Origin of the sequence: Oryzibacillus soli (assembly GCF_051594765.1) — a bacterium.
Lineage (GTDB): Bacteria > Bacillota > Bacilli > Paenibacillales > NBRC-103111 > Paenibacillus_AR.
The window spans coordinates 228,796-286,466 of record NZ_JBPPGJ010000004.1 but is presented as its reverse complement, the minus strand read 5'-3'; the positions used below and the strand labels follow the sequence as shown (position 1 = coordinate 286,466).

Annotated in this window: 40 protein-coding genes (2 of these 40 only partly in view); 31 read left to right on the top strand and 9 right to left on the bottom strand. The window is 59.6% G+C overall.

Going from position 1 to position 57,671, the window contains the following annotated elements; all coding sequences use genetic code 11:
• The 5 genes from ACSEXW_RS07255 to ACSEXW_RS07235 form a co-directional block, all read left to right on the top strand.
• Positions 1–49, top strand: the 3' portion of a protein-coding gene (locus ACSEXW_RS07255; protein WP_438445441.1) for an aminoglycoside phosphotransferase family protein. Its footprint begins 1,739 nt before the window's first position; 49 of the gene's 1,788 nt are visible here — the last part of the coding sequence; its start codon lies off the left edge, out of view; the stop codon is at positions 47–49.
• A gap of 31 nt (positions 50–80) precedes the next feature.
• A complete protein-coding gene (locus tag ACSEXW_RS07250) occupies positions 81–1,373 on the top strand; it encodes a radical SAM protein (protein WP_438445440.1) in 1,293 nt (430 codons plus the stop codon).
• Entirely contained in the window at positions 1,354–1,815 is a 462-nt protein-coding gene (locus ACSEXW_RS07245; RefSeq protein ID WP_438445439.1) for a pyridoxamine 5'-phosphate oxidase family protein, read from the top strand. The genes ACSEXW_RS07250 and ACSEXW_RS07245 overlap by 20 nt, the downstream gene beginning before the upstream one ends.
• Before the next feature lie 212 nt (positions 1,816–2,027).
• The gene (locus ACSEXW_RS07240; protein WP_438445438.1) at positions 2,028–2,978 is read left to right on the top strand and encodes a glycoside hydrolase family 43 protein; all 951 of its coding nucleotides are present in this window, start codon (positions 2,028–2,030) and stop codon (positions 2,976–2,978) included.
• A gap of 39 nt (positions 2,979–3,017) precedes the next feature.
• Positions 3,018–3,599, top strand: a complete 582-nt coding sequence (locus ACSEXW_RS07235; RefSeq protein WP_438445437.1) for a GNAT family N-acetyltransferase — start codon at positions 3,018–3,020, stop codon at positions 3,597–3,599.
• Between the two features lie 36 nt (positions 3,600–3,635).
• Here the strand turns inward: ACSEXW_RS07235 and ACSEXW_RS07230 are convergent, their stop codons facing one another.
• Positions 3,636–5,975: a helix-turn-helix domain-containing protein gene (locus tag ACSEXW_RS07230; RefSeq protein ID WP_438445436.1), complete on the bottom strand. Its 2,340-nt coding sequence runs from the start codon at positions 5,973–5,975 to the stop codon at positions 3,636–3,638.
• A gap of 306 nt (positions 5,976–6,281) precedes the next feature.
• Here ACSEXW_RS07230 and ACSEXW_RS07225 point away from each other — a divergent pair, with 306 nt between their 5' ends.
• From ACSEXW_RS07225 to ACSEXW_RS07210, 4 genes are all read left to right on the top strand, one after another.
• Entirely contained in the window at positions 6,282–7,850 is a 1,569-nt protein-coding gene (locus tag ACSEXW_RS07225; RefSeq protein ID WP_438445435.1) for an extracellular solute-binding protein, read from the top strand.
• 86 nt (positions 7,851–7,936) lie between these two features.
• Positions 7,937–8,836, top strand: coding sequence for an ABC transporter permease (locus ACSEXW_RS07220; RefSeq protein ID WP_438445434.1), 900 nt, complete (start codon positions 7,937–7,939; stop codon positions 8,834–8,836).
• A gap of 19 nt (positions 8,837–8,855) precedes the next feature.
• Positions 8,856–9,725, top strand: a complete 870-nt coding sequence (locus tag ACSEXW_RS07215; protein ID WP_438445433.1) for a carbohydrate ABC transporter permease — start codon at positions 8,856–8,858, stop codon at positions 9,723–9,725.
• A gap of 57 nt (positions 9,726–9,782) precedes the next feature.
• Positions 9,783–14,300, top strand: coding sequence for an Ig-like domain-containing protein (locus ACSEXW_RS07210; protein WP_438445432.1), 4,518 nt, complete (start codon positions 9,783–9,785; stop codon positions 14,298–14,300).
• A gap of 96 nt (positions 14,301–14,396) precedes the next feature.
• Here the strand turns inward: ACSEXW_RS07210 and helD are convergent, their stop codons facing one another.
• A complete protein-coding gene (gene helD / locus ACSEXW_RS07205; RefSeq protein WP_438445431.1) occupies positions 14,397–16,841 on the bottom strand; it encodes an RNA polymerase recycling motor HelD in 2,445 nt (814 codons plus the stop codon).
• A 252-nt stretch (positions 16,842–17,093) separates the two neighbouring features.
• Between helD and ACSEXW_RS07200 the strand changes: the two genes are divergently transcribed.
• Positions 17,094–17,327, top strand: a complete 234-nt coding sequence (locus ACSEXW_RS07200; protein ID WP_438445430.1) for a hypothetical protein — start codon at positions 17,094–17,096, stop codon at positions 17,325–17,327.
• 53 nt (positions 17,328–17,380) lie between these two features.
• Here ACSEXW_RS07200 and ACSEXW_RS07195 read toward each other — a convergent pair whose 3' ends face one another.
• Positions 17,381–17,692 carry a transposase gene (locus ACSEXW_RS07195; protein WP_438445429.1) on the bottom strand — a complete coding sequence of 104 codons (312 nt, stop codon included), beginning with the start codon at positions 17,690–17,692 and terminating at the stop codon, positions 17,381–17,383.
• A 188-nt stretch (positions 17,693–17,880) separates the two neighbouring features.
• On the opposite strand from ACSEXW_RS07195, the gene ACSEXW_RS07190 reads away from it, so the two are divergent.
• From ACSEXW_RS07190 to ACSEXW_RS07170, 5 genes are all read left to right on the top strand, one after another.
• A complete protein-coding gene (locus tag ACSEXW_RS07190; protein WP_438445428.1) occupies positions 17,881–19,146 on the top strand; it encodes a hypothetical protein in 1,266 nt (421 codons plus the stop codon).
• An 80-nt stretch (positions 19,147–19,226) separates the two neighbouring features.
• A complete protein-coding gene (locus tag ACSEXW_RS07185; protein WP_438445427.1) occupies positions 19,227–19,949 on the top strand; it encodes an ABC transporter ATP-binding protein in 723 nt (240 codons plus the stop codon).
• A complete protein-coding gene (locus ACSEXW_RS07180) occupies positions 19,936–20,688 on the top strand; it encodes an ABC transporter permease (RefSeq protein ID WP_438445426.1) in 753 nt (250 codons plus the stop codon). The genes ACSEXW_RS07185 and ACSEXW_RS07180 overlap by 14 nt, the downstream gene beginning before the upstream one ends.
• Before the next feature lie 13 nt (positions 20,689–20,701).
• Positions 20,702–22,135: a sensor histidine kinase gene (locus ACSEXW_RS07175; protein WP_438445425.1), complete on the top strand. Its 1,434-nt coding sequence runs from the start codon at positions 20,702–20,704 to the stop codon at positions 22,133–22,135.
• A gap of 20 nt (positions 22,136–22,155) precedes the next feature.
• Positions 22,156–22,857 (top strand): response regulator transcription factor, encoded by a 702-nt coding sequence (locus ACSEXW_RS07170; RefSeq protein ID WP_438445424.1) that lies wholly within the window; start codon positions 22,156–22,158, stop codon positions 22,855–22,857.
• Positions 22,858–22,891: 34 nt separating this feature from the next.
• Here the strand turns inward: ACSEXW_RS07170 and ACSEXW_RS07165 are convergent, their stop codons facing one another.
• The 3 genes from ACSEXW_RS07165 to ACSEXW_RS07155 all read right to left on the bottom strand — a co-directional run bounded on the left by ACSEXW_RS07165 (position 22,892) and on the right by ACSEXW_RS07155 (position 26,359).
• The gene (locus ACSEXW_RS07165; RefSeq protein WP_438445423.1) at positions 22,892–23,764 is read right to left on the bottom strand and encodes a carbohydrate ABC transporter permease; all 873 of its coding nucleotides are present in this window, start codon (positions 23,762–23,764) and stop codon (positions 22,892–22,894) included.
• A 25-nt stretch (positions 23,765–23,789) separates the two neighbouring features.
• Positions 23,790–24,743 (bottom strand): ABC transporter permease, encoded by a 954-nt coding sequence (locus ACSEXW_RS07160; protein ID WP_438445422.1) that lies wholly within the window; start codon positions 24,741–24,743, stop codon positions 23,790–23,792.
• A 68-nt stretch (positions 24,744–24,811) separates the two neighbouring features.
• Complete coding sequence (locus ACSEXW_RS07155; RefSeq protein WP_438445421.1) at positions 24,812–26,359, bottom strand: extracellular solute-binding protein; 1,548 nt, start codon at positions 26,357–26,359, stop codon at positions 24,812–24,814.
• A 359-nt stretch (positions 26,360–26,718) separates the two neighbouring features.
• On the opposite strand from ACSEXW_RS07155, the gene ACSEXW_RS07150 reads away from it, so the two are divergent.
• From ACSEXW_RS07150 to ACSEXW_RS07085, 14 genes are all read left to right on the top strand, one after another.
• The gene (locus tag ACSEXW_RS07150) at positions 26,719–29,028 is read left to right on the top strand and encodes a helix-turn-helix domain-containing protein (protein WP_438445420.1); all 2,310 of its coding nucleotides are present in this window, start codon (positions 26,719–26,721) and stop codon (positions 29,026–29,028) included.
• Positions 29,025–30,533 (top strand): extracellular solute-binding protein, encoded by a 1,509-nt coding sequence (locus ACSEXW_RS07145; RefSeq protein ID WP_438445419.1) that lies wholly within the window; start codon positions 29,025–29,027, stop codon positions 30,531–30,533. The genes ACSEXW_RS07150 and ACSEXW_RS07145 overlap by 4 nt, the downstream gene beginning before the upstream one ends.
• A gap of 848 nt (positions 30,534–31,381) precedes the next feature.
• Positions 31,382–33,040 carry an AraC family transcriptional regulator gene (locus ACSEXW_RS07140; RefSeq protein ID WP_438445418.1) on the top strand — a complete coding sequence of 553 codons (1,659 nt, stop codon included), beginning with the start codon at positions 31,382–31,384 and terminating at the stop codon, positions 33,038–33,040.
• 90 nt (positions 33,041–33,130) lie between these two features.
• Entirely contained in the window at positions 33,131–34,174 is a 1,044-nt protein-coding gene (locus ACSEXW_RS07135; protein WP_438445417.1) for an iron-hydroxamate ABC transporter substrate-binding protein, read from the top strand.
• 3 nt (positions 34,175–34,177) lie between these two features.
• Positions 34,178–35,206: a FecCD family ABC transporter permease gene (locus tag ACSEXW_RS07130; RefSeq protein WP_438445416.1), complete on the top strand. Its 1,029-nt coding sequence runs from the start codon at positions 34,178–34,180 to the stop codon at positions 35,204–35,206.
• A gap of 22 nt (positions 35,207–35,228) precedes the next feature.
• Complete coding sequence (locus ACSEXW_RS07125; protein WP_438445516.1) at positions 35,229–36,221, top strand: FecCD family ABC transporter permease; 993 nt, start codon at positions 35,229–35,231, stop codon at positions 36,219–36,221.
• A gap of 46 nt (positions 36,222–36,267) precedes the next feature.
• Positions 36,268–37,077 carry an alpha/beta hydrolase gene (locus ACSEXW_RS07120; protein ID WP_438445415.1) on the top strand — a complete coding sequence of 270 codons (810 nt, stop codon included), beginning with the start codon at positions 36,268–36,270 and terminating at the stop codon, positions 37,075–37,077.
• Between the two features lie 11 nt (positions 37,078–37,088).
• Positions 37,089–37,883, top strand: a complete 795-nt coding sequence (locus tag ACSEXW_RS07115) for a 2,3-dihydro-2,3-dihydroxybenzoate dehydrogenase (RefSeq protein ID WP_438445414.1) — start codon at positions 37,089–37,091, stop codon at positions 37,881–37,883.
• Positions 37,884–37,926: 43 nt separating this feature from the next.
• Positions 37,927–39,144 carry an isochorismate synthase DhbC gene (gene dhbC, locus ACSEXW_RS07110; RefSeq protein ID WP_438445413.1) on the top strand — a complete coding sequence of 406 codons (1,218 nt, stop codon included), beginning with the start codon at positions 37,927–37,929 and terminating at the stop codon, positions 39,142–39,144.
• Complete coding sequence (locus ACSEXW_RS07105; RefSeq protein WP_438445515.1) at positions 39,144–40,784, top strand: (2,3-dihydroxybenzoyl)adenylate synthase; 1,641 nt, start codon at positions 39,144–39,146, stop codon at positions 40,782–40,784. The genes dhbC and ACSEXW_RS07105 overlap by 1 nt, the downstream gene beginning before the upstream one ends.
• A gap of 1 nt (position 40,785) precedes the next feature.
• The gene (locus tag ACSEXW_RS07100) at positions 40,786–41,691 is read left to right on the top strand and encodes an isochorismatase family protein (protein ID WP_438445412.1); all 906 of its coding nucleotides are present in this window, start codon (positions 40,786–40,788) and stop codon (positions 41,689–41,691) included.
• Between the two features lie 15 nt (positions 41,692–41,706).
• Positions 41,707–48,894 (top strand): non-ribosomal peptide synthetase, encoded by a 7,188-nt coding sequence (locus ACSEXW_RS07095; RefSeq protein ID WP_438445411.1) that lies wholly within the window; start codon positions 41,707–41,709, stop codon positions 48,892–48,894.
• Positions 48,878–49,090: an MbtH family protein gene (locus tag ACSEXW_RS07090; RefSeq protein WP_438445410.1), complete on the top strand. Its 213-nt coding sequence runs from the start codon at positions 48,878–48,880 to the stop codon at positions 49,088–49,090. Before ACSEXW_RS07095 ends, ACSEXW_RS07090 begins: the two co-directional genes overlap by 17 nt.
• Positions 49,090–49,836, top strand: coding sequence for a 4'-phosphopantetheinyl transferase family protein (locus ACSEXW_RS07085; protein ID WP_438445409.1), 747 nt, complete (start codon positions 49,090–49,092; stop codon positions 49,834–49,836). The genes ACSEXW_RS07090 and ACSEXW_RS07085 overlap by 1 nt, the downstream gene beginning before the upstream one ends.
• Positions 49,837–50,527: 691 nt before the next feature.
• Here ACSEXW_RS07085 and ACSEXW_RS07080 read toward each other — a convergent pair.
• Positions 50,528–51,385, bottom strand: coding sequence for an AraC family transcriptional regulator (locus tag ACSEXW_RS07080; RefSeq protein WP_438445408.1), 858 nt, complete (start codon positions 51,383–51,385; stop codon positions 50,528–50,530).
• 124 nt (positions 51,386–51,509) lie between these two features.
• On the opposite strand from ACSEXW_RS07080, the gene ACSEXW_RS07075 reads away from it, so the two are divergent.
• The gene (locus ACSEXW_RS07075; protein ID WP_438445407.1) at positions 51,510–53,579 is read left to right on the top strand and encodes a beta-galactosidase; all 2,070 of its coding nucleotides are present in this window, start codon (positions 51,510–51,512) and stop codon (positions 53,577–53,579) included.
• A 120-nt stretch (positions 53,580–53,699) separates the two neighbouring features.
• Here the strand turns inward: ACSEXW_RS07075 and ACSEXW_RS07070 are convergent, their stop codons facing one another.
• Positions 53,700–55,112, bottom strand: coding sequence for an alpha/beta fold hydrolase (locus ACSEXW_RS07070; RefSeq protein ID WP_438445406.1), 1,413 nt, complete (start codon positions 55,110–55,112; stop codon positions 53,700–53,702).
• A gap of 268 nt (positions 55,113–55,380) precedes the next feature.
• On the opposite strand from ACSEXW_RS07070, the gene ACSEXW_RS07065 reads away from it, so the two are divergent.
• Positions 55,381–56,736 carry a dicarboxylate/amino acid:cation symporter gene (locus ACSEXW_RS07065; protein ID WP_438445405.1) on the top strand — a complete coding sequence of 452 codons (1,356 nt, stop codon included), beginning with the start codon at positions 55,381–55,383 and terminating at the stop codon, positions 56,734–56,736.
• Positions 56,737–56,784: 48 nt separating this feature from the next.
• On the opposite strand, the gene ACSEXW_RS07060 is transcribed toward ACSEXW_RS07065, so the two are convergent.
• A protein-coding gene (locus ACSEXW_RS07060; protein ID WP_438445404.1) for an AraC family transcriptional regulator crosses the window boundary here: on the bottom strand, positions 56,785–57,671 show its end. Its footprint extends 1,372 nt past the window's final position; only the last 887 of its 2,259 coding nucleotides appear in the window; its start codon lies beyond the right edge, outside the window; the stop codon is at positions 56,785–56,787.

Genomic DNA, 57,671 nt, shown 5'->3' with positions numbered 1-57,671 from the left:
GGAGGAGTTGCGTGCCGCCCATCTGTTAGCCGAAGAATGGAAACCTTGAAATGAAACTGAATGAAAGGGGCCCTCCTGATATGGGCATATCCTTCAGAACCACAGGAGCGGGACGCGCAGAGACCGTTCGGGAAGCCATCGAAGCCTATCCCGACGTATCGCCGTTCGTTATCCTGAAGACCGATGTGATGCGCAGATCACTGCGATACACCGAACGGGCGTTGAGCAAGCTGGACAAAAGTATCCATCAATACCAACAGCGGGTGCTGATTGGCTCGAACGGGGCAGAGGGGGCCGACGTTCCGGTCTCCTTGCAGCTGAGAGACGGAACCTCCATCATCATCATGCCGAATCTACATGCGGCGAATCCCTATACGGTGGACGAGATCGACGGGAAGCTGTTTCTGACCGATCAAGGCCGGATCGTCGAGGAAGTGGAGTATTGGTACAAGCCGGATTACTACGACAAATTCACAAGCTCAGGCACCCCCATGTGGCAGGTGGCCTCCGCCCGGCCCCAGCGGATCGATATCGACCCGAACAGCCATTGCTACTTCTGGGACGGAGGCGGCGGCTGTAAGTTCTGCAACATCAACGCCAACTCCACGAGGAGCCGGAAGGAACGCAACATGGCTGTCCGGCTGAAGGCCCAGGATGTCTATGAGACCGTCCGTGAAGCGCTGAAGCAGCCGGGGCTTCTGACGAACATCAAGATGAGCTCCGGCTCCATCCTGAGCGGGCAGGAAATCCTGGACGATGAGGTGGAGCTGTATATCGAGATGCTGCAGGCAGCCGGTGCCAACTTCAAGCATAAGAAATTTCCCAGCACCATCGTGGCCTCCGCCTTCAGCGAGAAACAGCTGGCCCGGCTCTATGATGAGACGGGGCTGATGACCTACACCTCCGACATCGAGGTGCTGAACGAGCGTCTCTTCTCCTGGATCTGCCCGGGCAAACACAGATTGATCGGCTATCCGGAATGGAAGCGCCGGATTGTGCAGGCGGTGGACATTTTCGGCAGAGGGAATGTCAGCAGCGGGATTGTGGGAGGCGTGGAGCTGGCTAAGCCCCACGGCTTCCAGTCCGAGGAGGAGGCCTTGGCCGTCGTGCTGGAGGAGGCGGAAGACCTGGCAAGCCGGGGGGTCAGCGTGGTGCATACCGTCTTCGTGCCCATGCCGGGGTCTGCGTTCCATAACCAGACCGCTCCGTCCCTTGATTATTACGTGAAGCTGTCCACTGGACTGAGCACCCTCCGCAAGAAGTACCAGTTGAACATCGACATGGACAATTACCGCAAATGCGGGAACCACCCCGATACCGACCTCGATCGGATCGACGAAGGGAGCTACCGACATGTCCTATCCGCTGGATGAAGCTGTGCAGGATCTTCTGAACGATGATCAGGCTGTGAAGGCGCTGGCCACCACCGACCGGTCCGGCCAGCTCTATGTAACGGTCGATGCCTCGATCCACCTGGACGGGAAAGGCCGGATTCTCTATCTGGAGCGGTTCGAATCCTCGAAGACCCACACTTGTCTAGTCAGCAGCCTATGGTTCAACCGCTTGGCGGCGTTGTGCATAAGCCGTGGTGACCTCCGTTATCATCTGCAGGTCCGGCCTGTTCAATCGGTGATCTGCGGTCCCTTGTTCGAATCCTATTACAGACGCGCCCTAGCCGAACGGCCCGGCTCCGATCTCTCTACGGTCTGGATCCTGGAGCCGGTCTCGGTGGAGGATCACTCCTATGCCAGGCTGAAGGAGGAGGAGGCGCTCCGTCATCCTCTCTTCGGCCATCTGGATGTATGGGCAACATAACGGCCTTTCCCTTCATAAGCAATTTCGTTCCCCTGACTGCTTGCGGTCAGGGTTTCCTGCGTTTCATGGATAAGATGCGGGCAGCGCAATGTTTTTTCATTTTTCCTCTGTTATGGTTATGGGACATGCCGTAAAATAATGGTACTGCAATCATGCGATACATTTACATGCGGGGTACCCTCACTGGCCCCCCCAATAAGGAGATGGAACAAATGGAATCCAGCAAGCTGACGAAAGCAGGGAATAAGATCGATCCTTGGATCCTGAACCGGGCAGACCCCTATGTATGGAAGCACCATGACGGAACGTACTATTTCACAGCCTCCGTACCGGAATATGACCGGATCGTATTGCGGAAGGCAACAACGTTGGAAGGCCTCGCTGGCGCCGAGGAATCGGTCATATGGCGGAAGCACGAGCAAGGAGAGATGGGGGAGCACATCTGGGCGCCGGAGCTGCATTACATGGAGGGCAAATGGTACATGTACTTCGCCGCAGGAGAGGCCGAGAATAAATGGGCGATCCGTCCCTATGTACTGGAGTGCGGCGATGAGGATCCGATCGAGGGGACCTGGGTGGAAAAAGGGAAGATTGAATTGGACTTCGAGAGCTTTTCCCTGGACGCCACGACCTTCGAGCATCAGGGGCATAGATATCTCATCTGGGCTCAATACAAGGGAGAGGACAGCAACCTGTATATCGCCAAGCTGACGAATCCATGGACGATCTCCGGCCCCCAAGTCCTGCTGTCAACCCCGGAGTACGATTGGGAAATCCAAGGACATCGGGTTAATGAGGGGCCTGCGGTGCTGATCCGCAACGGCCGGATCTTCGTCACGTATTCGGCCAGTGCAACCGACCACCGATATTGTATGGGGCTGCTGGAAGCCTCACTGGCTGACGATCTGTTACATCCCCATTCCTGGAAAAAACATCCCCGTCCCATCTGGGAGACGAATGAAGAAACCGAAATTTACGGCCCCGGTCACAACTCCTTTACCGTAAGCGAGGACGGCCAGACCGATCTTATCGTGTTCCATGCCCGCCCGTATCGCGAGCTTGTCGGAGGTGCCTTGACGGATCCGAATCGGCACGCCCGTGTGCAAGCCTTCACGTGGAACGAAGACGGTACCCCCAACTTGGGCACGCCGGGGATTCGGTAAAGATGTAATAATATGATTTCGAAAAAAAGGAGACTAACCATGAACTTCAATTCGCCTGTCATGCTGGATTTTGAGGAGCAATTTGAAACGAACCGGTTAGTCTTGCGTTTACCCCTGGCGGGAGACGGGAAAGAAGTGAATCAGGCGATGATGGAAAGCCTGAATGAACTTAAGCCGTGGTTGATATGGGCGAATAGGGAGCAATCTCCGGAAGATACGGAGGCCATTATTCGCCAGAGCCATATCCGCTTCAAAGAAAGATCGGACTTGCGTTTTCACGGCTACATGAAGGATACGGGGGAGCTTGCATTTTGCGGGGGGCTTCATCGAATAGATTGGAATGTACGTAAATTCGAAATCGGATATTGGTTAAGAAGCAAATATGCCGGGATGGGACTTGCAACCGAAGCCGCTGCCGGCTTGGAACAATGGGCCATTCAGACATTACATGCCAACCGCATTGAAATTCATGTCGATCCCCATAATGATAAGAGTATAAAGGTTGCGCAGAAGCTTGGTTATCAGCACGAAGGAACACTCCGGTTCAATCAATGGAATTCCACGATGACACAATTGACGGATACCATGATATTTGCCAAGGTTCGTGGGTTGGATTATTAATGAACAGGCTGCCGCGGATCATCGCGGCAGCCTATTCTATTCCGACCGGTCCTTGCCTTGAGCCAGAAGCTGCTCCGCCGCGTGCTGCTGGCGGTATTGTCCGGGTGTCAGCCCGGTGCGGGATTTGAAGATCTTGTTGAAGTAGCTGACGTTGGCATAACCGATGTCCCTGCAGATCTCCTCCATCGTGAAGTGGGGCTGCTTCAGGAGCTCCATCGCCCGCTTGATGCGGAGCTGGATCAGATAGTCGTTGATGGTCATTCCCGTAGAATCCTTGAAGATGCGGCTCAAATAGGAGGTGCTGCGCTGGACGTATTCGGCCACCGTATCCACCGAGATGTTGTTGTTGAAGTTCGCATCCATATACTCGACAGCCAGCTGCAGAGTCACGTCCGTCATCTTGGAGCGCTTCTCCCGGTGGTAGGCGATGATTCTGCTGCTCATATCGAGCAGACAGGTCTCCATGTCCTGGAGGGTCTCCGCCTGGGCCAGCGCGTCCGCATAGGTTGGACGGTCGCCGAAGACGGCGGACATGTCCCCGCCGGTCTGCACCAGTGTCTTCACGATTTCCCCGCTCAGTTGAAAATACAGCTGCTGGATATTCGCCTTGCCCAGCTTCTTGTCGATGACGGTCCGTGTCACCTGCCGGATGACGGCGGCACACTCCTCCGGATCTGTCTGCAGAAGGGCCTGCAGCAGCTTCGTTTCGAGGGCATACGGGTAATAATAGGCTTCTTCCTCGGTCCTCCAGGAGCTTAAGATGGAGTAGGGCAGGATCTCGCCCTTGCCGATGTAGATCTTCAGATTCAAGGCTTCCAGCGTATCCTCATAGGCGGAGCGGACCGAGGCCTCGCCCGAATAGATCCGGCTGACCGCGATGGTCACGGACATGCCGTACCGGCTCAGGACGCGCTCCTTCAGCTGCTTGGCCTGCTCCTGTGGGAAGGCTTCGTCCGCTTCAGGCGGAACGGACAGGAGGATAACCGTCCGCTTGTCATCCTTGGCGAAGATCTCGCCGTCGAGTCCGGCCCCGAGCTCTTCCATCAGCCCGTAATGGAACAGATGGAAATGGAAGGTCCCGTCCGGTCTGTTCACCGGATAAGGCTCCTCCAGCTCCAGCGTCAACACGGCATATCGGGACAGATCCAGACGGAGGCCCAGGAGCTCCGCCGCGTGGTCGTTGCCGCCGGACGAGCCGTTGGGTCCGCCCTGAAGGAGATCGTTCAGATACTTCTCCTTGATGGCGGTTCGGTTATCGGTCAAGAGCTCCTCCACCTGCCGCTTCTCCTTCAAGAGTGTCTCACGGTTATGAGCCAGCTGCTCGAAGGATTGCCGGATGAATCCGGCTTCATCGCTTCTACGGGTTCCGTCCGAATCGCCGCTGCGCTGCCCCTCCTCCGATCCCCCGATGAAGGCGATGACGCTGGCAAGCGGCCGGTACAGCCGGCGGGACAGGTAGAAGGAAATGGCGAATGCGGCGGTGATATAGGTCACCGCAACGGCCAGCACGATGATCTTGATCCGGTCCATACCGTGGAGGAGGACGGAGCGTTCGGTAATGTCCACGTACTTCCATCCGGTCAGCTCCGAGGTCGTATAGGTAATAATGCGGTCGTCATCAATGTAGGAGCCGCTTCCGGCGGACAGCCGGTTCATGTCCAGCTGCTCCATCAGGGATTCGCCTGCGGCCGCCTCCGTGTACAGCAGCTCCCGGTTCGGCCCCAGGACCAGGGTGACGCCTTTTTTGTTATGATAATGGCTCAGATAGTCGGAGAACAGCAGATCCAGCTTCAGGTTGATGACGATGGCGCCCTCCACCTGCCCGATCAGCGGCATCTTCTGGAGCAGTCCCGTTGCGGGATGATCCGGTGCGAAGCCGTTGGGCCGTCCGGTAACCCATATTGTGCGGGAGGCCGTCTCCTGCTTCCAGATGTCCAGCCAGGACGGGTCGGCAAATGTGGACACCGGAGAGGTCTTCACCTCGGGTCTCGACGTTAGGATCAGCTCCAGCGGAGCATAATACATATAGATGGAATCAATATAGGGACTGATCTTCTTCTGTTCCTCGACGAAGCTGGTCAGATCGATGAGAGAGCTGACGGACAGCTTGCCCCCGATCGTGTGGTACAGATAGGATTGGGTGCCCATCATGCCGTTGGCCGCATTCTTAATGGAAGCCAGCTCCTTGTGGATCAGCTCCTGCTGCTGGGTCAGGATGGATTCATTGTAGCTGATGGCATTCCGGACACTATTGTCCGCCGAGATGGTGTACGTGACCGTGGCGATGAGGACGACGGTGATTACGGCGATGGCGGTCATGGACAGGAGCAGCTTGACGAACATGGAGCGGTTCTTGATCGTCCCGGTTCCCAGCACGGTAATCCCCCCTCTTCTTACTATATGGCAGCGTTTACATATCCGCCTTCATCAGGACTCGCTGACACGGTGATTATACCACAGAAGCGTTCACCGAACAGTCGGCAGCCCGAAAAACATAGGAAAAACGGAATAACATAAAGCGTTTCCAAGGGGCTCCGTGGCCAAAAACATAATCCGAAATCGAAAGAAAGGATTGTATCCAAGACCGGAGGGGTCTATCGTTAAGGATGTAACCGCTGCCACCACCCGGCCGGGAGATACCAGGAGGCGGACCATCAAATCGAATAGCAGGGGGAGATTCTTTTGCAGAAAAGAATCAAGACAATAAGCAGTGCCGTCCTGACGGCAAGCGTAGCGGCCAGCCTGTTGGCCGGCTGCGGCTCCGACGGGAAAGACTCGGGAGCAAGTGCAAGCCCTAACGGAAGCGCTGCACCGACCGCCAATGCCAAACCGATTGAAATCTCCTGGGGGGTTCACTTCCAAGCCACGGGCGTCGTAGCCGACACCGAAGTTCAGAAGTGGCTGGAGAAGAAATTTAACGTCAAGATCAAGCCGGTCAAGGTATCCGATGCCAGCATTGCCTCCGGCGAGATTCCGGATATCTTCATGCTGGGGGATCCCTCCAACGTATCGGCCTATCAGAACCAAGGCGTGCTCATGAGCCTCGATCCCAATATGCTGAAGGAAAAATTGCCGGAGTATTCCAAGGATATGGAGAAGAACGCCGCTCTGTTCCAGACGGTCACCTTCGATAGTAAGCTGTGGGCCATCCCCATGTTCATCGACCTGAAGCCTTACGATCTGGCGATGCTCTGGCGCAAGGATTGGCTGGATAAGGTCGGCATCACCAAGGTTCCGGAGACGCTGGAGGAATTCGAGAAGGCGGTCTATGCCTTCGCTCAGAAGGACCCGGACGGGAACGGCAAGAAGGATTCGTACGGCTTGACCGGCACCGCCACCTCCACCTGGTCCTCGGGCTTCTATTCGATCTTTGGCGCCTTCGGCGTGGAGCCCACCATGTGGCATGAGAAGAACGGGCAGATCGTCAACGGCTCCATCATGCCGGAGACCAAGGAAGCCGTGGCCAAGCTTCGTCAATGGTACGCCGACGGGGTCGTGGATCCGGAGTTCATCACCGATACGCAGGATTCGTACCGGAAGAAGTTCTACAACAACCGGGTCGGCGTCATCGAGGAGCAGATCGGCCGAGCCGCGGTAGAGGAAGGGGCCACCATCAAGGAGGTCAAGTCTCTGAACCCGAACGCCCAGGTTGCCCTGGCCAAAAATCCGAAGGGACCCGGCGGCGACGGCTCCTGGGACTGGGGCGTCAAGAGCAACTACATCGTGTTCGGCAGCAAGGTGAAGGATCAGCCGCAGAAGCTGGCGAAGCTGCTGGAGATCGTCCGTGCCGAGAGCTCGGATGAAGAAACCATCAATATGACCAGCCTCGGTGTGAAGGGAACCCATTGGGACTTCACCCAAAGCGGAGCCACCTCCGGTGCGACCAAGTTTCTGACCGGCTTCGAGAAGGTGGAGCAGCGCGATCAAGTCGGCGTCCGTCTCTTCAACCTGGGCAACATCACGACCCGCGCTTACCGCGAGAAGTATTCCAATCCGAAGCTGAACGACGCGATCAAGGCGCTGAGCTCCTCTCCCCGCCAGACCGACGCACTCTTGTTCGCGGCTCTTCCGTCCGACGGCAAGTACAAGAAGGACCTGACCTCGCTTATGCAAAAGTACTTCGCCCAGATGATCAGCGGGGAGATTCCGCTCACCGATTGGGATAAATACGTATCGGAATGGAAGGCCAAGGGCGGCGACCAGCTGACCAAGGAAGCCAATGACATGTATCAGAAGCAGTTCAAGAAGTAAAGGCAGGCCCATAAATCAGACGGTCTATAGGTAACCGGGGCCCTCGCGCCCCGGAGCCGGACCGAATCTCGGTAGGGAAGTGCGACATGAAAACCATACGAAAACACGGCGAACTGTTGGCGCTGTTTCTCTTTTCGTTTGCGTTCTTCTTCGTGTTCAAATACGGCCCTCTATACGGCGTCATCATCGCCTTCAAAGAGTTCCGGGTTGTGGACGGAATATGGGGAAGTCCGTGGGTGGGATTCCAACATTTTCAAGAATTGTTCTCAAATTCCGATTTTTATCGTCTTCTAAAGAATACTCTGCTCTTAAATCTGTACCTGCTGCTCTGCGCCTTTCCGGCACCGATCATCCTGGCGCTTCTCCTGAACGAGGTGAAGTCCAAGGGGTTCCAGAGGTTCATCCAGACTACCATGTACCTGCCCCACTTCGTATCCTGGGTCATCATGTCCGGTCTGGTCATCTACTTCCTGTCTCCAACCTCAGGCTTCGTGGCTGACATCATGAAGTGGTTCGGAATGGAGCCCATCTTCTTCATGGGCAAGAAGGAGTATTTCCGGCCTATCGTGGTGGGGTCCGCCATCCTGAAGGACTTGGGTTGGAGCTCCATCATCTACTTCGCAGCTTTGGCGGGGATCAACCCGGAGATGCACGAATCGGCCATCATCGACGGTGCCAACCGTTGGCAGCGGATCATCAACATCAATATCCCCTCGATCCTGCCGACGGTATCGATTATGTTCATCCTGACGCTGGGCGGCTTCCTTAGCGCCAACTTCGAGCAGATCATCAACCTGCTTAATCCGGTCACCTACGACACCGGCGATGTGATCGACACCTACGTCTACCGGGTCGGCCTGCAGCAGTTCCAGTACAGCTATACGGCAGCCATCGGATTGTTCAAATCACTGGTGGGGCTCCTGCTCATTCTTGGCGCCAATCTGACCGTCAGGAAGCTGAGCCGGGGGGAGAACGGATTATGGTAAAGGCAGGAGGAATCGACGCATGAAGTCCAAAAGATGGCAGGACAATATCGCTCCCGGCATCATCTATCTGGTGTTGACCGCACTTGCGCTGGTCGTGGTGTATCCGTTCATCCATGTGGTGTCCGTCTCCTTCAGCGGACGCGGCGAAGCTCTGCGAAGCGGCTTCCACTTCATCCCGAGGGACGTGCAGTGGAGCGCATATCGGGAGCTGCTGGATTACCCCACCATATGGACGGGGTATGCGAACACGCTGTTCCGGATGGCGGTCGGCACGAGTCTGACGCTGCTTGTCACCGTCTGTGCCGCATATCCGCTGTCGCGCAATGATTTTCCCATGAAGCGCGTGCTGGTGCTGCTGCTGCTGTTCACCATGATCTTCGACGGCGGAATCGTTCCGAACTATCTCCTGATGAAGGAGCTGCATCTCCTGAATTCCCGTTGGGTGTATGTTCTTCCGACGGCGGCCAATGCCTTCCAGGTGCTGGTCATGATCTCCTTCTTCCGGTCCATTCCGGATGCGCTGGTGGAGGCGGCTAAGATCGACGGAGCCCGGGATCTGCGGATTCTGTTCCGCATCATCCTGCCGTTGTCCATTCCGTCGCTGGTCACCATCGGGCTCTGGTCTCTCGTCCATCACATCAACGCGTTCATGGACAATCTGCTGTACGTCACCGACCAGACCAAGTTCGTCCTTCAGCAGGTGGTGCGGCAGATTCTGATCGAGAACAAGCTGGATCCGTTCACAACGGCAACGGAGACGGCCCCGCCCGCACCGGAGAGCCTGAAGATGGCGGCCGTAATCGTATGCTCGTTCCCGGTGCTCGTGATGTACCCCTTCTTGCTGAAATACTTCGAGAAAGGAACGATGATCGGATCTGTAAAAGGATGAGTCCGGGGGACCGTACGGTCCCTTTCGGATATACATTATAAATGGAGGGATAGTTATATGTGGAAAAGAAGGATCGCGGTCTTATGGGTCATCGTCCTGCTGTTAGGCGTGATGCCGATTCAGGGCGCCTTTGCGGCGGAAGCGGCGGATCCGGGCGCGGTTTTTGTGGTATCGAATAATGGAAGCGATTCCAATCCGGGAACCGTCGAGGCTCCCTTCCAGACGCTGGAGAAGGCCAGGGATGCGATCCGCCAGCTGAAGCAGGGGGCCGGTCTGCCGCAAGGCGGGGTTACCGTCTATCTGCGGGGCGGCACCTACAACCGGTCGGCCAGCTTCCTGCTGGAGGAGCAGGATTCGGGCACGGCGGATAAGCCGATTCACTACCGGGCGTTTCCCGGCGAGAGCGTCAGGCTGGACGGCGGCCTGGAGCTGGCCAAGAACTGGTTCACTCCGGTAGCGGACCCGTCGGTTCTGAACCGGATCATCAGCACCGAGGCGCGGACCAAGGTGCTGCAGGCGGACCTGAAGTCGCACGGCATCACCGACTACGGCGTGCTGAGCCGCCACGGCTATTACAAGGCCAATGACGTGAGCCAGGTTCCGCCGATGGAGCTGTACATAGAGGGCCAAGGCATGACGCTGGCCCGCTGGCCCAACAACGGCACGGTCCAGATGGGAACCATCCTGGATAAGGGGCCGGACCGCAAGTCCCCGGATCTGCAGACCCGGGGCGGCACCTTCACCTACACCTACGAGCGGCCGGATCTGTGGACCCAGGCGGAAGACATCTGGCTGGACGGTATTTTCGGCTATAGCTGGGAATGGTCGTACAACAAGATCGCCGCCATCGATACGATCAACAAGTCCATCACTCTGGCATACGGGGAAATGAGCGGCCTCTTCAAGAACTGGTACCCCGACTTCCACTTTGCCCAGAACCTGTTGGAAGAGCTCGACATGCCCGGAGAGTATTACATCGACCGGACGAAGGGCGTGCTCTATTTCATGCCGACGGCGGCCTTTGCAGCAGCCGAGAACCCTGAGATCACCGTCACCATGCTGAAGACGCCGATGATCAATGCGGTCAATGCTTCGTTCATCACCTTCGAGGACCTGATCCTGGAGAACGGCCGTGATTCGGCGGTGGTCATCATGGGCGGCGACAGCGTGCGCCTGGTGAACTGCGAGATCCGCAACTTCTCCAACGGCGGGGTGCAGATCAATACCCCAAGCCGGTGGCTGTACAATGACTTCGCCAAGGCGACGGGCGTGAACCACGCGGTCATCAGCTCCCACATCCACCATATCGGAGGCACGGGGGTCATCCTGAACGGCGGAGACAGGCTGACGCTTTCGCCGGGCAACAATGCGGTGGAGAACAGCCACATTCATGATTTTGCCTACTACCACAAGGCTTACAACCCCAGTGTCATCCTGACCGGAGCCGGCAACCGGGTCACCCATAGCGAGATCCATGACGCTCCCCACCCGGGTATTCTGATCTTCGGCAACGACCACCTGGTGGAATACAACAACATCTATGACGTCTGCAAAACCTTCTCGGATCTGGGAGCCATCTATATGAACCTGGGGGCTGCGCCGCAGGAGAGAGGCTCGGTGATCCGGCGGAACTACTTCCACAACATCGGTGAGGGCAAGGCCGGCGTGCAGGGTGTCTACCCCGACAACTTCACCATGGGTCTCACGATTGAAGAGAATATTTTCTACCGGATGGGCAATTCGGCCATTCTGAACAACGGCGGTGCCCACATCCGCACCAAGAACAACCTGTTCATCGATGCCAAGGTGCCGTACGAATTCGCGGATTTGTACCTCGGTGACGGTCCGGATCAGCAGATCAACAAGAATTACATGGGCCCCTGGCACGACCTGTTCCAGAAGTACAACAATTTCGAAGGGATGCCGCATTTGGTGAAATATCCGGAGCTGGCTCACTTCTTCGAGGAAAACCGCTATTATCCGGATACCAACACCCTTCAGGGCAACGTGGTGTATAATCCGACCAAGTCCCGGAGCGGCACGAACGCCAACGGAGCCGTGGATAAGCTCAACTTGGTCCAATATTCGGGCAACTGGGTCACCGACCGGGACCCGGGCTTCGTGAACCTGGCCGGCGGCGATCTGAACCTGAAGGCCGACGCAGAGGTATTCCAGAAGATCCCGGGATTCCCGGCCATCCTGTTCAGCGAGATGGGCACGCAGGGCAAGGTCGGCCCCTATCTGACTCCGGATGTCATTCCGGTCCAAAGCGTGAAGCTGTATGACCACCAGATCACCATGGGTGTCGGCAAGACGGTCCCCCTGTACAAGGCCGTGCTGCCGTGGAATGCCACGAATCCGAAGCTGGTGTTCACCTCCAGCGACCCCAACGTCGTAAGAGTGGATGCAGACGGCAAGCTGAAGGCAATCAATATGGGCCATGCGATCGTCACGATGGCATCCGCCGAGAACCCACAGCTAAAGGATGAGGTTCAGGTGACGGTGGAGGTAGGCGACGGAATCATCGATTATACCACCTTCGAGAACGGCCGCAACAGCTGGCCGAGCGATGCGAACCGCAGCATCATCCAGATGGATGACGGCAGCAATATGTATAAGCTGCTGAAGGGTGCCACGGCCCTGAATGAGAACGACTTCTACAATTATGAGCTCAACTTCAAGCTGAAGACGCCGCCGGTGATTGCGGATGCGGCTACCTTCTACGTCTTCGACCGGCTGAATCCAAGCGGTAACGGGGGCCGGATCGGTTACCGGAAATACGCGGACGGCACCTCCGAGTGGATTCTGTACAATGCGGCGTGGGGGACGGTAAAGCAGAACAAGCTGGTGGCGCCGGATCTTCTCCCGGACACGACGTACAAGATGAAGATCATCGTCAAGGGCCCCGAGATCAGCGTCTATGCCGACGGCAAGCTGAAGCTGAAGGCCACCGACCCCACGTTCAACGCCTCGGGCAAGGTCGGCTTCTACGCAGGCGGCTTCAGCTACCTGCTGTTCGACGATGTCAAGTTCACGGTGCCAACCACGGATGTGGCCGGTCTCCTGTTGGAAGAGACCAGCGCCAATATGGTGATCGGGGAGCAGCTGCCGCTTCACGTCAGCTTCGATCCGTCCGACGCGGCCAACCGTACGGTCACCTGGCAGTCCTCCCGTCCGGAGATTGCGTCCGTGGATGCGAACGGCGTGGTTACCGCCTTGGCCCAAGGGGTGGCGGACATCACCGTGACGTCCGCAGCCAATCCTTCGGCTACCGCCTCTGCCCGAATCGATGTGTCGGATGTCATGCACTTCACCAACTTCGATTCGGGGGCCAACGGGTGGCCGGTGGACCCGAACCGCAGCATCGTGACGGTCAACGGCAACAAGATGTACCGGATTGTGAAGGGGGCATCTTCGCTCCATCCGAAGCTGTTCACGGATTACGATCTGAGCTTCAAGCTGAAGACGCCGGCAGCGTCGCCGGATTTGGGAACGTTCTACATCTATGACCGCCAGGTATCTGGCGTGTCGGGCAAGATCGGCTATAAGAAGCTTGCCGACGGTACCTCCCAATGGCTCTTGTATAACGGAACGTGGGGGGTCTTGAAGACTGTGAATCTGCCGTACGAGGACCTGCTGCCCAATACCGAGTACCAGATCCGGGTGATGGTCGACGGCGCCAACATTCGCGTGTTCGTCAACGGCCAGCTCCGGCTGGAAGGCTCCGATCCCAAGCATAATCTATCCGGTACCGTGGGCTTCTACGTGGGAGGCTTCAGCGAGTTCTGGTTCGATGACGTGAAGTTTGCGCTCCTTGACCGGACCGCTCCCGTAACGGCTGCCGCCGTCAGCCCGGAGCAGCCGGACGGCACCGGCGGCTGGTACGTTCACCCCGTAACGGTTGCGCTGACTCCCCAAGACGGCGGCACGGGTGTGACGGAGAGCGTGTACAGCCTGGATGGAGGCACAAGCTGGCTGCCTTACAGCGGTCCCGTGACCTTCGGCCAAGACGGTTCCCACTCGATGCTGTACCGCTCCATAGACCTGGCAGGCAACCGTGAAGCACCGAAGACCATGAGCCTGAAGCTGGATCGCTCGGCTCCGAATCTGTCCGTATCGGAGTCCGTCTATGGGGCCCATGCGAATACGGAGACCTTGACCTTCTCCTGGACAGCAACCGACGAGGGCTCCGGGTTAGATCCGGCTCGAACCATCGCCATGCTGGACGGCCGGACGGTACAGCAGGAAGAGGCGGTTGCGCTGTACACGCTTCCGCTGGGCTCCCATACCTTCACCGTCACCGTCGCGGACCAAGCGGGGAACAGCAAGAGCTCTGCAGTCACCTTCTCGACGAGTGCAGATCTGAACTCACTGAAAGCACTGATCCCGATCTTCCGGGGGCTGTCCTGGATTGACAATCATGGAATGGCCAACAGTCTCTTGAAGAAGCTGGAGCACGGTCAGACGGCGGCCTTCATCCATGAAGTCGAAGCCCAGAGCGGCAAGCACATCCGTGCGGAAGCCGCCGGTTACCTGCTCAGGGATGCCCGTGCTATCTTAGCGCAGGGATCATAAGGAAGAGTCCGCATAGAAAGGGGTGGATCCAAGGCTGCCATAACCCGGCAGAGCTCTTGGACCCACCCCTTTTTCGACGGCTGGAACGCCCGTATATTATTCCGCCGGAGGCTCATCCATACCGCATGGAGTCATCCGCTCGAACAAGTCCGCGCTTACGGCTTGAATGAACGGACTCCACGCTCCGGTGGAATAGAGGAAGAGCCGGTGCATGGCCCGGGTACAGGCTGTGTACAGAAGCTTGCGTTCGTAGTCCCGCCCATATGCCTCCCGCGATGCTTCATAGAGGAGCACCGCGTCGAATTCCACTCCCTTGGCGAGATAGACGGGAATGACGAATGTCCCTTTGCCGAAGGCAATCGATTCCTTCGTCAGGAGCTGCAGCTCTTCGCACCCGTGTCCTTGCAAGGCGGCATAGGCCTCGCGGCTCTCGGCCGCGGTCTTCGTGATGACCGCGATCGTCCCGAAGCCTTCGGCCCGAAGCGCCGCAAGGTCTTGTGCCACGCGGGCGTCACGCTGGGCTCCGCAGCCGAATCCGGCCAGCCGGGGCTTGGGGCCTCTCCTGTCGAAGGGAAGGATCTCCGGCCCGCCCGGAAGGAGCGCCTTCGTAAACCCCACGATCTCCCGGGTAGAACGATAGCTGCGCGACAGGCGGATCATCCGGGTTGCCTCCGGTCCGTACAGCTGTGCAAGCGGGGAATCGGGCTCGTCAAGCGGGGTGGACTGGACGTAGATCGCCTGCCCGAAGTCTCCCAGCACCGTCATGCGGGCGCGGGGAAACAGGTTCTTGAGATACTTATATTGAAAGGCGGAGTAATCCTGCCCTTCATCGACGAAGACATGCCGGATCTCGGGATTCGTCCGGCGTCCTTCGATCAGCTCCTTCAGATACAGATAGGGCGTCGCATCCTCATAATAGCATTCTCCCCGCGCGAGCTTCTCCCTGGTCTGCTTGCAGATGTCGGTCCATAAGGAGGGAAGCCGGGTTTCGTTCGTCATCTCCCGGTAGAGGGCTTCATCGTCGAACAAGCGGGCGTACAGACCGGCGGTGTCGATGAAGGCCATCCTTCTGACACTCCGCCGGATCGGCTTGAAATGCTTCTTCACGATGGATTGGCCCAAGAGTTCCTCTTCCCGGATGGCAAAATCGAAGTCGCCTTCATCTCCGCGGCGCTTGTTGCTGATCTTCTCGTATACGGCGGCGTAATGCTCGGCAAGGTCCATAACTTCCCGGTCCTTGTGCAGCTTGCCGAATACCTCGGCGTAATCCTCCGAGTCCAGAACCTGCATTTCCTCCTGGACCCAGGACGCCTTGCGCTCCTCGCGTTCCAGCGCAGACAGCTCCTTCAACAGCCACTTCTGCAGGAGTTCGACCCGGTTGGCCAGACGCAGGGAGGAGTCGGTGCTGTAGAATTGCGCGGCAATCTGCTCGGCTGTGATCAGCTCGCGGCCGTGCAGACGAATGGGAAGGAACCGCATGCCTTCCCGTCCCAGCCATTGGGCATAATTCTGCAGCGCGAGCAAGAAAGCGGCGGAAGCCTTGTAGGGAATGCCCTGCAGCCGGGCCTCATACCCGGGGGTGGAAGAGGAGCACAGCACATATTCGATCTGGTCGAAGGGATCCTCGGGTTGGAAGGCCGGACGGATCCAATATTCGAGATACTCCTGCAGGGTCGTCTGCTGCATATTCTCCTCGCCAAGCTCAGGCAGAACGGTGGAGACATAGCTGTTGAAGATCGGATTGGGGGAGAACAGTATAATTTGATCCGCCTTCAGGGTGTCGCGGTGTTTGTACAGCAGGTAGGCCACCCGCTGCAGGGCGGCGGAGGTTTTGCCGCTGCCGGCGGCTCCTTGCACGACCAGCATGGAGCTACGGTCCTCGCGGATGATGGCGTTTTGCTCCTTCTGTATGGTAGCCACGATGCTTCTCATCTGGGAATCCGCACCCTTGCCCAGCACTTGCCGGAGCAGCTCGTCGCCGATCGTGACGCTTGCGTCGAACATATGGCGGAGCTGTCCGTCCTGAATCTGATATTGGCGCTTCAGCTCCATCTTCCCCGTAATCGTCCCGGCAGGAGTGATATAAGAGGCGGGACCGGGCGAGCAGTCATAGTAGAGACCTGCAATAGGAGTGCGCCAATCATACACCAGGAATTGAAGGCCGTCTGCGTCCATGAAGGAAGACACCCCGATATAGACCTGCTCGCCCTGCTTCAAGCCATCCTCCAGAAAGTCGATCCGTCCGAAGTATGGGGAGGGGAGGAGACGGTTCAAGCTCTTCCACTGCTGGGCCAGAAGCCGGTGGCTTCGCTCCCGTTCGGACAGGACGGCGGCCTGCTGTCTGATCGTATAGAAGGTTTCTTCGAACTCTTCGTCGGTGCTCGTATTCACGGTTACCTCATCCCAGAATCGCTTGCGGATCTCCGAGGCTTGATCATACAGCCCGGCCACCACCGGCTCCAGCTCGCTGATCCGGCCGGCCAGCTTCTCCCTGACCTGCTGCAGCCGTTCTCGTTCTTCCTGCCATTCCTTCTCGTCCATCGTTCTTGAACACACTCCTTCTGTCTTCAGACTGGATCCAAAAGAGGGCCTTGACATAGAGGGGGTCATTACGGTACAATGAAATTAGAATAGGAAATCTGTGTTTACATACAACCCTAATTTCAGTTGTGCTTTTCATTTTAGCACAATGCATCTTTGTGTTCAACGCATATTTATCAGGCTAAGCTTGGCTCTCGGGCCAGGCTTTTTTTATGCAGGTAGTCAGGTCATATCGGTTATGAGGGGACAAGGATGAAGAAGAAGATAGGGGTTTCCATCGCCGTGATTTGTATGTTGGCCTCGCCTTATTTCATAAGTCGGCAGACGGCCATTTCTAAAGTAAAAAGGACGAATGTGAACTGTGCGATTGAAGAAACGACGTTATATTGGTTCCGGCTTGCCCCTTATTGGAAGATTACGTATAAACAGCAGGATTCGGAGAAAACCGTTCTATTGGATGTTTGGGGGCAATATTTCGCAGGATAGGGGAATCGAAACGAAGAGGCCGGACGGTTGATCCACCGTTCCGGCCTCTTACCTTATTCCGCTGCCGCTCTGCGTTCCCAGGTCTTCAACAGGATCTCCGCCAGGATGCGATAGATGCCGTACAGACCCAGATACGCCCCGGCTGACAGAAACCAGGGATCCAAGAACAGCTTATGGATTTCGGTCGTCAGTACGGTATGATGCCGATTGATTCCGTAGACGGCCAGTCCGCTCCAGATGCCGAATGTAAGCGCCGCAGCCAAGGCCAGCAGATCATATGCGGAGCGGAGTCCTTCCCTGCTCACGCTCGTTCCCCACATGGCCAAGGGAATCAGCACGGTGCCCGCAACGATGAGAAGTGCCATCGTTTCCACCTCCATCCCCAGCATCGGCCAAGTCCGAAGCTTTCATACTTTCATTCGATTGGGAATGAGGGTCGGGGACGAGTTAATACTTTGTTAAGATGTGCTTTAGAATTATTCAATACCCCCCCTTTATAATCGGAGATAAGGAAACGTTTCCCCATTATGAACCAAAGGAGATTAGAGTGGATATGAAGCTGAGCAAAAAAGCCGTAACGGCCCTGACATTTACGCTAGGAACCTGCATCTTCTTCTCGACCGCCTTCGCCGATTCCTTGATCGGCTCCGGCTATGACCGGCTGAAGGACACCATGAAGGGTACGGCCGCCCAGATGGAGAACGGCCTCGGGAACTATACCTTAGAAGCGGTGTACGCCCTGAAGGACAATGGTCAAACGCTTCTTCAAGGCTCCAGCCTGTCGAAGATCAACACGGCGGATAAGGCGCTGGAGGAAACCAGGCGCACCCAATACGGGAATACGGAGACCTACAACAGCTACTCCTACACGGATAAGAAGAAGTCCGTCTACAAGAGCGGCGAGGATGAGATGTACTATGTGACGGAGTACGCCGGCGAAGATAACCGCCGGGAGCCGTTCGCGAACCCCTTCAAGGAAGAGGGAGCGCCTGAGATCGAGAAGATCTTCGATGCCCTGATGGGCAGCCTGAAGGACTACGTTCAGGCGGAAGACCGCTCCGACGGCGGCAAGGTGTATTCCGGCAGCCTGACGGAGGCGCAGGTACCGGCCCTCGTCAACGCGGCAACATCCTTCGGCATGAAACGGATGATCGCGGATGAGAACCGCTCCCAACGGGAGGTGAGACTGCCGGTCATGGACAGCGACATCTACGTGAAGAAGGTAACGGGGACCGCTGCCGAGAACAAGAACGGCGTCTTGGAGAACATGACCGGTGACGTGACGCTCTCCGGCAAGGATAAGGCCGGGGTGGTGCATGAGCTGACGCTGTCGTTCATGCTGAAGCTCTCCGACGTGGGACGCACGGTGATCACTCTGCCGGATCTGACAGGAGCCAAAGTGGAGAAATACACTGGAGGCATCGGGTTCAGCAGCATGTACATCGGGACCTACAAGAACGACATCATATTGGAGAAGAACGGCCAATTCGTGAAGGCCGGAGAACGGATTCTGGAGATCACCAGCGTGGACCAGAATGTGGTGAAGGGCCGTTACCACGAGACCGTCAAGCCGGAATTCAAGCAGGAGCTGCCGGATCCGTACGATTTCAACATTGAGTATGCGACGGCCGGTACGAAGAATGCACGGCCCGCCTTCACCTACACCAATGCGAAGGGTGAGACCGAGAACGGCCAGCTGTTCCCGAGCGGCGACGGACGAATCTACGTCAACCTGAGCATCGAAATTGTGGATGAGAATACCACCAGGTCCAACTCCCGGCCGCATTTCAATGGTGAACTGATTCGGGTATTCGAGTAACCGATAGGCCATACGTATGACAAGAAGGGAAGCCGCTCCGGCGGCTTCCCGATCCTGCTAGCAAGGAGAGGTTGCAGCACATGGGCATAGCAATGGAGATTACCGGATTGACCAAGATGTATTCGAACGGGCGTGGAATCAGCGATCTGAACCTGACGGTGGATGAGGGGGATATCTTCGGGTTCCTCGGGCCGAACGGAGCGGGCAAGACCACGGCCATGAAGATGATGGCGGGACTTCTGAAGCCGGACCGGGGGCAGGCACACATTTTCGGAGCCAGCGTTCAAGAGAACTACGTGGAGGCCATGCGGCATGTCGGCTGTATCATCGAAACGGCCGAGTCCTTCCCCTATCTGACCGCCAACGACAACTTGAAGCAGTTCGCCCGCTATTATCCCGAGGTAGACCAGACTCGGATCGACGAATGCTTGGAGCTGACCGGCATGCTGAAGTACAAGCATGAGAAGGCGAGAAAGTTTTCCCTCGGCATGAAGCAGCGGCTGGGCGTCGCGGCCGCCATCCTGTCCCGCCCCAAGCTCTTGATCCTGGATGAGCCCTTGAACGGATTGGATGTGGAGGGCATGCTCCAGATGCGGAAGCTGATTCAGGGCATGGCCCGGGAGGGAACCACCTTCTTCATCTCCAGCCATCTGATCCATGACGTGGAGCTGACCTGCAACCGGATCGGAGTTGTATATGGAGGCAAGCTGGTCAATGCGGACTACACCCACAACATCCTATCCAACTATTCGTCTCTAGAGAATTACTTTGTCAGCGAGGTGGACCGCAATGGCAGGCTTTAAAGCCGCTTTCGTCAACGAAGCCGTAAAGCTCCTGAAGAAGAAAAAAATGATGGCCTCCGCCATCTTCTCCATATTGGCCGTCCTGGTCGGGCAAGCTGCCGTTACGGCGATCCAGCACAGCCTGGGCCTGCGGGTCGCGGGCAGCACGGAATTCCCGTTGGTGGTCCTGTCGATCATGACCTACACGATCCTGCCTCTGTTCGCCACCTTCGTGGCGGTGGACATGTTCAACGGGGAATTCTCGTCCAACACCATGAAGCTGACGCTCATGAGACCCGTATCCCGGTTCGGGGTCTTCTGCGCCAAGGTCTTGAATCTGGCTCTCTTCATCGCCGTGAACCTGCTGTTGGTGCTGGTCCTGTCCCTGATCGCAGGCCTCCTGTTCAATTGGTCCACGGCCAGCTTGATGGGCGTGTTCCGGGTTATGCTATCGTACGCGGCGACCTTTTTCCCCGTCTTCGTCTTTTCCTTGCTGGTGGTGCTGCTGTCCAACGTCATCCGAAGCGGGCTGGCCGTCTTTCTCTTAGCGGTTCTGGCGTTTATCGCGTTTAACGTATCGGGCGTCATCTTCTCCCGCTATTCCAGCTTCTTCATTACCTCCATGTTCGATTGGTACACGCTTTGGATTTCGGACGCCTTCAACTTCTTCAAGCTCCTCCGCCAGGCCCTGATTCTGCTGGGGTGTGGTATAATGCTGTTTACCGCAGGCTTCGCCCTGTTCGACAGAAAGGATCTATAAGAAGGGATCGCACATGTACCTGACGAAACGTTTTTTCGGCTTGAATCTGCTGACCGTCCTGCTCTCCATCGGCTTGACGGCGCTGGCGACCGTGATTTTCACCGCCGTCTATACGAAGTTCCTGGGCCGTGAAGTCTATCTGAACGAGATGAAGCGGATGTTCGAGGTGAGAGCGGGCATCCACGAGCTGGCGCGGGATATGCAGAAGCTGTCGTTCGACCAGCTCTTGAACCCGGCCGTCCAGCAGGACCTGTCGCTACGGGTCCAAGCCTGGGGAGCGGATGCGGTGCTGCTGAAGAACCGGGAGACGGTCTTCGCCACCAAGCCGTTCAACCAGATTGATCTGGAAAAAGGCCTGCTGCTGACGGACGGCGCCGCAGAAGGGGAAACCATGAACTTCGGCGGTCACGCCTACTTCTTCGAACATGTGCCGTATGCGCTGCCGTCCGACGGCAGCGGTGTCCTGCTGCTGCTGTCGCCGGTCAAGCTGAACCTTGGCTTCTACAAGGTGCTGTTTCTTTTTGCCGCCGGGTTCTTCATACTCACGCTGCTGCTCCTGAACGTCTGGGTCTCCTACCGGTTCTCCAGAGCCGTCATCCTGCCGGTATCCCGTCTGAAGAACGCAGCGGCGAAGATCAGCGAAGGGGATCTGAGCGGCGGCATCGCCGAGGAGGGCGAAGGGGAGGTCCGGGAGCTCTGCAGGGCTCTGGAGCTGATGCGCATCAAGCTGAAGGAATCGGTGTATCTCCAGGAGAAATACGATGAGAACCGGAAGTTCCTCGTCTCCAGCATCTCCCATGATCTCAAGACGCCCGTCACCTCCATCAAGGGATATATCGAGGGCGTTCTGGATGGCGTCGCCCAGACCCCGGAGAAGCTGCAGGAATACCTGGAGACCGCGCGCTCCAAGGCGGTGCTGGTTAACACGATGATGGACGATCTGCTCTTGTACTCCTCGCTGGATCTGAACCAGCTGCCCTATCATTTCGAGCCCTGCGACTTGAAGGGCTACTTCGAGGACTGCGTAGCCGATCACCGCTACGAATATGACCAAGCAGGGATCGCCCTGGAGCTGGCCGTAGAGCTGGAGAGGCCGGTAACAGTCCGAATCGACCGAGAACGGATGAGGCGGGTGATCCAGAATATCCTCGACAACGCCGCGAAATACATGAACAAGCCTGACGGGCGGGTAACCGTGATCTTAAGAGAGACGCGAAGCTCCGCCATCATAGAGATTCAGGACAACGGAAGCGGCATTCCCGAGGAGGATCTCCCGTATATCTTCGAACGGTTCTACCGGGTGGATGCAGCCCGGAGGAACGCAAGCGGCAGTGGTCTCGGCTTGGCCATTGCCAAACAGATCGTAGAAGGGCATGAGGGGACCATCTGGGCCCGGAGCAAGGCAGGGGAAGGGACCCGCATGATCCTCTCGCTCAAAAAAGGGTAGCAAAAAGCATGGAGGCTGGAATGAAGAGGATTCTGATTGTGGAAGACGACCGGAGTATCGCCAATCTGCAGCGGGATTACCTGGAGCTCTCCGGGTATGGGGTGCGGATCGTGTCCAGTGGCAGGGAGGGCCTGGCGGCTTTGAAGGAAGAGGCGTTCGACCTGGTGATTCTGGATATCATGCTTCCGGGCATGGATGGCTTCGAGGTGCTGAAGACCATCCGGGAGCATGAGCTACTGCCCGTACTCCTGGTATCGGCCCGGGGCGAAGAGCTGTACAAGATCAAGGGGCTGGGCTTGGGAGCGGACGATTACATCACCAAGCCCTTCAGCTCCGGCGAGCTGGTGGCCCGGGTCCATGCCCATCTGCAAAAATTCGAGCGGATGAAGGAGCGGTACGGGAACGGAGCGGTGCAAGCCCTCCCGCGGCTGCAGATCCGGGGGCTGGAGATCGAGAAGGAGGCCCGCATGGTGCTGGTCAACGGGCAGGAAGTGTCGCTGACGCAGAAGGAGTTCGATCTGCTGCTCTTTCTCTTCCAGCATCCCGGCAGAGTCTTCGGGAAGGAAGAGCTGTTCGAGCGCATCTGGGGCATGGATGCCATGGGGGATATCTCCACGGTTACGGTGCACATCGCCCGGATCCGCGAGAAGATCGAGGAGAACCCGTCGAAGCCCCAGTACATCGGAACGGTCTGGGGAGCCGGGTATAAGTTTCTGACATAGGGGAGCGGCCTTGGGCCCTCCCCTTTCTGTTATTTTACCCCTTGATGGAACCGACCAGCGCTCCCTTGGCAAAATACTTCTGCAGGAACGGATAAATCAGCAGAATCGGTATGGTGGACACGACGATGACGGCCATCTTGATGGTCTGCTCCGGCGGCTTGACAAAGTCGCTGCCGGTGTCTGCGGCGATGCCGGACGCGGCGATGACGATCTGTCGCAGCAGCACCTGGATCGGCCACATATTGGCGTCGTTGATGTACATGATGGCGCTGAAATAGGAGTTCCAGTAGGTCACCGCGTAGAACAGGGAGATGGTGGCCAAGGCCGGCAGGGACAGCGGCAGGACGATCTTGAACAGGATGCCGAAGTCTCCGCAGCCGTCGATCTTGGCGGATTCCTCCAGCCCCTCCGGCAGCCCCTGGAAGAAGGCTCTTAGGATGATCAGATTGAACGCGCTGATGGATACCGGAAGAATCAAGGCCATATAGGAATCGATCAGATGGAGATTTTTGACCACGAGGAACGACGGAATCAGCCCGCCGTTGAACAGCATGGTGAATACGATCATCAGATTGATGGTCTTGCGTCCGTCCAGATCGCGGCGCGTCAGTCCGTAGCCCATGAAGGAGGTCAGGGTCATACTGATGAGCGTACCCAGTCCGGTTACCAGGATGGATACGCCCATGGCCTGGAACAGCGCATTTGTGGACAGAATGTACTGATAGGCCGTCAGCGTCCAGACGGTTGGGAACAGGACGAAGGGCTTGCGGGCCAGCTCCTCCGCGGTGGTGAAGGAGCCGGCCAGCACGTGCAGGAGCGGGAGCAGCGTGACGGTCCCGACCAGGGTCAGCAGCAGGTAGTTGGTGACGTCGAACAGCCGGCTGCCGAGGGTTTTATCTTTTTTCATAACTTGAGGCCTCCTTGGATGCGGCTTAGTAGACGCCTTCTTCGCCGAATTTCTTCGCGAGCCAGTTGGAGCCGAGCACCAGAATCAGGCTGATGACGGACTTGAACAAGCCGACGGCGGTACTGAAGCTGAACTGCCCCTGCTTCAGGCCGGCGGTATAGACGAAGGTGTCCAGAATCTCGGCCACGTTCTTGTTCATGGAGTTCAGCAGGAGGAAGATATGCTCGAAGCCGGTATCGAGCACGCTGCCGACCTTCAGGATCAGGAGCACGATGATGACTGTCCGGATGCCCGGCAGGGTAATGTGCCAGATCTGGCGGAACCGGCCGGCGCCGTCGATCCGGGCAGCCTCGTTCAGACCGGGGTCGATGGAGGCCATGGCGGCCAGATACACGATGGTTCCCCAGCCGGCCTCTCTCCAGATGACCTGAATGATGTACATCGGGCGGAACCAGTCGGCGTTCATGAGGAAATTGATGGGCTCAAGCCCCATGGAGGCCAACAGCTCGTTGATAATGCCGCCGTCCATGGTCAGCATGACGAACGAGATGGAGACGACGATGACCCAGGACAGGAAGTGGGGGATGTAGACGATGGTCTGGACGGTCCGCTTGAAGAAGCTGTGGGACACCTCGTTCAGCATGACCGCCAGCAGGATCGGCACGGGGAAGTAAAAGGCCACGTTAATGACGAAGATGACCAGCGTGTTCTTGAAGATGTTCCAGAAGTCGGGATCTGAGAAGAGCCGGTCAAAGTGCTTCAGCCCCACCCACTCGCTGCCGGTGATCCCCTTGAACGGCAGGTAATCCTGGAAGGAGATCACCAGGCCCAGCATGGGGACATACTTGAAGACCAGGAAGTAGATCAATCCGGGCAGAATCATCAGATAGATGGATCGGTTGCGGATCACCCGCTTCCAAAAAGCGCTCTTGGGCGCCAGGTAAGCAGGCGGTTGCGATTTGACGACGGTTTGGTTCAAGGGCAGCCTTCCTCTCCGAAGTGAAACGCGGGCTGCTGCATCTGCGGCCCGCGTCCCACTCTGTCATGTTATTTCTTCAAGCTGGCGTACTGCTGGTTGTACTCATCGATGATCTTCTGGCCGCCGTCCGACTTCCACTTGTCAATGGCCTTCTGGAAGCCGGCGGCATCGATCTTGCCCATGATGTACTGATAAGTGGCGTCCTTCATCTGATCCTGCAGCCGGACGCCGCGCTCCGTGTACGTCGGGGAATCCAGAGCCGCTGTCGGATCCGTCACCATGAACTTCACGGCTTCGTTGGAGAGGTTGTTGGCCTTCTCCTGCACCGGCAGGGTATAGAAGCTCGGGGTGACGTTGGTGGTCTCGGCCAGGGCCATGTTCAGATAGGGCCGGACCTCCTTCTCAAGCAGCTTGGCGTCGGTGCTGGGAACGATTTTGCCGTCCTTCTTGGTATAATGCTCGCCCTCCAGGCCGTACTTCAGCAGGTCCGCGATTTCGGGAGAGAAGAACTTGTCATAGACGGACAGGATCGCCTTCAGGTCCTTCTCGTTCTTGACGGAGGATTTCGGGAACATCACCAGGGTGCCGTAGCCGTTCAGGCCCCAGGTGGTGTTTTTGCCGTCCGGTCCCTTCAGATCATTGGAAACCTCGAAGGTGGCCTCCGGCACGTTTTTGGTGGTCTTGTCGACGAAGGATTTCACGTCTCCCATAGTACCCACATACAAGCCGGAGCGGCCGGTGTAGACCAGATTCTGCTGGTCCGTCTTGGAGGTGACCGGGAAGTCCTGGTTGATGAGGCCTTCATCACGGAGCTTCTTGAAGTAGTTCAGAGTATCCATATAACCCTTGGTCGTGAAGTCCGGGACCAGCTTGCCATCCGCCAATCCCCAGCCGTTAGGGGTACCGAACAGCATGGAGATGGTCTTGAAGGAGCCGTAGATCAGGTCGTTGCGGTCTGCGAGCGGGATGGTTTTGCCGCCGCCGGCCAAGTCCGCCTCCTTGAACTTCTTCAGCATGGTGTAGATCTCGTCCGTGGTGGTGGGAACCTTCAGGCCCAGCTTATCGAGCCAGTCCTTCCGGTAGATGAGGCCGGAGCGGGCAGGCTGACGCTCCTGGTACAGGGAATAGATCTTGCCGCCGACCTTGGTGTTGTCGAGAATTTTCGTGTCCAGCTTGGCCAGATTCGGATAGTCCTTCAGATACGGGCTGATCTCCCAGAATTGGCCGTTCTTGATGGCGTCCCGCAGCAGGACGAAGGAGGCGGAGTTCTTCAGGTACACAACCTGCGCCATTGCGCCTGTGGCCATGGCGGCCTGGAACTTCTCGTCATAGGACCCGTCCGGCACCCATTGGATCTCCATCTCGGAGTTGGTCTTCTGCTCCAGGATCTTCTCCAGCTTGTCCGAAGGGACCTCCGTCGTTTGAAGATCCGCCATGACGGTGAATTTCACGGGACCGGCCGGTACCGCGGCGGAGGCCGCAGGGGAAGCGCCGGAGCTGGAGCCGGAGCCGGATGACTCTCCGGAATCCTTGCCGCCGCAGCCGGCAAGCACACTGCCGGCTATTGCCAGCGTACAGAATACGGCGAACCAATTTGTCTGTTTCTGTTGACCCATTTTGACATTCCTCCAATTAGGATTCATAACAGCGTCGCGGAGCTGTCTACGCCTTAACTATAGGGAATGAAAGCGATTACGCCTATAATCTCGGCCTCTTCTCCGAAGAGAAACTGCGGAAGGTTAACTGCTGCATATCTCGCATCATCGCAGGGAGATGGAGCTTGAAGCAAGGTGGGCATAGATATGCAAATTGCAGCGTTTTCAACAAGTAGAGATAACGAAATGGGCTTATCCATGCGGTATACTTAAGGGTGCAGTCTCCTTGCAGGTATGCAGAATTTAACCTATCCATCCTTCGAATACCTTGAGATGTACGCGCTTCCAAATACACCCGATTCGGTGGGAAGGAGGATAAGATGATGAGCAAATATTCGCTCCGGCTCTTGATTTTCAGTCTGGTTCTCGGCGTGCTGCCCTCCGTGATGATCGGCATGGCCTCCTATTCCATCGCCTCGCGGGATATTGAGCGGAAGGTGAAGGAGGGGAACATGCAGTGGCTGGCCCAGACAGAGCAGCGTGTGGAGCAGATGCTGAAGTCCATCGAGAAGTCGGCGACCCAATTCGCCAACTCCTCCTTGGTGAGGAGCTCCATGCATGCTTCCTATACCCCTTCGGATTTCGAACCCGTCCGTGATTTATCCAACGAGCTCTATAATCTGCAAGCAAGCGACGTGGTGATCACCCAGGCCTATCTCATCAACCTGGAGCGCAACTGGGCCTTGAGCCTGAACACGCTGAAGCCTCTGGAAGCGCTGGAGGACCGCAAGGCCTTCACCGATTATGCGAAGGAGCCGAGAAGCATCCACTGGGACACGGGCCGGTCCTTGGCACCCGGGGACTCTGCTGCCGCTGCCGTCACGCTGGTTCACAAGATCCCCATACTGCCCCAGACGGATAAGCCTCAGGGGCTTGTCGTCATCCGCGTCGCCGCGTCGGATCTTCAGGAGGCCTTGGCTTCCTCCGGCCCAGCCCAGGCTCATAGCTACATCCTGGACCGCTCCGGAGACGTGGTTCTGGCCGATGGGGTAGATTCCGGCGAATATGAGCCGGTGAACCGGGCTATCCGCGAGAGGCTGGAGACCCGCCCGCCGGAGAAGGACGGATGGTTCAATATGACCGTGAACGGCCGGGAGATGGCCGTCGTCTACCGCCAATCCGGCTATAACGGCTGGACCTACGTCTCGGCTGTGGCCATCGATGCGCTTACGAAGGAAACCCGGAAGATTGCCGGCATGACCTTGTCGGTGTCCACAGGGATCCTCCTGTTGGTTATGGTCGCCGCCTTCTATGGAAGCCGCCGCATGTACCGTCCGATCCGCCGGCTAATGGACGTAGCATCCGGCTTCAGTCCCGTCACGCAGGAGGAGCCTGCTTCCTCCGGCAAGGATGAGCTGGACTATATCAGGCAGAGCATCGAATCGCTGGCGGTTTCCCGCACCCGGGCGGAGCAGCAGCTGCTGGGGCAGGCCGGCCGTCTGAAGGAGTTCTTCGTTCTGAAGCTCTTCACCGGACAGATCACGGAGAATGACGATCTGTTCCGTTCAGAGCAGTACGGCTTCCCGAAGGAATGGAGCCGTCTCGGGGTCCTGGCTCTCCAGATCGACAATCTGCAGGAGACCCGATTCCGGGAGGAGGACCGGGAGCTGCTTTTGTATGCCATCAACAATATTGCCCAAGAGGTGCTGCCGGCAGGCCGGTTTTTTACGCCGATCATCCTGAATGCGTCGCAGGTCACCTTGATGGCTCTGGACCTGCAGGAGCCGGAGGAGGTGCGCCGGTTCTTGTACGAATCGGCCGAGTGCCTCAAGAAACACGCCGAAGGGGTTCTGCAGCTGAAGGTCAGCATCGGCATCAGCAAGCCATTCGAGAAGCTGGCGGACACGGTGAAGGCCTACGGAGAGAGCCTGTCGGCGCTGAAATCGCGGATCAGTCTGGGGCCGGACATCATCGTGCATTATGGGGACATGGAGCGCGGCAATGGGGGAGATTCGTATGAATACACCCATCTGAAGGTGCTGGAGGAACGGCTCGTGTACGCCTTGCGGGAGCTTCAGCCGATCAACGCCTCCAAGGTGTTCCAGCAGATCTTGAATGCGCTGCTCCATAAGGAAGGCCGTCTGGAGGAGCATCAGATTATTCTGCTCCAGCTGGTGGCCCGGCTGCTGCAGCTTCTACAGGATCAGGGAATCCCGGCGAGGAAGGTGCTGGAGGACGAGTCGGCCGTTCTCAGGCTGTTCCGCCTCCAAACCCGTGAAGAGATCCAGCATTGGTTCGAATCCCGGCTGTTCGTTCCCCTGATTCGGGTGCTGTCGGAGCGGGCGGATACCCAATACGTCAAGCTGGCGGACCGACTGGTGAAGCTGATCCAGGAGCGCTACGACCGGGAGATCACCCTGGAAGCCTGCGCCCAGGAATTAAACTATCATCATGTCTACTTGAGCCGGATCTTCCGCAAGGAGATCGGCATGACCTTCAGCGACTATCTGGCGGAATACCGGATGAAGATGGCCAAGACGATGCTGGAGACGACGGACCGGAAGGTCTCGGAGATCGGGGAGCGCCTGCAGTACAAGAACATCAGCGCTTTCATCCGGAGCTTCCGCAAGATGTACGATATGACGCCGGGCCAGTACCGGGAGAAGATCATGAAGGGGAGTACCGAATGAGAGCGAATTCCGCCGTCCTGTTGAGCCTGCTCCTTCTGTCCGGACTTACGGCCTCCTGCGGCGACAAGAGCCAAGAGGCGGCAAGCCGGAAGGGGGAGCCTCTCTTCTTGTCTATGGTGGTCAGTCCCGCAGGGGATCCGCCTCCCCCGGACAATGTGGTCGAAAAGGCCATAGAGGCCTATACCGGCACCGACCTGCAGATCCAATGGATCCCTCCCGCCGCCTACGAGGAGAAGGTCAAGGTGCTGGTCGCCTCCGGCGAGGTGCCCCAGCTGATCAAGCTCAGCTATACGCCCACGATCATCGCCACGCTGCAGGCAGGGCAATTCTGGGAGCTCGGCCCTCTGCTCGGGGACTATCCCCATCTGTCCGCACCGAGAAAGGAATATTACGACAACATCTCCGTCGGCGGCAAAATTTATGGGATCCCCCTGTACCGGGATCTTGGCCGGGCCATGGTCCACTACCGGAAGGATTGGTTCGATACGCTGGGCTTGCAGCCGCCTGTCACCCTGGAGGATTGGTATCGTGTAATCCGGGCCTTGACCTTGGAGGACCCGGACCGGAACGGCCGGAATGATACGTACGGTATGGTTTTGGAGAAGCGGTACAATCAGGACATCAGCTCTACGCTGACCCGGATCTCCGTCTCCCAAGGGGGACCCAACAAATGGCAGGTGGAGGAGAACGGCCGGTTCCGGCCCGAATTTATGACCGAGCCGTTCCTGGAGACCATGAAGCTGGTCCGCCGGCTCTACCAGGAGCATCTGCTCAACCCGGATTTCGCCATTGCGGATTCAACCGAAACGGCGAAGATCTACGACGGGGGGCGGGCCGGCATCCAGATCGCAGGGGGGAACGCCCAGTCGTGGCAGGATAAGCTGAAGATGACGGCTCCTTCGGCTGTGGTGGATACGGCCCCCCTGACCGGTCCGGAAGGTATCCGGCTGCCGGGGGAGCCGGGCAATGCCGGCTTCCTGGCCATTCCCAAGGGGGCGGTCAAGTCGGAGGCGGAGGTCCGGAGCATCTTGGGCTTTCTGGACAAGCTGCTGGAGCCACCCGCACAGACGGTGCTGGCCTTGGGAATCGAGAGCCGGCATTGGGCGGACAAGGGGGACTATGCGGTCGTGACGGACCGCGTCCTCGATATGAAGGAAGTGAAGCCGTATCGCGACACCCTTCCGTTCCTGGGCTCGAACAATCCGGAGCTGAAGCCGGCGCAGCAGCCGGAGCTGTTCCGCAAGAGCTCGCAGATCGGGAAGGCTAACGAGGCTTACATCGTGCCCAATCCCGCGTTGACGCTGGAGTCGGACACCTATGCCGACCGGGGCAAGGAGCTGGAGGTGATCATCACCGACGCCGAGACCAAGTTCATCATGGGGAAGCTGGATGCAGCCGGCTGGGAAGCGGAGATCGCCAGATGGCGGAGGTCCGGCGGGGATCGGATGATCCAGGAGCTCGAGGCCGCTTACGCCAGGAAGGGCGGGAGCTCTATCCGCCCCTGAAGCGGAAGCGGGAGGAGCGCGAAGGAGCGTCGGTGGCGGGAAGAGCGGGGAGCGCGGAGGAGAGAGAAGGTAGGAATGGCGGGGAGCGCGGAGGAGAGCAAAGGAGCGGCGGAGGCAGGAGGAGCGCGGAGGAGAGATAAGCGGAGGGGGAGCAGAGCGAAGGAGCGACGGTGGCGGGAAGAGGGGGATATTTGGACGGATAGAGGAGTCTTGCGATGATGCAGGCTCCTCTTTTTGTCTACTCTGAAGAAATAGAAGGGAGACACCATGCCGAATTTTGCTTAAACCGCCATCCTCGCACGTAGCATCCAAAGAGTGATGGTTGCGTACGGGTTCCCTGGATTAGCGCTGCCGGACAACAAAAAGGCTAACGGTTCCCACAGGCGCTATTTGGTTAGTTTCGGCTTGTGTCGATGGCTAACGGTTCTCACAGGTGTTATTTGCCGATTCGGACGGTTATTACGCCGGAAATCACACAAATAAGCGTTTATACAACCGTTAGAAATCAAACCGGCCTCCAACTATGCAAATAGCGTTTCTAGCAACCGTTATTGTACCCCGCCACCCTCAGAGTCGCCGATCTAGTACATGCCAGCTCTACACACCGCCGATTTAGTCCACGGCACACTCCGAATCGCCGATCTAGTCCAAGCCCAACCGTCGGATTGCCGTCGCTTCCCAGTGTCGACCGGCAAGCGGGTTGTCCTGAACGGACAACCTTCTATCATATTGGGGATTGACAGATCGAAGGGGAGGACCTATCATCCAGAATATGGGTTCGTGATAATGATAATCATTATCAACAATTAGACTCAAACAATAATCACTTCAATTTAGGCGGTGAAAAGATGCAACCGAGCCCATATATGGAATTGCTGCATACCGACCCGACCTCCGTGGAAACGGTTCTCCATTACCGCCGGGCCGAATATCTCCATGGGGATGGCGGCTGGAGCACCGGTCAGCAGATCGCAGATACCCATGTTCTTCTGATCGTAACAGACGGTGAAGGAACGCTGACGCTGGCGGATCAGGAATGCCGCCTGCATCGGGATACCGTCTACTTGGGCTCGCCGGGAGAGAGCTACGGCGTAACGGCGGAGCCTTCCCATGGGCTGAAGCTGGTTCTGCTGCGGTTCGACGTATACCGGCAGGAAGAACGGGGAGAGCTGCGCCAAGGTAAACTGGACCCGGAGCTGCCGGATGTCTACGGCCTCCACCGGGTGCTTGCGGGAGACCAGCTGTCCGCCCTGTGCAGCTCTATTCTAGAGTGCCGGGAGATGAAGGACCCGATGGAGCGGCTCCGCTGCCAATCCTTATTCCACCAGCTGATCTATGCCATCCTGCGGGGCCGGAGCCTCCGGCAGCCTGAAGACAGCCGGTCCGGAGTGGAACGGGCCAGGGGCTATATGGACCGCTTCTATTTTTCGGACATTACCATAGACCGGCTGGCCCAGCTATCCAATACGTCCAGGAAGTACTTCGTCGACCTCTTCAAGAAGACCTATGGCGTTAGCGCAATGGATTACTTGACCGCCCTCCGGATGAAGCACGCGAAGCTCTTGATGTCCCGTTCCCCGGATCCCAAGCGGAGGCTGAAGGAAATCGCCCAAGCCGTCGGATATGCCGATGAATTCTACTTCAGCCGCAAGTTCAAGCAGGTGGTCGGGGTATCGCCCAAGGAATACAGGAGCCGGCGCAGCAGAAGGATCGCCGCTTATCATGTCTCCGCGATCGGCCATCTGGTCGCCCTGGACATCATCCCCTATGCCGCCCCGCTGCACCCCAAGTGGACCGCTCACTATTACAAGACGTACAAGGATGAAATTCCGGTGCATCTTCATGCCGGACGCCGCCGCCGGTACGAAGGGACGGGGAACGCGGAGCGGCTGCTGGAATCCGACCCAGACATCATCCTCTGCTCGGAGGAGCCGGAGGAGGAGGAGCGGGAGGTGCTCGAGCAAGCGGGAGGCCTGCTCTGCGTGCCGCCGGGAGATGCAGGTTGGAAGGACCAACTGCTTACGATCGCCGAAGCGCTAGACGGGAAGCGGGATGCGGAGATCTGGCTGGCCGGTTACGAGCGGAAGGTGCGCACGGCGAGGAACCGGTTGAAGCACACCGTCGGGAAGGATACCTTCCTGATCCTGCGGATATACAACCGGGACATCCGGGTATACAGCAACAGGAGCTTGTCTGAGGTGTTCTTCGGAGATCTTCAGCTCCATTCGGCGTTGGAGGCGCAAGAGGAAATGTATGACCGGGTTATTACCCCGAAGGAACTGGCCGAGATCCCGGCTGACCGCCTGCTTCTTCTCGTTCGGCAGGAGGAGGAGACGCTGAACTTCTGGAGATCCCTGCAGACATCAGCGGTCTGGCAGAATTTGAAGGCGGTGCGCAACCAGAGGGTGTATACCATCTCTCCCGACCCTTGGTGCGAGTACTCCGCTTCCGCTCACGAGAGATTGCTGGAGCAGACGATAGAGCTGCTGACTGGAAATCGTCCATAATACATCCGGAAATCGTCCATGGACGGTAGGGCATTTGGAACTTATCATTGATAATGATTATCAATATCAAGTGTTGAGAGGGGATTTTCCATGAATTCGATCCACAAAACATTAGGGTGCGCTGCGCTTGCATCCATCCTGCTATTATCCGCATGCGGAGAAAAAAATGACTCGGCCACCACCTCCGGAGCCGCCGCATCCAGTCCGACCGCTACCGCTGCAGCAACCGCCGCCGCATCGGCCGGCGCGGGAGAGAAAAAGCCGGAAGCATCGGCAGCCGTCACGGCGGGCGCAACGAGAACCGTTACCTATCTGAATAAAACCTATACCATACCGGCCAAGACGGAGAAGCTCGTCATTACCGGAAGCCTGGAAGCCATGGAGGACGCGCTGGTACTGGGTGTGAAGCCGGCAGGCGGCATCACTGTGGGCGGCAAATTCCCGGCCATGTTCGCCCCCATAACGGGCTCGACCGAATCCATCGGGGAGAAAAGCCAGCCCAATGTGGAGACGATCCTGAAGCTGAAGCCGGATGTCATCTTGGGCACGTCCAAGTTCCCTGCTGACGTATCCGAGAAGCTGGTGAAGATCGCTCCGACCTTCCCGGTGTCCCATTTGTCCACCGACTGGGAGGCCAATCTGAACCTACTGGCGGAGCTGACCGGCAAGCAGGCACAGGCCAAGCAGGCCATCGATCAGTACAAGTCGGATCTGGAAGCGGCCAAGGCCCGGCTGGGCGAGAAGCTGAAGGATAAGAAGGTGGTGGCCATCCGGATCCGCGCCGGAAGCATTACCATTTACCGGGATGAATTTTTCTTCAACCCGTCGCTGTATAAGGATCTGGGCTTGAAGGTTCCGGACCAGATCAAGGCGGCCCAATCCCAGGAGACGGTCTCTCTCGAGAAGTTCAGCGAGATTAATCCGGACTACATCTTCCTGCAGTTCTCCGAGGACGAGAACAAGGATAAGCCCAAGTCTCTGGAGGACCTGCAGAACAACCCGATCTGGAAGAGCATGAATGCGGTCAAGAACAACAAGGTATTCGTCAACGTGGTGGACCCGCTGGCTCAAGGTGGTACGGCCTGGAGCAAGATCAGCTTCCTGAAGGCCGCCGTTGAGAACCTCTCCAAATAACGTATGAACCGGTTAACCTCGATCCGATCCGGTTCCTCCGCCATGGGGGCGGCACTGCTGGTGGCTTCGCCGGCGGCCGTCCTCCTGACAGTGGTCCTGTCCATCCTGTACGGCGCCAAGGCGATTCCGTGGCAGACCGTGGCGGACGCCATCCTCCACTTCGATGCCGGGAACGTCAACCATCAGATCATCCTCCATTCTCGAATGCCCAGAGCCGTTGGCTCGCTTCTTATCGGAGCCTTCCTGGCCATATCAGGCGCCATCATGCAGGGCATGACCCGCAATGATCTGGCCTCCCCCTCTGTCATGGGGGTATCGGACGGATCCGTCTTCGCCATTACGGTATGTATGGTATTCTTCCCGAATTTGTCGTCGCTCGGGATGATTTTCTTCTCTCTGCTGGGCTCAGCGGCAGCGGTCTGCATCGTGTACGGCTTCGCTTCCTTGATGCCCAACGGCTTCAGTCCCGTCCGGATGGCCATTACGGGGACCATCATCGGCTCCTTCCTGAGCAGCATCGCCGCCGGGCTCGCGGTTTATTTCCAGGTGTCGCAGAACATCAGCTTCTGGTACAACGCCAGGCTGCACCAGCTGGACCCGGACCTGATCCGGCTGGTCATCCCCTTCGCCGTAACGGGGCTTCTGCTTGCCTTCGCAGTATCCAAATCGGTGACGGTGCTGGCTCTGGGCGAGGAGGTGTCCGTCAGCCTGGGGCAGCGGGTGGTCCTGATCAAGCTGGCGGCGGGACTCAGCGTCGTCATTCTGACCGGCATCTCCGTCGCCTTGGCAGGCAACATCGGCTTCGTCGGGCTGATCATCCCGCACATCGCCCGCTTCCTGACCGGCGTGGATTACCGCTGGATCATCCCTTGCGCGGGCGTCCTTGGAGCCCTCTTCCTGGCTCTCTGCGATGTGGCCAGCCGGTTCATCAACTATCCGTTCGAAACGCCGATCGGCGTCGTGACCGCCATGATCGGCGTCCCCTTCTTCTTGTACTTGATCCGGACGAGGGGAGGGAGAGGTCATGCTTGAGCGGGACACATCCCGGTACCGGATGCTGGTTCTGACCGCATGGGCGGGCATCGCCGCAACGTTCTACATCAGCCTGACCAACGGGGCCTTCGACATATCGGTGGGAGATGTGATCCGCACGCTGCTGCGCATTCATCCCGTGCCCGACCATGACCTGGTCATCTTCGATTTCCGCCTTCCGCGCATCGTGACCGGCGCCTTGGTGGGCTTCGGCCTTGGGACCGCAGGAGCGGTCATCCAAGGCGTCACCCGGAACGAGCTGGCGGATCCCGGCGTGCTGGGGATCAATGCGGGCGCCGGAGCCGCCGTCGTGGCGTTTATGTTCTTCTTCGGCGGCACGTTCAACGGAAGCGGGCTGCTGCATATTCTGGCCATGCCGCTGTTCGGCTTGGCCGGCGGGCTGCTGGCCGCAGTATTGATCTACGCATTCGCCTGGCAGAACGGCAGGCTGGATCCCCAGCGCCTCCTGCTGACGGGCATCGCCATGGGGTCGGGCTTCGGAGCGGCGGCCATGTATCTGTCGTTGAAGATGAATCCCAAGGACTTCGAGATGGCGACCGTCTGGCTGGCCGGCAGCATCTGGAACGGCAACTGGACGTATATTCTATCGATCCTCCCCTGGCTCCTGATTACCATCCCCGTGCTCTATTACCGGGCCAGGGTGATCGACTACCTGAGGCTGGGGGAGGAAACCGCCACCAGTCTGGGCATTCCGGCGGAGCGGGAAAAGCAGCTTCTGCTTCTGTGCAGCATCGGCGTCATCAGCGCCTGCGTCTCGGTATCGGGCAACATCGGCTTCGTCGGCTTGATCGCCCCCCATATCGCCAAGCGGCTGGCGGGAACCCGGCACACCCGGATCCTTCCCTTAAGCGGTCTTCTCGGGATGCTGCTGGTCATGGTGTCGGACTTCATCGCCAAGACGGTCTTCGCCCCGGTGGAGCTGCCGGCCGGTATCGTTATCGCAATGGTCGGGACCCCCTATTTTGTATATCTGCTGTACCGGGCCAGAGCTTGACAGGTGGTTCGGTGGTGGCAGACCAAGGAGCAAAGGAGTGACAAGCATGAAGGGATTTACGAAGGAAATCCGGGACATCCGGTCCGTAGAGGGAAACCGCGCCTATCGGCTCTTCATAGCGGCACCGGAAGGGGAGCCTCCTCCGGGGGGCTATCCCGTCCTCTATGTGCTGGATGCCAACGCGGTGTTCGATACGGTGGTGGAGACGCTGGCCATACAATCCCGGCGGTCGGATAAAACCGGCGTGGACCCGGCGGTAGTGGTCGGAATCGGGTATCAGACCGATGCGCTGTTTTCCCAGAACCGGTTCTACGACTTTACCCTCCCGCGGCCGGAAGGGGAAGCGCCCTATGCGTTCCGGGGCAAAACCTTCGCGGAATGCGGGGGAGCGGAGATCTTCCATCGTTTCATCGAACGGGAGGTGAAGGCGGCGGTGGAGCGGGATTATCCCGTGAACCGGGAACGGCAGGGAATCGTCGGCCATTCCTTGGGAGGGTTGTTCGTTCTGCAGGTTCTGTTGACCGCCCCCGGCTCGTATCAGAGCTATGTGGCCGGCAGTCCGTCCATTCACTGGAATTCGGACTTCGTCTTCGGCAAGCTGGAGGAATTCCCCCGCAGGCTGGAGGAATGTGCCCGGGAGGCTCGTCTACTCATCGCGGTGGGCTCGGAGGAAACCTCTCATGGCATGATCGAGAATGCCCGGATCTTCGCGGATCGTATGGCGGTATTGGCGGGAAAAGAACTCTCCGTGCAGTACACCCTCTTCCCGGACGAAGGTCATGTATCCCTGCTGCCGGCGCTTATGAGCCGGACGGTTCGGCTGGCCGCACGTGCAAGAAAGGGGCTGGAGGTGTGAGAGGCGGAGTCATGAACCGGTCCGGATTCCAAAACCAAACGGTGCTGGTGACGGGCGCAGCCCAGGGGATCGGGCAAAGCGTGGCCAGGACGCTGGCGGCCGGCGGGGCTACGGTAGCGCTGATGGATGTGAATGAAAAGGGCTTGAGACGTCTGGAGGCGGAGCTGGCGGCAGCCGGGCTGCCCGTTGCGGTGTACCGGGCGGACGTCAGCCATGCCAAGCAGGCGGAAGCGGCGGTAGACCGGATCGAACGGGAGCTGGGCCCGATCCACGGTCTGGTCAACGTCGCTGGGGTCTTAAGGACGGGATCGATTGAAACGTTTCAATCCGAAGATTGGAACGCCATCTTCTCCGTGAATTGTACAGGGGTGTTCCACATGTGCCGGGCGGTGGTCCGCCACATGATTCCCCGCCGGAGCGGCTCCATCGTAACAGTAAGCTCCAATGCGGCCCGGGTGCCCCGGATGCAGATGGCGGCATATGCGGCTTCGAAGGCGGCGGCGACTCATTTTACCCGCTGTCTCGGGCTGGAGGTGGCTCCGTACCGGATCCGCTGCAACGTGGTTTCGCCGGGCTCGACGGACACCTTGATGCTACGTTCCATGTGGCAGGCGGAGCCGGCGGAGGACGATGCGGCCAAGGTCATCGCCGGAACCCCCGAGCAGTACCGGCTGGGTATCCCGCTGGGACGAATTGCGGAGCCGGACGACATCGCCGACGCCGTACTCTTCCTGCTGTCCGACCGGTCGAAGCATATTACCATGGAGGATCTGTGCGTGGATGGCGGCGCCACTCTCGGGGTTTGAAAGGGAACGTTCACGAAAAATGGAACTTAAGGAGGACATCGTTATGGATCGTCAAGCTGTCTTAACGTCGGATACGGTGCAAGCGGTCGACCGCTACCATGCGGGTACATCCTTCTTCCTGGCTTCGCCGTCGGGGACCCTCCTGACGGAGGGAGAGTTCACCCGGATTTCGCTTCCGGACGGAGTCCTATCCCCGAAGGAGCTATCCTTGCGGGTGTCCGAGGCGTTGGAGCAGGCGAAGCGGGCCGGCTTGGAGAATCCGGTGGCGGTGGGAGCGATCCCGTTCGATCCTGCTCTCCCCGCCCGGCTTCTGATCCCCCAATCGGCCGAGTGGTCGGAGCCTCTCCGGTTCCGGCCGAGCGGTGAGACCGAGCGTGTGTTGGAGGGGGAGTGCAGGCTGGAGGAGCACCCTTCTCCCGAGGCATACCGCACGGGCGTCACCCGGGGGCTGGAGATGATCGGCAAGGGCGAGTTGAGCAAAATCGTTCTGGCCCGGACCCTGGAGCTGACCTCCTCGAAGCCTATCCCGCATGGCCGGCTGCTCCGCAATCTGGCGGTTCACAATCCGCTGGGCTATACCTTCGCCGTGAACCTGACCGGGCCGTCCTCCGGAGGCAGAGGGCGCATCCTATGCGGAGCCAGTCCGGAGCTCCTGGTCGCACGCAAGGGGAAGCGGGTCGCCTCCAATCCCTTGGCCGGCTCGGCCGCCCGCAGTCCCGATCCGGTGGAGGACCAGCGGCGGGCCGCAGCCTTGTTCGAATCGGAGAAGGATCTGCATGAGCATGCCGTCGTCGTCGAAGCCGTGATGGAGGCTCTTGGTCCGTATTGCACGCATATGATCGTGCCGAAGCATCCGTCCGTCATCCGCACCCGGACCATGTGGCACCTGTCCAGCGAGATCAGCGCCGTGCTGTTGGACGACGCCACCTCCTCCCTGGAGCTGGCGGCCGCCCTGCATCCGACTCCCGCCGTTTGCGGAAGGCCCACCGAGGCGGCCCGAGAAGCCATCCGGGAGATCGAGCCGTTCGACCGGGGGTTCTACACCGGTATGGTCGGCTGGTGCGACTCGGAGGGCAACGGCGAATGGGTGGTTACCATCCGCTGCGCCGAAGCGGAGGAGAACAAGATCCGGCTCTATGCCGGAGCCGGAATCGTATCGGGCTCCTCGGCAGAGGAGGAGCTGAGAGAAACCTCTGCGAAGCTGCGCACCATGCTGAATGCCATGGGGCTGCAGCAGGAAGTCGAGGGAGGGAGACGATGATGCCGTTGTTGGAGGTGGAATGTCCCTCCTGGCCGCAGGAATGGAAGGTGCGGTACCGCCAAGAGGGCTGCTGGGAGGGGATTACCTTCGGCGAGCTGCTGCGGAAGCAGGCACAGACCTATGGAGAGCGGACGGCCCTCATCGGCGGCGGAGAACGGATCAGCTACCGGGAGCTGGACCGGCGGGCGGACCGGTTGGCGTCGGGCCTGGCGGGGCTGGGCATTCGCCAAGGAGACCGGGTGGTGGTTCAACTGCCGAATATTCCAGCCTTTGTGGAATTGCTGTTCGCCTTGTTCCGAATAGGAGCGGTTCCGGTGATGGCTCTGCCCTCTCACCGCAGCCATGAGATCGTCTCCTTCATCACCATCGCCGATGCGGTGGCCTATATCATCCCGGATCGGTGGGGCGGGACGGACTACCGGGAGCTGGCTGCCGAAGCCATGGACCGGTCGACGAGTCTCCGGCATGTGATCGTAGCCGGCGAGCCGGGTCCGTATTGCGGATTTGCCGGACTCTATCAGGAGCCGGGAACAGCCTCCTGGGAGACCGTATCAAGCACCGCTGTCGCCTTGTTCCAGCTCTCTGGGGGCAGCACGGGGCTCCCGAAGCTGATCCCGCGAACCCATGACGATTATATCTGCAGCCTGAAGTACAGTGTACGGGTATGCGGGCTGGATCCTTCCAGCGTGTACCTGGCCGTGCTGCCCATGGCGCATAATTTTCCTCTCAGCTCTCCTGGCGTGCTGGGAGTCCTCTACGCAGGCGGCACCGTCGTCCTAAGCCCGGGTGCCAGCCCGGATGAAGCCTTCCCCCTGCTGGCGAAGGAACGGGTGACGATTACAGCGCTGGTGCCCCCGCTGGCACTGATCTGGCTGGAGGCGGCCGCGGCCCGGAAGGCGGAGGCGACCTTCGAGACGCTTCGGGTGCTGCAGGTGGGCGGCGCCAAGTTCAGCGCGGAGGCGGCCCAGAGGGTCCGTTCCGTTCTGGGATGCACACTCCAGCAGGTGTTTGGCATGGCCGAGGGATTGGTAAACTATACCCGGCTGGATGATCCAGAGGAGCTTATTCTCCATACGCAGGGCCGGCCCATGTCCGAACACGACGAGATCCGGATCGTGGATGACGAGGACCGGGAGGTGGAGCCCGGCGCCACCGGGCATCTGCTGACCCGGGGACCCTATACCATTCGGGGCTACTACCGGGCGGCGGAGCACAATGCCCGGTCCTTTACGGACGATGGGTTCTACCGGACCGGGGATCTGGTGCGGCTGACTCCCGAAGGCTATCTGGTGGTGGAGGGCCGTGCGAAGGACCAGATCAACCGGGGCGGTGAGAAGGTGGCGGCCGAAGAGGTGGAGAACCTGCTTCTCGCCCATCCGTCCGTCCACGACGCGGCAGTGGTCGCCATGCCCGACGATTACTTGGGAGAGCGGACCTGCGCTTTCATTATCCCTCGCGGGCCGGCGCCTGCTGCGGCGGTGCTGAAGACTTTCCTGCGGGAGAAGGGCTTGGCGGCATATAAGATCCCCGACCGGGTGGAATACACCGGGTCATTCCCGCAAACGGCGTTGGGCAAGGTCAGCAAAAAAGACCTGCGCCATACGATTGCCCGCATACTGATGGACGAAAGGAAGCGATAAGATGGCACTCCCCAGAATCCAACCCTATCCCATGCCGGATGCCTCGGATCTGCCCGGCAACCGGGTCGAATGGAGGCCCGATCCGGGCCGTGCGGTGCTGTTGATCCACGACATGCAGCATTATTTTGTCCGGGCCTTCCCCCAGGGACAATCGCCCGTTACAGAACTGATAACGCATATTCAAGCCCTGAAGCGGCACTGTACGGAGCTTGGAATTCCCGTCGTTTACTCCGCCCAGCCGGGGGGACAGACGCCTGAGCAGCGCGGTCTGCTTATGGATTTCTGGGGACCGGGGATTCAGGAGGGGCCGGAGGAGCAGGCGATTGTGGAAGAGCTGGAGCCCTCCGGCGATGACATACGCTTAACCAAGTGGCGGTACAGCGCCTTCCATCATACGAAGCTGCAGGAGATTATGTCGGAGCAGAAGCGGGACCAGCTGATCATCTGCGGCATCTATGGCCATATCGGCTGTCTGATGACGGCCTGCGATGCCTTCATGAAGGATATCCAAGCCTTCTTCGTAGCGGATGCGGTGGCAGACTTTTCCTTGGAAAACCATCGGATGGCCATTCGTTACGCCGCCGAACGCTGCGCCGTCACGGCCACCACCCGTCAGATGCTGGAGTGGTTGAGTGCGGCCGGAGAGTCGGCAGATTTGACCCCGGAGGAGGTCCGGAGCCAGGTGGCGGCGATGCTGGGTGTCGCGCCTTGGAGCCTGGACGAGAGCGAGAATCTGGCCCATCTGGGGCTGGATTCCGTGAGAATGATGAGCTTGGCGGAGAAGTGGCGCCGTTCCGGGCGTGACATCACCTTCGTGGAGCTGGCAGAGGCCCCTACTTTGGAGGCTTGGCTGAAGCAATTGTTCGCGCAGCCGGTTCTTGCACTGCCCAATACGGATTACCTGTAAGGGAGGAATTCCAGGATGATGAGCACGATTACGGCCCGGCGCAAGCTTACCGGCGCCCAAGCCGGCATCTGGTTCGCCCAGCGGCTGGATCCCTGCAATCCCGTCTTCCATACGGCCGAATATGTGGAGATCCATGGGGACCTGAATCTGGTATGGTTCGAGCAGGCGGTTCGGCAGGCCGTGGGGGAGGCGGATGCCCTGCACGTACGCTTTGAGGAGGATGAGGAGGGACCTTGGCAGATTCCCGTCCGCGACTCGGAGTCGTGGACGTTCCACCATGTGGATACCGCTTCGGAGACCGACCCGATGGAAGCTGCGTTAGCGTGGATGCGGAAGGATCTGGCGGTGGCGCCGAATCTGGAGGCGGGCCGGTTATTCACTCAAGCCTTGTTCCGGCTGGCGGACGATCATTACCTCTGGTACCAGCGGATCCATCACATTGTCATGGACGGCTACGGGTATTCCCTGTTGGCTCAGCGGACGGCGCGTCTCTATTCCTGGAGAATGAACGGAATAGCGGGGGTGGAGCGAGGCTTCGGTACGCTGGAGAGCATGCTGGAGGAAGAGCGTGCTTATGTGGAATCGGAGGCATACCGGCAGGACCGGCAGTACTGGATGGACCGGTTGGGAGACCGTCCCGACGTACCCAGCCTGGCGGAACGGGCTTCCCGAACCACATCTAGCTTCCTGCGCTCCAGTGCGGAGCTGTCCCCCTACCATAGCAAGCTCCTGCGGGAGAGAAGACCGGACAATCAAGGGGGACTACACGAAAAGGCACTGGCCGCCGCAGCCATATATCTGAACCGTATAACGGGTTCGGAGGACCTGGTTCTGGGCGTCCCCATGATGGGACGGTTCGGCTCGGTCACGCTTAATATCCCCGGAATGGTCATGAATATCATTCCCCTGCGGGTGCAGGTCCGGCCGGAGGAAAGCATCGCCCGCTTGGTCGGGCGGATTGCCGTAGAGCTGAAGGAGGCGAGCCGTCACCAGAAGTTCCGGCATGAGGAGCTGCGGCGGGAGTTGAAGCTCCTGGGGGATAACAGCCGACTGTTCGGCCCTATGGTGAATATCATGGGCTTCCAGACCGATCTCATCTTCGCGGGCTGCCGGGGGAAGGTTCATTCGTTGTCGGCCGGTCCGGTGGACGATCTGTCCATCCAGGTCATCGACGGCGGCGAAGGCGGTGCCATCCGGCTTCACCTGGATGCCAACCCGGAGGTGTACACGGAGCGGGAGCTGCAGAACCACAAGGATCGGCTCGTCCGACTGCTCGGCAGTCTGGCGGAGGCGGAACCGTCACGTCCGGTAGGGCAATTGGAGCTCTTGTCATCCGCCGAACGCTTCCGTGTACTTGCCGAATGGAACCGTACGGAGCAGGAGCTGCCGGGCGCTCCGGTCACCCGGCTTTTCGAGTTGGCGGCGGCCCGAAATCCGGAGGCCGTGGCGCTCTTTTTCCGGGAGAGGGCGGTGACTTATAAGGAATTGAATGAGCAAGCGAACCGACTGGCGTATCTGCTTAGGAAGCAGGGAGTCGGGGAGGAGCAGATGGTGGCCTTGGCCCTGCCCCGCTCGCCCGAGCTTATCGCCGCTATGCTGGCGGTGCTGAAGTGCGGAGCGGCCTATCTCCCCCTGGACCCGGACTATCCGCCGGACCGGATCGCTTATATGCTCGAGGATGCGCGCCCCGCCTGTATCATGGCCAGCTCCGGAACCGCCGGGGAGATCCCTGCACTCCATGCGGCCGGCGTGCCGGTCTTCCTGTTGGATGACCCGGGCTTGCTGCAGTCCCTGGAGGAACTGGATGGCTCCGCCAATCTGGTCTTAAGAGAGAACGGCTTGCACCCGGCGTATGTGCTGTACACCTCCGGCTCCACCGGAAGACCGAAGGGAGTCATGGTCACCCGGAACGGGCTGGCCAATTTCTTGGCCGCCATGCAGGAGCAGGTGCCCCTGGGCGCAGGTGACCGTCTGCTGGCTGTGACGACCGTCGCCTTTGACATATCGGGACTGGAGATCTACCTGCCTCTCCTGACCGGCTCCTGCTTTGTCCTCGCGGAGAAGGAAGCACTTCTGGATCCGCAGCAGCTGGCTGGTATGCTCCGTCGGTACCGGATTACCGTCATGCAGGCCACTCCGGCGCTGTGGTACAGCCTGGCGGCTCACGAGCCCGACAGTCTGCGGGGATTGCGGGTGCTGGTGGGCGGCGAGGCGCTGCCGGGGCACCTGACTGAGACTCTGCATGGTCTGGGATGCCGGATCACCAATCTGTACGGACCGACGGAAACCACCATCTGGTCCACGTCGGCCGAGCTGGATCCGGACTCTCCCGGGATAGCCGCCCCTCTGATCGGCAAGCCGATCCGGAATACCCGGGTCTACGTGCTGGACGGAGGGCTGCAGCCGGTTCCGGTTGGAGCGGCTGGAGATTTGTACATTGCCGGGGACGGTCTTGCGCGAGGGTATCTGAGAAGGCCGGAGCTCACGGCCGAACGCTTCGTGGCGGATCCTTATGGACCTCCGGGCAGCCGGATGTACCGGACGGGCGATACGGCGCGCTGGCTGGAGGGCGGCTCCCTGGACTATATCGGCCGGTCGGACCAGCAGGTCAAGCTCCGGGGCTACCGGATCGAGCCCGGCGAGATTGAAGCCGTTCTGGCCCGTCATCCGCAGGTTACCCGTGCGGCCGTCATGGTACGGGAGGATGAGCCGGGGGAGAAGCGGCTGGTCGGATATGTGGCCTCCAGCACTCCGGCAGCCTCCCGGGAGTATCGGGAGTATCTCCGGAAGCTGGTTCCGGAGTATATGGTGCCTTCCGCCATCGTGGTCCTTCCGGACCTGCCGTTGACCCCCAACGGGAAGCTGGACCGCAAGGCATTGCCGGCCCCCGGGCTGTCCGCAGGAGGAGCCGGGAGGGAGCCACGCACTCCCCAGGAGGAGATTCTCTGCGGCTTGTTCGCAGAAGTGCTGGGCCTGCCCCGGGTGGGAATCGACGACAGCTTCTTCGAGCTGGGCGGCCACTCGCTGTCCGCGGTTCGGCTGATGAGCCGGATCCGCGATATGCTGGGCGCTGAACCGGGAATCGGCAGACTGTTCGAGACTCCGACGGTAGCCGGGCTGACCCGCTGTCTGGATCATGCGTCAGCTCTGCGTCCGGCCCTGGTTCCGTTCGAACGGCCGGAAGGGATTCCGCTGTCCTTGACCCAACGGCGGCTCTGGTTCCTTCACCTCTTGGAGGGAGCCGGGCCGACCTACAACATCCCTTTGGTTCTCCGCATGTCCGGCCCGCTGAACAAGGAGGCCCTACAGGCTGCGCTGGGGGACGTAACGGACCGGCATGAGATTCTCCGGACTCTGTTCCCCTCCCGAGACGGCAAGGCCCGCCAGCATATTCTGGAGGCGGAGCAGGCCCGGCCCAGGCTAGAGGTCATCCGGGCGGGGGCGGACGATCTGGAGCAGGTGCTGCGGGAAGAGGTCCGGTACGGCTTCGAGCTGTCATCGGAAACGGGCTTCCGGGCCAGGCTGTTCGCAGTGGCGGAGGAGGAGCATGTGCTGCTCCTGCTCCTTCACCACATCGCCGGTGACGGCTGGTCTCTCGGACCGCTGGTCCGGGATCTGGCGGCCGCCTACAGGGCCCGGTGCGATGGAACGGAGCCGGATCTGACGCCACTTGCGGTCCAGTACGCGGACTATGCGCTTTGGCAAGAGCGGCTATTGGGCAGCGAGAACGATCCGACCAGCCTCTATGCCGTGCAGCTGGAGTATTGGCGGCAGGCCTTGGCAGGCCTGCCGGAGCAGCTGGACCTGCCGGTGGACGGCGTCCGGCCTGGAGAGGAAAGCAGCGGCGGAGATACAGTGAATGTGGAGCTTCCGCCGGAGCTGCACGGACGGCTGGAGGAGCTGGCCCGGAAGCATAAGGTCAGCTTGTTCATGGTGATCCAAGCTGCGTTAGCCGCCCTGCTGCACCGTCTGGGAGCCGGGACGGACATTCCCATCGGCTGCCCGGTTGCGGGACGCCAGGATGATGCCGCCGGCGAACTGGTCGGATTCTTCGTCAATACCTTGGTGCTTCGTTCCGATTTGTCCGGCCAACCGTCTTTTACGGAGCTGTTGGATCGGGTGCGTCGGGTGAATCTGTCCGCTTACGAGCATCAGGATATTCCGTTCGACCGTCTGGTGGAAGTGCTGAATCCTGTTCGTACTCCGGGGCGGAACCCGCTGTTCCAGGTGATGCTGGCCTACCAGAATACGCCGGAGCCGGACCTGGTTATGCCCGGATTAAACACGGATATGAAGCTCTTAAGCGTCGGCTCATCCAAGTTCGACCTGACCCTGGAGCTTCGCGAGCACCGTTCGAAGGCCGGGCAGGCCGCCGGTCTGGAGGGCTGGTTCGAATACAAGACCGACTTGTTCCGGCGGAGTACCGTCGAGCGGATGGCGGCGAGACTGCGGCTTCTCTTGGAGCAGGCGTCGGAGGAGCCGGATTTGCCCATAGGACGGCTGAACCTCCTAACACCCGAGGAACGGATTATGGCAAGCACGCTTCCGGCGGCGAACCCGCTTACGGACCATACGACCTTGACCAGTTGGTTCGAGGCCCGGACCAAGCTCCAGCCTCATTCGACGGCGGTGGAGGATGCGGAAGCGTCATGGACGTACGCCGAGCTGAACGAGCGGGCGAACCGTTTGGCCCATCGTTTGATCACCATGGGAATCGGCCCGGAGGACACGGTGGCGCTGGCGCTTCCCCGGTCCAACGGCATGGTGGCGGGAATTCTGGGGGTGTTGAAGGCCGGTGCGGCTTACCTGCCGCTTGATCCGGGCTATCCGGAGGAGCGCATCGCCTACATGCTCCGGGATGCCGGTCCTGTCTGTCTGGTGACCACCGCTGATTCTGCTCCGTCCATCCCCATTGACCGCAGTCTTCCGGTGGTGCTGCTTGGCGCCGATGGCGGCGGGGAGGACTTCATGACGGCTTCGGATTCAAATCCGATGGACCAGGATCGGAAGGCGCCTCTTATGCCGGACCATCCGGCGTACATCATCTACACCTCCGGCTCCACCGGAAGCCCGAAGGGGGTCGTGATCCCGCACCGCAATGCGGTCCGGTTATTCCGCGCAACGGAGCATTGGTACGGGTTCGGCAGTGAGGATGCTTGGACGCTGTTCCATTCCTACGCCTTCGATTTCTCCGTCTGGGAGATCTGGGGGGCCTTGCTCTACGGAGGCAGGCTGGTGGTGGTCCCCCACGGGATCAGCCGCTCTCCGGCCGATTTCCTGAAGCTCTTGGCCGAGAAGAAGGTGACCGTGCTCAATCAGACGCCTTCCGCCTTCTACCAATTGATGCAAGCCGACCGGGAGCATCCGGCCGACGGGAAGGCCCTCTCCCTGCGTTATGTGATCTTCGGTGGAGAAGCGCTGGAGCTGAACCGGCTGCAGGATTGGTATTCCCGCCATCCGGACCATGCGCCGAAGCTCGTGAACATGTACGGCATTACCGAAACGACGGTACATGTCAGCTACCTGGAGTTGGACCGGGAAAATATTAAGCTGAACGGAAGCAGCCTGATCGGCATTCCGATTCCGGACCTTCGGGTGTACGTTCTGGACGATTGGCTGCAGCCGGCACCCTTCGGCACAGCGGGAGAGATGTACGTGGCGGGTCCGGGCCTGGCGCGGGGGTATTACAACCGGCCACAGCTGACGGCGGAGCGCTTCGTGGCGGATCCGTTCGGTCCGCCCGGCAGCCGCATGTACTGGACGGGTGACCTGGCGAAGCGTCGGGAGGACGGGACGCTGGATTATATCGGCCGGGCCGACCAGCAGGTGAAGATCCGGGGCTTCCGCATCGAGCTGGGTGAGATCGAATCGGTGCTGGCGGGGCATCCGTCGGCGGCCCAGGCCGCCGTAGTGGTCCGGGAGGATCAGCCCGGGGATAAGCGCTTGACCGCGTATATCGTGCCGAACCCGGGGACGGTAGCGGATCCGGCAGAGCTGCGGCGGTATGCCGCCGGACGGCTTCCGGACTATATGGTTCCTTCGGCGGTCGTTGCGGTGCCGGTCCTGCCTCTGACCCCCAACGGGAAGCTGGACCGCAAGGCTTTGCCTGCGCCGGATCCGGCAGGTGTCCGGTCCGGCCGTGGTCCCCGGACCCCACAGGAGGAGATGCTCTGTCGGCTGTTCTCGGAGGTGCTCTGCATCCCCCGCAACAGCATCGGCATCGACGACAGCTTCTTTGATCTGGGAGGTCATTCCCTCCTGGCCGTGCAGCTGGTCAGCCGGATCCGGGACGCTCTCGGAGCGGAGCTTGGCATCGGCAGCCTGTTCGAGGCCCAGACTGTCGCGGGTTTGGCAGAGCGGCTTGATCTGGGAGGAGGCGGCAGCTCTCTGGATGTGCTGCTGCCGCTTCGGACCAAGGGCTCCCAGCCTCCGCTGTTCTGCGTGCATCCGGCCGGCGGCTTGAGCTGGTGCTACGCGGGGCTTCTCAAGGCTCTGGGACCGGACATACCGGTCTACGGCCTGCAGGCCCGGGGCATCAAGGAGAAGGGGGCGCTTCCGGAGTCCCTTGACGGGATGGCGGCGGATTACATCCGTCAGCTCCGTTCGGTTCAGCCCCATGGCCCGTACCGTCTGTTGGGCTGGTCCTTGGGAGGCAACGTGGTCCAGGCCATGGCCAAGCTGCTTCAAGAGCAAGGGGAGGAGGTTGGGCTTCTGGTCATGCTGGACGCTTACCCGAACCACTTCCTGCCCTTGCAGGAAGCTCCGGACGAACGGGAAGCGCTGATTGCGCTCTTGGCGCTGGGCGGCTACGATCCCGATAGTCTGGGAGACCGTCCGCTGGATTTTGCAGCCGCTATGGAGATTCTGAACCGGGACGGCAGCGCCCTCGCCAATCTGGAGGAGAGCACCATCCGCAATCTGAAGGAAACCTACGTCCATTCCGTCCGGATCATGGGCGAATACAAGCCCGGGGTGTACAGGGGTGACGTGCTGTTCTTCCGCTCCACCGTCATTCCCGATTGGTTCACGCCCCTGTACCCGGATACCTGGTCCCCCTACTTTCAGGGCGGAATCGAGCTGGTGGAGCTGAACTGCCGCCACAAGGACATGTGCCAGCCGGAGCCTCTGGCCGAGATCGGCCGATATCTGGCCAACCGACTGAACCGGAGCGAGGAGGAGAAGATCGATGGCGAACCCATTTGAACGGGCGGATGCCTTGTATTGCGTGCTGGTCAATGGAGAAGGACAGCATTCGCTCTGGCCGGGCTTCCTTGCCGCACCGCAGGGCTGGAGCCAAGTATTCGGACAGGCGAACCGCCAAGCCTGCCTGGACTATGTCCGGGACCATTGGAGCGATATGCGCCCGCTAAGCGTCCGTCCGGTAGCGGATTGCGTGTGATGGAAGCGGCAGTACGGCCGAATGCGGCCCCTCCGACCCTACTGTCCCATCCGTCCCCGGAGATTGTTCCCCTGCTGGAGGGGGGCAACTGCCAGGTATGGTGGGCCCGTCTCGGAAACCTGCGGCCGTGGCATTGGATACTCTTGAACGGGGTGGAAAAGGCTCGCGCCGAAGCCTACCGGTTCCAGGAGGACCGGACCCGGTTCATTCTGGGCTGCGCCGTGAGCCGGCTGGTCTTATCAGCTCAGCTGGGGATCTCCCCGGAGCTGGTGCCCCTGGACCGGACCTGCTCCCGGTGCGGCCGGCCCCACGGACGCCCGCAGCTCCCGGATGGGACCGGTCCCCGGCTGTCGGTGACCCACTCCGGTGATCGGGTGGGGGTGGCTTTTAGCGCCACGGCGGATGTGGGGTTGGATGTGGAGTGGTGCCGAGCTTCCTTGGACGTAAGGCCGATGGCGGCGGGGATCGTGTCCGAGGAGGAGGCAGCCGAGCTGGAGGGGCTGTCCCCGGAAGGCTGCCGGCACATCTTCTACCGCATCTGGACCCGCAAGGAGGCGCTGCTGAAGGCCACGGGCCAAGGCCTGTCCGTTCCGATGGACCAAGTGGATCTGGCGGAGTGGGCGGGGGGCTTGTACGATCTGGACGCCGGTCCGGGTTACCAAGCGGCGCTGGCCATACTGGATCCGGCCGTGTTCACGGTCCGGGAGCTGGATGCATCGGGGATTCTGGAGCGGGAGGAACGGTAACAGGTTACCGGCCGCAGGAAGAAATCGCTTGCACTTACCGCCACCTGCTGGAGATCACCATGGAGTATCTGCCCTCCACCGGGCTCATTCTGTGCGAGCCCTCGGCGGAGCGTTGGGAGGCACAAGACGGCGTCCACCCTCGGCGGCGGCTCACGAGCTCATCGCCCGGGTGACCGTTCAAGCCAGTAAGCTGGCGCTGTAGGAAGGGGCAGGGGTGAAGGCTGGACTCGGATGATCCGAGTCCAGCCTTTTTGTGTTCGCGCCCCCTGCAATTGGCGGGTAAGCGCGCGGTTAAGGCTTGCCGCCGCCTTAACGATCGCCCCGGGGTGGGGCGGCATGATTTAAGGCGACCCACCGCCTTAACGGCCGTGGGTTCCCCACACGTGGCGGGTAAGCGCGCGGTTAAGGCTTGCCGCCGCCTTAACGATCGCCCCGGAGTGGGGCGGCGTGATTTAAGGCGGCTCACCGCCTTAACGGCAGCAAGCTCCCAGCATCTGGCGGGTAAGTGCGCGGTTAAGGCGGCTCACCGCCTTAACGCCCGGCGCCGGCCTTGTCCGGTGGGTGCGCTAAAGCCAGTGCTGGCGCTTGGGACCGGTGCACCAGCTCCAGGAGAATCAGGAGGAAGCGGTCAAGGTCCAGGTATAGGGACCAAGGCCGCTTGTTTGAGTATGGTTCTTGCTGTAGGGCGGAGTCAGTCCGCTGTGGGCCCAGGTACGCGCTTGATATACTGCTTGGGAGTCGAGCCATAGAAACGCTTGAACATCCGGATGAAGTAGCTGGTTTCCATGCCGAGCCGTTGCGCCACCTCCTCCACACTGATGCCGGAAAAATCCGTGAACAGCTGAACGGACCGGCGCATACGAAGCTGCAGCAGATACTGCTGTGGCGTCACGTGGTATTCGGCTACGAACAAACGGTGGAAGTGTTGGACGGAATAGCCGGCGGCGCGGGCCAGATTGCTCACCAGAAGACGCTCGCTGTAGTGGGTATGCATCAGGCGGACGGCGGTCTGCAGGGCGGATGTGGGGTGTCCCCCGGACAGACTGTTCTGGGAAGCGCGCTTAGGGGGAGCCCAGCTCTCCAGGAGGGTCACGGCCATACTGTAGATCCGTCGGGAGGCTTCCCAGGTTGCGTTCTCGCCGTTCAGGCTGATTAACTGCCACAAAGCCTCCAACTGCTCCCACAAGGCTGCAAAATGCTTCGTCCGGTGCACCGCCCCGGCCCGGTCTCCCATCAGGCCGAGCAGCGAGGAGGCCGCTTTGCCGTTGAAGGCGACGAAGCCCAGATCCCAGCTTTCCAACGGGCTCGCAGGCGTATAGGAGTGGGGGGTATCGGCGGGAAGAAGGAGCACGGAGCCGGCCGGAAGCGTCTGCTCCGGGCGGCCGTGAATCCGGAAGATGCCGGTGCCGCTGCGGCAGAGGAAGATCTGATGGGCGGGGTAGCCCTGTGGCCGGTCAATGCGGTGCTGTTCATGGTTTCCCGCACAATACACATATAAGGGAAGGGTTTCCTCCAGGTTGGCGAATTCGGCCAGCAGGAAGGGCATCATGGGATGGTTCGCCTCCATGTTCATTTTGTACGATTATTTGGTTGCTCTATTCTATGAGTATACTCCATTATTCCTTATGATCATAGAAGATGAGTGAATCCAACGATCAGAGGAGTGGATATCCATGACGGTGAAATTCCCGCCGATTTCCAGCAAGCTCCCCGTCTTCATGCACGGGGCCGACTACAATCCGGATCAGTGGCTGCATGATCCTAAGATATTCGAAGAGGACCTTCGCTTGATGAAGCTGGCCCGGTGCAATGTCATGTCCATCGGCATCTTCTCCTGGTCGGCGCTGGAGCCGGAGGAGGGCCGATTCGAGTTCGGCTGGCTGGACCATGTGCTGGACCGGTTCGCCGAGAACGGCATCTACGCGTGGTTGGCTACGCCGAGCGGAGCCCGTCCTGCCTGGATGTCGCAGAAATACCCCGAGGTGCTCCGGGTCCAGCGCAATCGGGTGAGGAACCTTCACGGCTTGCGGCATAACCACTGCTTCACGTCTCCGGTCTACCGGGAGAAGGTGGAGATCATGAACACGAAGCTGGCGGAGCGGTACGGCAAACATCCGGCCGTAGTGGGTTGGCATATCTCCAATGAGCTCGGCGGAGATTGTCACTGCAGCTACTGCCAGGACGCCTTCCGGGCATGGCTCAAGGCCAAATACGGCTCGCTGGAGGCATTGAACCGGGCTTGGTGGACGGCCTTCTGGAGCCATACCTATACGGATTGGGCCCAGGTGGAGTCCCCCGCCCCCCATGGCGAATCCATGGTCCACGGCCAGAATCTGGACTGGAACCGGTTCGTGACGGATCAGACGGCGGATTTCTACCGGGTGGAGGTGCGGCCCTTGAAGGCGCTGAGTCCGGAGCTGCCTTGCACGACGAATATGATGGACCTGTTCTATGGACTTGATTACCGGAAGCTGGCGCAGGAGGTGGACGTGATCTCCTGGGATGCGTATCCGACCTGGCACGAGGCGGATTCGGACGGGGATGTGGCGGCCTGGTTCTCCTTCAACCACGACTTGTTCCGTTCGCTTAAGAAGAAGCCATTCATGCTGATGGAGAGCACGCCCAGCTTGACCAACTGGCAGTCTGTAAGCAAGCTGAAGCGCCCGGGTATGCATCGGCTGTCCTCGCTGCAGGCGGTGGCCCATGGTTCGGACACGGTGCAGTATTTCCAATGGCGGAAGAGCCGGGGCTCCAGTGAGAAATTCCACGGCGCCGTCGTCGACCATGTCGGCCACGAGAACACCCGCGTCTTCCGTGATGTGGCGGAGCTGGGCGAGACCCTGGCCGGACTGGGTGAGATCCTCGGTACTTCCGTACCGGCCGAAGCAGCCATCCTCTTCGATTGGGACAACCGCTGGGCCGTCAACGATTCGCAGGGGCCCCGCAATAAGGGTATACACTATGAGAAGACGGTGATGCAGCATTACCGGGCTCTGTGGGAGCTGGGCGTGCCGGTGGATGTGATCGGCGCGGAGGATGATTTTGCAGGGTACAAGCTGCTGGTGGTGCCGATGGTGTATCTCATGCGCCAGGAGACCGGAGAGAAGCTGGAGCGATTCGTACGGGCGGGCGGCACCATTGCCGTCACCTACTGGACCGGTGTGGTGGAGGAGCACGACCTGTGCCATCTGGACGGCTTCCCCGGTCCTCTGCGGACGGCGGTGGGCATCTGGGCGGAGGAGATCGAGGGGCTGCACGACCGGGACCGCAACGCGCTTGTGATGGAGGCGGGGAATGTGCTGGGCTTAGACGGCAGCTATGAGATTCATGAGCTGTGCGAGCTGATCCATGCGGAGACGGCTGAGGTGCTGGCGGTGTATGGCGACGATTTCTATGCCGACCGGCCTGCGTTGACACTGAACCGACTGGACGCTGGGCGGGCGTATTACTTAGCGGCGCGGGTCAGCGACCCGGCGTTCTATCTGGCGTATTACCGGAAGCTGGCGGAGGAAGCCGGAGTACGCCGGGCAATTGCCGCCGAGCTGCCGGAGGGAGTGACGGCCCAGCTCAGGACGGATGGGAGGAACGAGTACGTGTTCCTTCTGAATTTCTCGGGCCGGCCGGCGGTGGTTGACGTAGAAGCGGCAGGCTATACGGACGCAGAGGGCGGCAACGGTCAGGTATCCGGATCCGTGGAGCTTCCGCTTAACGGCGTCCGCATCCTGAAGCGCAGCGTGCAATAAACAGCGCAGCAACACCAAAAAGACGGTCGAGCGGGTTGAACCCGGGCCGTCTTTTTGGTATTGACCTTAACGGGTTAGGTACCTGTTCGCTTACGGACCCGAGCTAGCTACAGATCGGTCCTAAAGGTTGATCTCTACCCCTCGCAGCCCGCCCCGAAAACCGGCGCCCAACCGGATCCGGTTGCCGGTCAGCACCACTTCCGGGACCTCGCGGCGAACCAGCAGTTCTCCGTCCAACCGAAGCTCCGCGCTGCCGGACCGTACGGAGAATTCCGCTTCGTGCCACTCTCCCGGTCGGAACTTCGCAGCACCGTCCTCCCCGTATAACGCCTGGCCGAAAATATGCAGAACCAGTCCGTGCTCCCGGTCCAGCTGCAGGCTGTAGCCGTGATGGAACCGGCCGAAGGTGCCCAGCCGGCTGATCAACTCCCCTTCTGGGTCATCGGCCTTGAATTGCAGCCGGACCCGGGCGGCGCCTCCCATGCCGTAGAACGTCTCCAGCAGGTATCCTTGCGGACCGCCGGTGCAGATAAGGGTAGGGCCTGCAGGCGCACAGCCTGCGGCTACCAACGCTTCCGTGATCCTCCGCCCGTCCGCATAGAGAGAGCCGTCCCCATGGGGGTCGCCCATTTCCAGGACATCGCCCGGTTGGAGCCAGCCTAAGCCGACCAGGTGGGCGTCAATGGCTTGTGTGGCTTGGACGATGATTCGGTGTGGGGACCTCCAGCCGATGAGGAGGAATGAGTGGGACGCGTCAGGCAGCAGCAGCAGCTCGCACGGTCTGCTCAGGCTCTTCATCGCAGCATGAAAGTCCGTACTATGCCGAGGCTGAACGACCTGATCCTGCAAGCCGTGGATGAGCAGGAAGGGAACCGTGGCGCCGGATATATGAAGAAGCGGCGATAACGCACGGGCTTTGTCCGCTACGGGTGCCGCCTCCGACTCCCAGACAGTCCGGCCCGGAGAAACGAAGGCGAGCCAAGTCGGATCCCGTAGATCCGTGATCGGATTGATCGCCATCACGGCGTTGGCCATGGCACTGACGGAGCGGTCCTCGCCGGGGGCGTCATAGGCATCGATGGTGCCCAAGCAAGCAGCCAAGTGTCCGCCTGCGGATTCCCCAAGCACCGCTATCCGGTCCGGATCGATCTGGTACTTCTCCGCGTGCTGCCGTAGGTGGCGGACCGCGGAGCGGACGTCGCTGTAGAGATCGAACAGGCTGGGGCCGTTCATGAATGCTTCCGGATCCTGCTGCGGGTTGGATACGTGACGATAGGTCATCACAGCGGCGATGGCCCCACGGGAAGCGAAATACCGGGCGTGCGGCGCCAAAATATCGCCATTCCATGGGCGGTTGTCTTTCCTGCCTGCAAACCCTCCGCCATGAATAAGCAGTATGACGGGATGCCTGGAGCGGTCCGCCCACTCCGGGGGATAATAAATATGCATCGGCAGCGTCAGGCCGTTAACCTCTTTATAGATGACCTCCACATCCGGCAGAAGCTCCAAGCGGTCGATATCGTCGATGATCATGAGAGTGCCTCCAATACGTAAAAAGGTTATCGGTAACCCTATTTTACGCTTGTAGTTTTCCTAAGGCAATGTCCAAGAAAAATGTTAATCGTATAGGATTGACGCCTTTCTCTCCCCGTGCTATGATCTCTTCATATTAATCCTAGTGGTATACTTGGTTAAAACATAAGGCGAAGCCGATCAGTCCACTGAAGGCTCTTTTCTCCCGCACAGTCTGCAGGGGGAGGAGCCTTTTGGTATACCACCGGGAAGAGAGAGGGGAACAACCATGAAGAACAACCTATGGACCGCTTTGCAAACCAACTGGATCAGCTTGACGGTGTCCATCGTCATCATCGGAGTCTTGTACGTTCTGGCACGCAAAAGATGGGGCTTCGGCACCCGGGTGCTTATCGCATTAGGCCTGGGCCTGGCGGCGGGCACCGTCTTCCACAGCTACAAATGGGACGCCACCAGCGTCGGCACCATCGGCTCCATCTATGTGAACCTGATCAAGATGCTCGTTATTCCGCTGGTCGTCGTGCTGGTCTTGAACAGCATCTCAACCGTTACGAATACCAGCCACCTCCGCAAAATCGGGGTCAAAACCATCTCCTGGTTTCTCTTGACCACAGGCATTGCCGCCTTGATCGGCCTCCTCGTCGCCTTGGCGGTGGATCCGGGATCGGGCATCAGCCAAGAGGTGCCCAAGACCTTCAAGCCTCGGGACATTCCGACCTTCTCCCAGGTGATCCTGGATCTGGTGCCGGCCAACCCCGTCAATGAGATGGCATCCGGCAAGGTGGTTCCCGTGCTGATCTTCACCATCTTCGTCGGTGTGGCGCTGGTTCATCTCAGCTCGAAGAAGCCCGAGGCGGTCCGGCCGGTGAAGGAGCTGATCGAATCGCTGTCCCAGCTGTTTCATCAGGTCATCAAGTACGTCATCCGCTTGACTCCCTACGGCGTCTATGCGTTGGTCGGCTCCATGGCCGCCAAGTACGGGTGGGACACCATCAGCCCCCTGGCCAAAATCGTACTGGCCACCTACGCGGCCCTCTTGCTCCATTTCCTCTTCACCTTCGGCGGATTGGTCACCTTCGTGGCGAGGGTGAATCCGATCCGATTCTTTCGCAAGGCGTATCCGACCATCGCCGTCGCATTTACGACCCGGAGCAGCTATGTCACGCTGCCCGTCAATCTGGAGGTCATCACGAAGCGGCTGCGCGTATCGCCCCGTATCGCCAGCTTTGTCGCCCCGCTGGGCTCGACGATGAACATGAATGGCTGCGGCGGCGTCTGGCCTGCGGTGGTGGCGGTCTTCGTCGCCCGGGTGTACAACATTGACCTCGGCCTGTCGGATTACGTGCTCATCGTGCTGATCAGCACCATCTCCTCCATCGGGGTGGCCGGTGTTCCCGGGCCGGCGTCGATCTCCACCACGGTGGTGCTGACCGCACTTGGGCTGCCCTTAGAGGGCCTCGGCCTGACATTGGCCATCGACGCCGTCGTGGACATGGGCCGAACCGCCGTGAATGCGACGGGAACCACAGTTGCTTCGCTTCTTGTCGCAGATTCGGAAGGTGAATTCGACCGGGAGGCCTTCAACCGGGAGCAGGATGACCAGCTGGAGCTGAATCCGGCGTAAAATATAGAGAACGGCCGCACGGTACCTCCGTGCGGCCGTTCTTTATTTTCAGCCCAATCCCAGCTCATTGATCCGGCTCTTGCGGTACTCCGAGGGGGTGACGCCGAAGCGCTTCTTGAACATCCGGTGGAAGTAGGAGGTGCTGGTGTAGCCTGTCAGCTCGGCGATCTCCGCGATGGAGCGGTCGCTCTGCTCCAGATGCTCCTTGGCCTTCTCCAGCCGGTAGTCGTTGATGACATCGACGATGGCGTTCAGGGTCAGCTGCTTATACACCCGGCTCACGTAGATGGAGGACATATCCAACTGATCGGCGATCCAGTTGAGGCACAGGTTCGGGTCCGCATAATGCCGGAAGATCAGCTCGTTGATGCTCCGCACCAGATCCCCCTGCTTGACGCTCCGCTTCTCGGTCAGCTTCCCTTGGACCTCCTGGAGGAAGGAGCGGAAGGAGGCGGTCAGCTCCGCTACGGTCTCCACCGCATCCGCGGAGGGCATGTAGATGTCGAGTCCGCCGCGAACATCCAGGGCTCCGTTCTTCTGGATGGTGTAGATCAGGTTGTTGATGGTCATGGTCAGATGGGAGAGGGCGAGCCGCATGACGTGGATGGGATAGTGGGACGTTTCCTCCACCATGCCCGTGAAGAGCTCCATGGCCTCCTCCACCTTGCCGGTCATGACGGCCTCGGAGAGCCGCTTCTCCTTCTCCGCCGGATAGACGTACTCCTTGGACTTCAGAGCCAGGATATCCTCCGAATCGATCAGGCAGCCGTGCCCATAGAACATCCGGTGCAGAGACGCTTCCTTCACCTGCTCGTAGAGCGGATGCAGATGCAGCGGCTGGTTCGTCACCGGGCTGTACGCCGCCGAGACGCTGATGGACAGCAGCTCCTGCACGGCTCTCTGAATCCGGCTGAGCCGCTGCGTAAACTCCATCG

Coding starts and splice junctions, on each gene's coding strand:
- ACSEXW_RS07250 (WP_438445440.1), top strand. CDS start 81: ATGGGCATATCCTTCAGAACCACAGGAGCGGGACGCGCAGAGACCGTT.
- ACSEXW_RS07245 (WP_438445439.1), top strand. CDS start 1,354: ATGTCCTATCCGCTGGATGAAGCTGTGCAGGATCTTCTGAACGATGAT.
- ACSEXW_RS07240 (WP_438445438.1), top strand. CDS start 2,028: ATGGAATCCAGCAAGCTGACGAAAGCAGGGAATAAGATCGATCCTTGG.
- ACSEXW_RS07235 (WP_438445437.1), top strand. CDS start 3,018: ATGAACTTCAATTCGCCTGTCATGCTGGATTTTGAGGAGCAATTTGAA.
- ACSEXW_RS07220 (WP_438445434.1), top strand. CDS start 7,937: ATGAAAACCATACGAAAACACGGCGAACTGTTGGCGCTGTTTCTCTTT.
- ACSEXW_RS07215 (WP_438445433.1), top strand. CDS start 8,856: ATGAAGTCCAAAAGATGGCAGGACAATATCGCTCCCGGCATCATCTAT.
- ACSEXW_RS07210 (WP_438445432.1), top strand. CDS start 9,783: ATGTGGAAAAGAAGGATCGCGGTCTTATGGGTCATCGTCCTGCTGTTA.
- helD (WP_438445431.1), bottom strand. CDS start 16,841: ATGGACGAGAAGGAATGGCAGGAAGAACGAGAACGGCTGCAGCAGGTC.
- ACSEXW_RS07200 (WP_438445430.1), top strand. CDS start 17,094: ATGAAGAAGAAGATAGGGGTTTCCATCGCCGTGATTTGTATGTTGGCC.
- ACSEXW_RS07195 (WP_438445429.1), bottom strand. CDS start 17,692: ATGGCACTTCTCATCGTTGCGGGCACCGTGCTGATTCCCTTGGCCATG.
- ACSEXW_RS07190 (WP_438445428.1), top strand. CDS start 17,881: ATGAAGCTGAGCAAAAAAGCCGTAACGGCCCTGACATTTACGCTAGGA.
- ACSEXW_RS07185 (WP_438445427.1), top strand. CDS start 19,227: ATGGGCATAGCAATGGAGATTACCGGATTGACCAAGATGTATTCGAAC.
- ACSEXW_RS07180 (WP_438445426.1), top strand. CDS start 19,936: ATGGCAGGCTTTAAAGCCGCTTTCGTCAACGAAGCCGTAAAGCTCCTG.
- ACSEXW_RS07175 (WP_438445425.1), top strand. CDS start 20,702: ATGTACCTGACGAAACGTTTTTTCGGCTTGAATCTGCTGACCGTCCTG.
- ACSEXW_RS07170 (WP_438445424.1), top strand. CDS start 22,156: ATGAAGAGGATTCTGATTGTGGAAGACGACCGGAGTATCGCCAATCTG.
- ACSEXW_RS07165 (WP_438445423.1), bottom strand. CDS start 23,764: ATGAAAAAAGATAAAACCCTCGGCAGCCGGCTGTTCGACGTCACCAAC.
- ACSEXW_RS07155 (WP_438445421.1), bottom strand. CDS start 26,359: ATGGGTCAACAGAAACAGACAAATTGGTTCGCCGTATTCTGTACGCTG.
- ACSEXW_RS07150 (WP_438445420.1), top strand. CDS start 26,719: ATGATGAGCAAATATTCGCTCCGGCTCTTGATTTTCAGTCTGGTTCTC.
- ACSEXW_RS07145 (WP_438445419.1), top strand. CDS start 29,025: ATGAGAGCGAATTCCGCCGTCCTGTTGAGCCTGCTCCTTCTGTCCGGA.
- ACSEXW_RS07140 (WP_438445418.1), top strand. CDS start 31,382: ATGCAACCGAGCCCATATATGGAATTGCTGCATACCGACCCGACCTCC.
- ACSEXW_RS07135 (WP_438445417.1), top strand. CDS start 33,131: ATGAATTCGATCCACAAAACATTAGGGTGCGCTGCGCTTGCATCCATC.
- ACSEXW_RS07130 (WP_438445416.1), top strand. CDS start 34,178: ATGAACCGGTTAACCTCGATCCGATCCGGTTCCTCCGCCATGGGGGCG.
- ACSEXW_RS07125 (WP_438445516.1), top strand. CDS start 35,229: ATGCTGGTTCTGACCGCATGGGCGGGCATCGCCGCAACGTTCTACATC.
- ACSEXW_RS07120 (WP_438445415.1), top strand. CDS start 36,268: ATGAAGGGATTTACGAAGGAAATCCGGGACATCCGGTCCGTAGAGGGA.
- ACSEXW_RS07115 (WP_438445414.1), top strand. CDS start 37,089: ATGAACCGGTCCGGATTCCAAAACCAAACGGTGCTGGTGACGGGCGCA.
- dhbC (WP_438445413.1), top strand. CDS start 37,927: ATGGATCGTCAAGCTGTCTTAACGTCGGATACGGTGCAAGCGGTCGAC.
- ACSEXW_RS07105 (WP_438445515.1), top strand. CDS start 39,144: ATGCCGTTGTTGGAGGTGGAATGTCCCTCCTGGCCGCAGGAATGGAAG.
- ACSEXW_RS07100 (WP_438445412.1), top strand. CDS start 40,786: ATGGCACTCCCCAGAATCCAACCCTATCCCATGCCGGATGCCTCGGAT.
- ACSEXW_RS07095 (WP_438445411.1), top strand. CDS start 41,707: ATGATGAGCACGATTACGGCCCGGCGCAAGCTTACCGGCGCCCAAGCC.
- ACSEXW_RS07090 (WP_438445410.1), top strand. CDS start 48,878: ATGGCGAACCCATTTGAACGGGCGGATGCCTTGTATTGCGTGCTGGTC.
- ACSEXW_RS07085 (WP_438445409.1), top strand. CDS start 49,090: ATGGAAGCGGCAGTACGGCCGAATGCGGCCCCTCCGACCCTACTGTCC.
- ACSEXW_RS07080 (WP_438445408.1), bottom strand. CDS start 51,385: ATGATGCCCTTCCTGCTGGCCGAATTCGCCAACCTGGAGGAAACCCTT.
- ACSEXW_RS07075 (WP_438445407.1), top strand. CDS start 51,510: ATGACGGTGAAATTCCCGCCGATTTCCAGCAAGCTCCCCGTCTTCATG.
- ACSEXW_RS07070 (WP_438445406.1), bottom strand. CDS start 55,112: ATGATCATCGACGATATCGACCGCTTGGAGCTTCTGCCGGATGTGGAG.
- ACSEXW_RS07065 (WP_438445405.1), top strand. CDS start 55,381: ATGAAGAACAACCTATGGACCGCTTTGCAAACCAACTGGATCAGCTTG.